This window comes from Lactococcus allomyrinae (genome assembly GCF_003627095.1).
In the GTDB taxonomy this organism is placed as follows: Bacteria; Bacillota; Bacilli; order Lactobacillales; family Streptococcaceae; genus Lactococcus; species Lactococcus allomyrinae.
In genome coordinates this window covers 1,845,489-1,902,052 of record NZ_CP032627.1, presented here as the reverse complement: position 1 = coordinate 1,902,052, position 56,564 = coordinate 1,845,489, and the positions used below count along the sequence as shown (strand labels likewise).

Annotated in this window: 66 protein-coding genes (2 of these 66 cut by a window edge); 61 read left to right on the top strand and 5 right to left on the bottom strand. The window is 38.2% G+C overall.

Going from position 1 to position 56,564, the window contains the following annotated elements; translation table 11 throughout:
• From D7I46_RS08845 to D7I46_RS08815, 7 genes are all read left to right on the top strand, one after another.
• Window positions 1-1,981, top strand: partial view of a PBP1A family penicillin-binding protein gene (locus tag D7I46_RS08845; protein ID WP_120772571.1) — the 3' portion only. 248 nt of this gene lie to the left of the window's left edge; the window shows 1,981 of its 2,229 coding nt (coding positions 249-2,229); the start codon falls outside the window, past its left edge; the stop codon is at window positions 1,979-1,981.
• Window positions 1,982-2,189: 208 nt separating this feature from the next.
• Window positions 2,190-4,007, top strand: coding sequence for an acyltransferase family protein (locus tag D7I46_RS08840; protein ID WP_120772570.1), 1,818 nt, complete (start codon window positions 2,190-2,192; stop codon window positions 4,005-4,007).
• Window positions 4,008-4,047: 40 nt separating this feature from the next.
• Window positions 4,048-4,197: a 50S ribosomal protein L33 gene (rpmG, locus tag D7I46_RS08835; protein ID WP_120772569.1), complete on the top strand. Its 150-nt coding sequence runs from the start codon at window positions 4,048-4,050 to the stop codon at window positions 4,195-4,197.
• Window positions 4,198-4,342: 145 nt separating this feature from the next.
• Window positions 4,343-4,537, top strand: coding sequence for a preprotein translocase subunit SecE (secE, locus tag D7I46_RS08830; protein ID WP_120772568.1), 195 nt, complete (start codon window positions 4,343-4,345; stop codon window positions 4,535-4,537).
• Between the two features lie 312 nt (window positions 4,538-4,849).
• Window positions 4,850-5,407 (top strand): transcription termination/antitermination protein NusG, encoded by a 558-nt coding sequence (gene nusG, locus D7I46_RS08825; RefSeq protein ID WP_120772567.1) that lies wholly within the window; start codon window positions 4,850-4,852, stop codon window positions 5,405-5,407.
• A gap of 113 nt (window positions 5,408-5,520) precedes the next feature.
• Complete coding sequence (gene thrC / locus D7I46_RS08820; RefSeq protein ID WP_120772566.1) at window positions 5,521-7,002, top strand: threonine synthase; 1,482 nt, start codon at window positions 5,521-5,523, stop codon at window positions 7,000-7,002.
• Window positions 6,999-8,285 (top strand): MATE family efflux transporter, encoded by a 1,287-nt coding sequence (locus tag D7I46_RS08815; RefSeq protein ID WP_120772565.1) that lies wholly within the window; start codon window positions 6,999-7,001, stop codon window positions 8,283-8,285. Before thrC ends, D7I46_RS08815 begins: the two co-directional genes overlap by 4 nt.
• Before the next feature lie 103 nt (window positions 8,286-8,388).
• On the opposite strand, the gene mscL is transcribed toward D7I46_RS08815, so the two are convergent.
• Both mscL and D7I46_RS08805 read right to left on the bottom strand, forming a co-directional pair.
• Window positions 8,389-8,754, bottom strand: a complete 366-nt coding sequence (mscL, locus tag D7I46_RS08810; RefSeq protein ID WP_120772564.1) for a large-conductance mechanosensitive channel protein MscL — start codon at window positions 8,752-8,754, stop codon at window positions 8,389-8,391.
• Window positions 8,755-8,917: 163 nt separating this feature from the next.
• Window positions 8,918-10,942, bottom strand: a complete 2,025-nt coding sequence (locus D7I46_RS08805) for a 4-alpha-glucanotransferase (protein WP_120772563.1) — start codon at window positions 10,940-10,942, stop codon at window positions 8,918-8,920.
• A gap of 360 nt (window positions 10,943-11,302) precedes the next feature.
• Here D7I46_RS08805 and rpsJ point away from each other — a divergent pair, with 360 nt between their 5' ends.
• The 25 genes from rpsJ (at window position 11,303) to D7I46_RS08690 (ending at window position 23,729) form a co-directional block, all read left to right on the top strand.
• Entirely contained in the window at window positions 11,303-11,611 is a 309-nt protein-coding gene (gene rpsJ, locus D7I46_RS08800; RefSeq protein WP_003129973.1) for a 30S ribosomal protein S10, read from the top strand.
• Between the two features lie 18 nt (window positions 11,612-11,629).
• Window positions 11,630-12,253, top strand: a complete 624-nt coding sequence (gene rplC, locus D7I46_RS08795) for a 50S ribosomal protein L3 (protein WP_120772562.1) — start codon at window positions 11,630-11,632, stop codon at window positions 12,251-12,253.
• Between the two features lie 25 nt (window positions 12,254-12,278).
• Complete coding sequence (gene rplD, locus D7I46_RS08790) at window positions 12,279-12,905, top strand: 50S ribosomal protein L4 (RefSeq protein ID WP_120772561.1); 627 nt, start codon at window positions 12,279-12,281, stop codon at window positions 12,903-12,905.
• A complete protein-coding gene (locus D7I46_RS08785) occupies window positions 12,905-13,198 on the top strand; it encodes a 50S ribosomal protein L23 (protein ID WP_120772560.1) in 294 nt (97 codons plus the stop codon). Before rplD ends, D7I46_RS08785 begins: the two co-directional genes overlap by 1 nt.
• 15 nt (window positions 13,199-13,213) lie before the next feature.
• Window positions 13,214-14,050: a 50S ribosomal protein L2 gene (rplB, locus tag D7I46_RS08780; protein ID WP_120772559.1), complete on the top strand. Its 837-nt coding sequence runs from the start codon at window positions 13,214-13,216 to the stop codon at window positions 14,048-14,050.
• A gap of 155 nt (window positions 14,051-14,205) precedes the next feature.
• Window positions 14,206-14,484 carry a 30S ribosomal protein S19 gene (rpsS, locus tag D7I46_RS08775; RefSeq protein ID WP_003129963.1) on the top strand — a complete coding sequence of 93 codons (279 nt, stop codon included), beginning with the start codon at window positions 14,206-14,208 and terminating at the stop codon, window positions 14,482-14,484.
• A gap of 15 nt (window positions 14,485-14,499) precedes the next feature.
• Window positions 14,500-14,847 (top strand): 50S ribosomal protein L22, encoded by a 348-nt coding sequence (rplV, locus tag D7I46_RS08770; protein WP_075525611.1) that lies wholly within the window; start codon window positions 14,500-14,502, stop codon window positions 14,845-14,847.
• 12 nt (window positions 14,848-14,859) lie between these two features.
• Window positions 14,860-15,513, top strand: coding sequence for a 30S ribosomal protein S3 (gene rpsC / locus D7I46_RS08765; protein WP_120772558.1), 654 nt, complete (start codon window positions 14,860-14,862; stop codon window positions 15,511-15,513).
• Window positions 15,514-15,516: 3 nt separating this feature from the next.
• The gene (rplP, locus tag D7I46_RS08760) at window positions 15,517-15,930 is read left to right on the top strand and encodes a 50S ribosomal protein L16 (protein WP_120772557.1); all 414 of its coding nucleotides are present in this window, start codon (window positions 15,517-15,519) and stop codon (window positions 15,928-15,930) included.
• Window positions 15,930-16,139 (top strand): 50S ribosomal protein L29, encoded by a 210-nt coding sequence (gene rpmC / locus D7I46_RS08755; RefSeq protein ID WP_120772556.1) that lies wholly within the window; start codon window positions 15,930-15,932, stop codon window positions 16,137-16,139. Before rplP ends, rpmC begins: the two co-directional genes overlap by 1 nt.
• 19 nt (window positions 16,140-16,158) lie before the next feature.
• Window positions 16,159-16,419 carry a 30S ribosomal protein S17 gene (gene rpsQ, locus D7I46_RS08750; protein ID WP_120772555.1) on the top strand — a complete coding sequence of 87 codons (261 nt, stop codon included), beginning with the start codon at window positions 16,159-16,161 and terminating at the stop codon, window positions 16,417-16,419.
• Window positions 16,420-16,441: 22 nt separating this feature from the next.
• Window positions 16,442-16,810: a 50S ribosomal protein L14 gene (rplN, locus tag D7I46_RS08745; protein WP_075525616.1), complete on the top strand. Its 369-nt coding sequence runs from the start codon at window positions 16,442-16,444 to the stop codon at window positions 16,808-16,810.
• 133 nt (window positions 16,811-16,943) lie between these two features.
• Window positions 16,944-17,249, top strand: coding sequence for a 50S ribosomal protein L24 (rplX, locus tag D7I46_RS08740; RefSeq protein ID WP_120772554.1), 306 nt, complete (start codon window positions 16,944-16,946; stop codon window positions 17,247-17,249).
• Between the two features lie 19 nt (window positions 17,250-17,268).
• Window positions 17,269-17,811 carry a 50S ribosomal protein L5 gene (rplE, locus tag D7I46_RS08735; protein ID WP_003129948.1) on the top strand — a complete coding sequence of 181 codons (543 nt, stop codon included), beginning with the start codon at window positions 17,269-17,271 and terminating at the stop codon, window positions 17,809-17,811.
• A gap of 18 nt (window positions 17,812-17,829) precedes the next feature.
• A complete protein-coding gene (locus D7I46_RS08730) occupies window positions 17,830-18,015 on the top strand; it encodes a type Z 30S ribosomal protein S14 (RefSeq protein WP_003129946.1) in 186 nt (61 codons plus the stop codon).
• Window positions 18,016-18,169: 154 nt separating this feature from the next.
• On the top strand, window positions 18,170-18,793 hold the full coding sequence (locus tag D7I46_RS08725; RefSeq protein ID WP_120772553.1) for a DUF6287 domain-containing protein: 624 nt from the start codon (window positions 18,170-18,172) through the stop codon (window positions 18,791-18,793).
• Between the two features lie 231 nt (window positions 18,794-19,024).
• The gene (locus D7I46_RS13315; RefSeq protein ID WP_162930870.1) at window positions 19,025-19,189 is read left to right on the top strand and encodes a hypothetical protein; all 165 of its coding nucleotides are present in this window, start codon (window positions 19,025-19,027) and stop codon (window positions 19,187-19,189) included.
• Between the two features lie 127 nt (window positions 19,190-19,316).
• Window positions 19,317-19,655 (top strand): hypothetical protein, encoded by a 339-nt coding sequence (locus D7I46_RS08720; RefSeq protein ID WP_120772552.1) that lies wholly within the window; start codon window positions 19,317-19,319, stop codon window positions 19,653-19,655.
• Window positions 19,656-19,771: 116 nt separating this feature from the next.
• Window positions 19,772-19,918, top strand: coding sequence for a hypothetical protein (locus D7I46_RS13310; RefSeq protein ID WP_162930869.1), 147 nt, complete (start codon window positions 19,772-19,774; stop codon window positions 19,916-19,918).
• A gap of 27 nt (window positions 19,919-19,945) precedes the next feature.
• Complete coding sequence (locus D7I46_RS08715) at window positions 19,946-20,128, top strand: hypothetical protein (RefSeq protein ID WP_120772551.1); 183 nt, start codon at window positions 19,946-19,948, stop codon at window positions 20,126-20,128.
• A 361-nt stretch (window positions 20,129-20,489) separates the two neighbouring features.
• A complete protein-coding gene (locus D7I46_RS08710; RefSeq protein WP_120772550.1) occupies window positions 20,490-21,308 on the top strand; it encodes a hypothetical protein in 819 nt (272 codons plus the stop codon).
• 30 nt (window positions 21,309-21,338) lie between these two features.
• Complete coding sequence (locus D7I46_RS08705) at window positions 21,339-21,674, top strand: hypothetical protein (RefSeq protein WP_120772549.1); 336 nt, start codon at window positions 21,339-21,341, stop codon at window positions 21,672-21,674.
• Window positions 21,675-22,142: 468 nt separating this feature from the next.
• Window positions 22,143-22,994 (top strand): DNA/RNA non-specific endonuclease, encoded by an 852-nt coding sequence (locus D7I46_RS08700; protein ID WP_420844005.1) that lies wholly within the window; start codon window positions 22,143-22,145, stop codon window positions 22,992-22,994.
• Window positions 22,995-23,257: 263 nt separating this feature from the next.
• The gene (locus tag D7I46_RS08695) at window positions 23,258-23,458 is read left to right on the top strand and encodes a hypothetical protein (RefSeq protein ID WP_120772548.1); all 201 of its coding nucleotides are present in this window, start codon (window positions 23,258-23,260) and stop codon (window positions 23,456-23,458) included.
• A 79-nt stretch (window positions 23,459-23,537) separates the two neighbouring features.
• Window positions 23,538-23,729 (top strand): hypothetical protein, encoded by a 192-nt coding sequence (locus D7I46_RS08690; RefSeq protein WP_120772547.1) that lies wholly within the window; start codon window positions 23,538-23,540, stop codon window positions 23,727-23,729.
• Window positions 23,730-23,734: 5 nt separating this feature from the next.
• On the opposite strand, the gene D7I46_RS08685 is transcribed toward D7I46_RS08690, so the two are convergent.
• Window positions 23,735-24,046 (bottom strand): hypothetical protein, encoded by a 312-nt coding sequence (locus tag D7I46_RS08685; protein ID WP_162930868.1) that lies wholly within the window; start codon window positions 24,044-24,046, stop codon window positions 23,735-23,737.
• A gap of 43 nt (window positions 24,047-24,089) precedes the next feature.
• On the opposite strand from D7I46_RS08685, the gene D7I46_RS08680 reads away from it, so the two are divergent.
• From D7I46_RS08680 to D7I46_RS08660, 5 genes are all read left to right on the top strand, one after another.
• Window positions 24,090-24,320, top strand: a complete 231-nt coding sequence (locus D7I46_RS08680) for a hypothetical protein (RefSeq protein WP_120772545.1) — start codon at window positions 24,090-24,092, stop codon at window positions 24,318-24,320.
• Window positions 24,321-24,331: 11 nt separating this feature from the next.
• Window positions 24,332-25,033 carry a helix-turn-helix domain-containing protein gene (locus tag D7I46_RS08675; protein WP_120772544.1) on the top strand — a complete coding sequence of 234 codons (702 nt, stop codon included), beginning with the start codon at window positions 24,332-24,334 and terminating at the stop codon, window positions 25,031-25,033.
• A gap of 53 nt (window positions 25,034-25,086) precedes the next feature.
• Entirely contained in the window at window positions 25,087-25,407 is a 321-nt protein-coding gene (locus D7I46_RS08670; protein ID WP_120772543.1) for a hypothetical protein, read from the top strand.
• A 48-nt stretch (window positions 25,408-25,455) separates the two neighbouring features.
• The gene (locus tag D7I46_RS08665) at window positions 25,456-26,301 is read left to right on the top strand and encodes a hypothetical protein (RefSeq protein WP_120772542.1); all 846 of its coding nucleotides are present in this window, start codon (window positions 25,456-25,458) and stop codon (window positions 26,299-26,301) included.
• Between the two features lie 61 nt (window positions 26,302-26,362).
• Window positions 26,363-26,986 (top strand): hypothetical protein, encoded by a 624-nt coding sequence (locus tag D7I46_RS08660; RefSeq protein WP_120772541.1) that lies wholly within the window; start codon window positions 26,363-26,365, stop codon window positions 26,984-26,986.
• Window positions 26,987-27,186: 200 nt separating this feature from the next.
• Here D7I46_RS08660 and D7I46_RS08655 read toward each other — a convergent pair whose 3' ends face one another.
• On the bottom strand, window positions 27,187-28,089 hold the full coding sequence (locus D7I46_RS08655) for a hypothetical protein (RefSeq protein ID WP_120772540.1): 903 nt from the start codon (window positions 28,087-28,089) through the stop codon (window positions 27,187-27,189).
• Window positions 28,090-28,162: 73 nt separating this feature from the next.
• On the opposite strand from D7I46_RS08655, the gene D7I46_RS08650 reads away from it, so the two are divergent.
• Window positions 28,163-28,360 (top strand): helix-turn-helix domain-containing protein, encoded by a 198-nt coding sequence (locus D7I46_RS08650; RefSeq protein ID WP_120772539.1) that lies wholly within the window; start codon window positions 28,163-28,165, stop codon window positions 28,358-28,360.
• Window positions 28,361-28,919: 559 nt separating this feature from the next.
• On the opposite strand, the gene D7I46_RS08640 is transcribed toward D7I46_RS08650, so the two are convergent.
• On the bottom strand, window positions 28,920-29,762 hold the full coding sequence (locus tag D7I46_RS08640; protein ID WP_120772537.1) for a hypothetical protein: 843 nt from the start codon (window positions 29,760-29,762) through the stop codon (window positions 28,920-28,922).
• A gap of 164 nt (window positions 29,763-29,926) precedes the next feature.
• Between D7I46_RS08640 and D7I46_RS13515 the strand changes: the two genes are divergently transcribed.
• The 23 genes from D7I46_RS13515 to D7I46_RS08530 all read left to right on the top strand — a co-directional run.
• Entirely contained in the window at window positions 29,927-31,639 is a 1,713-nt protein-coding gene (locus tag D7I46_RS13515; RefSeq protein ID WP_120772536.1) for a hypothetical protein, read from the top strand.
• The gene (locus D7I46_RS08630; RefSeq protein WP_120772535.1) at window positions 31,597-35,040 is read left to right on the top strand and encodes a SpaA isopeptide-forming pilin-related protein; all 3,444 of its coding nucleotides are present in this window, start codon (window positions 31,597-31,599) and stop codon (window positions 35,038-35,040) included. Before D7I46_RS13515 ends, D7I46_RS08630 begins: the two co-directional genes overlap by 43 nt.
• 84 nt (window positions 35,041-35,124) lie before the next feature.
• A complete protein-coding gene (locus tag D7I46_RS08625; protein ID WP_120772534.1) occupies window positions 35,125-35,871 on the top strand; it encodes a class A sortase in 747 nt (248 codons plus the stop codon).
• Between the two features lie 144 nt (window positions 35,872-36,015).
• The gene (locus D7I46_RS08620) at window positions 36,016-36,567 is read left to right on the top strand and encodes a hypothetical protein (RefSeq protein ID WP_120772533.1); all 552 of its coding nucleotides are present in this window, start codon (window positions 36,016-36,018) and stop codon (window positions 36,565-36,567) included.
• Between the two features lie 11 nt (window positions 36,568-36,578).
• Window positions 36,579-36,839 carry a hypothetical protein gene (locus tag D7I46_RS08615; RefSeq protein ID WP_120772532.1) on the top strand — a complete coding sequence of 87 codons (261 nt, stop codon included), beginning with the start codon at window positions 36,579-36,581 and terminating at the stop codon, window positions 36,837-36,839.
• A gap of 18 nt (window positions 36,840-36,857) precedes the next feature.
• Complete coding sequence (locus D7I46_RS08610; RefSeq protein ID WP_120772531.1) at window positions 36,858-37,259, top strand: hypothetical protein; 402 nt, start codon at window positions 36,858-36,860, stop codon at window positions 37,257-37,259.
• Between the two features lie 18 nt (window positions 37,260-37,277).
• Complete coding sequence (locus tag D7I46_RS08605) at window positions 37,278-38,738, top strand: hypothetical protein (protein WP_120772530.1); 1,461 nt, start codon at window positions 37,278-37,280, stop codon at window positions 38,736-38,738.
• A 13-nt stretch (window positions 38,739-38,751) separates the two neighbouring features.
• Window positions 38,752-41,319, top strand: a complete 2,568-nt coding sequence (locus D7I46_RS08600) for a type IV secretory system conjugative DNA transfer family protein (RefSeq protein ID WP_120772529.1) — start codon at window positions 38,752-38,754, stop codon at window positions 41,317-41,319.
• Window positions 41,309-43,222 (top strand): pLS20_p028 family conjugation system transmembrane protein, encoded by a 1,914-nt coding sequence (locus D7I46_RS08595; RefSeq protein WP_120772528.1) that lies wholly within the window; start codon window positions 41,309-41,311, stop codon window positions 43,220-43,222. Before D7I46_RS08600 ends, D7I46_RS08595 begins: the two co-directional genes overlap by 11 nt.
• Window positions 43,212-43,529 carry a hypothetical protein gene (locus D7I46_RS08590; RefSeq protein WP_120772527.1) on the top strand — a complete coding sequence of 106 codons (318 nt, stop codon included), beginning with the start codon at window positions 43,212-43,214 and terminating at the stop codon, window positions 43,527-43,529. Before D7I46_RS08595 ends, D7I46_RS08590 begins: the two co-directional genes overlap by 11 nt.
• Window positions 43,519-46,065: a TraG/VirB4 family ATPase gene (locus D7I46_RS08585; protein ID WP_120772526.1), complete on the top strand. Its 2,547-nt coding sequence runs from the start codon at window positions 43,519-43,521 to the stop codon at window positions 46,063-46,065. The genes D7I46_RS08590 and D7I46_RS08585 overlap by 11 nt, the downstream gene beginning before the upstream one ends.
• Window positions 46,065-47,207, top strand: a complete 1,143-nt coding sequence (locus tag D7I46_RS08580; RefSeq protein ID WP_120772525.1) for a CHAP domain-containing protein — start codon at window positions 46,065-46,067, stop codon at window positions 47,205-47,207. Before D7I46_RS08585 ends, D7I46_RS08580 begins: the two co-directional genes overlap by 1 nt.
• Window positions 47,208-47,215: 8 nt before the next feature.
• Window positions 47,216-47,923 (top strand): hypothetical protein, encoded by a 708-nt coding sequence (locus tag D7I46_RS08575; protein WP_120772524.1) that lies wholly within the window; start codon window positions 47,216-47,218, stop codon window positions 47,921-47,923.
• Window positions 47,920-48,765 (top strand): hypothetical protein, encoded by an 846-nt coding sequence (locus tag D7I46_RS08570; RefSeq protein WP_120772523.1) that lies wholly within the window; start codon window positions 47,920-47,922, stop codon window positions 48,763-48,765. Before D7I46_RS08575 ends, D7I46_RS08570 begins: the two co-directional genes overlap by 4 nt.
• A 352-nt stretch (window positions 48,766-49,117) precedes the next feature.
• Complete coding sequence (locus tag D7I46_RS08565; protein WP_162930866.1) at window positions 49,118-49,363, top strand: hypothetical protein; 246 nt, start codon at window positions 49,118-49,120, stop codon at window positions 49,361-49,363.
• Window positions 49,350-49,595, top strand: a complete 246-nt coding sequence (locus D7I46_RS08560; protein WP_120772521.1) for a hypothetical protein — start codon at window positions 49,350-49,352, stop codon at window positions 49,593-49,595. The genes D7I46_RS08565 and D7I46_RS08560 overlap by 14 nt, the downstream gene beginning before the upstream one ends.
• A complete protein-coding gene (locus tag D7I46_RS08555; RefSeq protein WP_120772520.1) occupies window positions 49,589-50,041 on the top strand; it encodes a hypothetical protein in 453 nt (150 codons plus the stop codon). Before D7I46_RS08560 ends, D7I46_RS08555 begins: the two co-directional genes overlap by 7 nt.
• Window positions 50,035-50,283 carry a hypothetical protein gene (locus tag D7I46_RS08550; RefSeq protein ID WP_120772519.1) on the top strand — a complete coding sequence of 83 codons (249 nt, stop codon included), beginning with the start codon at window positions 50,035-50,037 and terminating at the stop codon, window positions 50,281-50,283. The genes D7I46_RS08555 and D7I46_RS08550 overlap by 7 nt, the downstream gene beginning before the upstream one ends.
• The gene (mobP2, locus tag D7I46_RS08545; protein ID WP_120772518.1) at window positions 50,280-51,548 is read left to right on the top strand and encodes a MobP2 family relaxase; all 1,269 of its coding nucleotides are present in this window, start codon (window positions 50,280-50,282) and stop codon (window positions 51,546-51,548) included. The genes D7I46_RS08550 and mobP2 overlap by 4 nt, the downstream gene beginning before the upstream one ends.
• A gap of 183 nt (window positions 51,549-51,731) precedes the next feature.
• On the top strand, window positions 51,732-51,785 hold the full coding sequence (locus D7I46_RS13810) for a hypothetical protein (protein ID WP_240424534.1): 54 nt from the start codon (window positions 51,732-51,734) through the stop codon (window positions 51,783-51,785).
• Between the two features lie 198 nt (window positions 51,786-51,983).
• Complete coding sequence (locus D7I46_RS08540; protein WP_120772517.1) at window positions 51,984-52,466, top strand: single-stranded DNA-binding protein; 483 nt, start codon at window positions 51,984-51,986, stop codon at window positions 52,464-52,466.
• Window positions 52,467-52,475: 9 nt separating this feature from the next.
• Window positions 52,476-53,987, top strand: a complete 1,512-nt coding sequence (locus D7I46_RS08535) for a DUF3991 domain-containing protein (protein WP_120772516.1) — start codon at window positions 52,476-52,478, stop codon at window positions 53,985-53,987.
• A gap of 57 nt (window positions 53,988-54,044) precedes the next feature.
• On the top strand, window positions 54,045-56,564 hold the 5' portion of the coding sequence (locus D7I46_RS08530; RefSeq protein ID WP_120772515.1) for a hypothetical protein. 900 nt of this gene lie beyond the right edge of the window; 2,520 of the gene's 3,420 nt are visible here — the first part of the coding sequence; the start codon lies at window positions 54,045-54,047; its stop codon lies off the right edge, out of view.

Below are 56,564 nucleotides of genomic sequence, written 5' to 3'. Positions count from 1 at the left end.
AAAAACAGCAAATGTGAAAGTTTTGCAAAGCTCAATCGCTGCCCAAACAACGATTTATGACAAAGATAATCAAGTCGCTGGTCAACTTTATGGTCAAAAAGGGACGCCAGTCAAGATTAATCAAATTTCTAAAAATATTACAGAAGCAGTCGTTGCAACTGAAGATAGAACTTTTTATACTAATCATGGCGTTAATTTAAAAAGGTTTACTCTTGCAGTACTAACAGCAGGACGTTTTGGTGGTGGCTCAACAATCACTCAGCAGTTGGCGAAAAATGCTTATTTAACTCAAGAACAGACGATTGACCGCAAAGCACGTGAGTTTTTTCTTGCACTAGAAATTAATAAACATTATAGTAAAGATGAAATTCTTGATATGTACTTGAATAACTCATATTTTGGTAATGGTGTGTGGGGGATTCAAGATGCTGCACTGAAGTATTTCGGAGTTCCTGCGAGTGAAGTAACGGTCGATGAGGCGGCTTCTTTAGCTGGAATGCTTAAAGGTCCAGAAATTTATAACCCGCTTTATGATAAGGGGAAGTATGCAACTGACCGCCGTAACACCGTACTGCAAAATATGGTCAATGCAGGATATCTCAAACAAAATGCTGCAGATAGTCTCATGAAGATTGATCTTCAATCTAAAGTGCAAGATAATTATCATCCAGAAGATAGTCAATACAAATATCCAAGTTATTACAATGCAGTGATTTCTGAGGCAGAAAACAAGTATGGCCTAACTTTACAAGAAATCATGAATAATGGGTATAAGATTTATACTGGCATGGATCAGAATATGCAGTCAGGGCTTCAAAAAACGTATGCTGACCCAAGCTTCTTCCCATCGGCTAATGGTACGACAGCTCAGTCTGCTTCGGTGGCTATTGATCCCAAAACAGGTGCAGTGGAAGCGTTAGTGGGCAATGTTAATACAGCAGACTCTAACAGTTTTACTGACTTTAACTATGCAACAATGTCAAAACGTTCACCAGGTTCAGTCATAAAACCGCTTGTTGTGTATACACCAGCTATTGAGGCAGGGTGGTCTATTGATAAAACAGTAGATGATTCACCTGCCGATTATAATGGTTGGAAACCGACTGATTTTGATAATCAATGGCGCGGAAAAATACCAATGTATAATGCATTGGCAAACTCATATAATATTCCAGCGATTAATACTTATCAAGAAATTGGACCAAAGGTAGGAAATGCCAAAGGGCGTGAGTTTGGTTTGAATCTCACAAGTAAAAATGATGTGTTACCAACTGCACTCGGCGCAGGAGTTCAAACGAACCCTTGGCAGATTGCCCAAGCGTATCAAGCGTTTGCGAATGGAGGGATGATGTATGATGCCCACCTTATTACTAAAATAGAAAATGCAGCAGGGCAGGTTATTAAAACAGCAAAAGTAGGTAAAAAGCAAGTTATTAGCAAAGATACAGCGGACAAAATGACGCAAATGATGTTGGGAACTTATACTAATGGTTCGGCTTGGAATGCTGCTCCCAAAAGCTATACATTAGCAGGTAAAACAGGGACGAATGAGTCGCAAGACCAATGGGTAGTCGGGTATACTCCTGACATTGTCATGGCTCTTTGGGTGGGCTATGCTGATGGAAAAAATGAATTGACAGGATCATCAGAAGGGCAAACATCAGTAATTTTCCGTCAAGAGGCAAGCTATATGTTGCCTTATACAGCAGGGACGGCCTTTGAGGTAAAAAATCCATATCAAGAAGCAGGTGTTGCGGCTTTACAACCTTATTGGACACAACAACGGCAATACCAAGATGATATTGTGACTCAAGAACAAGCCGAAGCTCATACAACAGGAAACACACCGGAGAGCACGGTAGAAAGTTCATCGTCACCATCAAATGATTCAGGTGGTTTTGACCTAGGTAAGACGGCCAAAAATATAGGAGATGGTGCCAAAAAAGCTTGGAAGAAAATTACGGGACTTTTTGGAAATTGAGAACAAAAAATACGATGGAATATGATAAAATAAAAGAAAAAAGAGGCGTATTCAAAACGCTACATCGCCTGATATTACTAGTTTAAAGATGCTTCCAATGTCTTGTGCAAAAGATAGAGAATAGCTTCAAGTTGTAATACAATATTTTCAAACAGGAAATTAAACAATACTAAATATATTTAAAGGGAAGTCGAGTTAAAAGAAAAAAATGAAACGGTATATTACAGGTTTTAATGGTTTACGGACTGTAGGAGTTCTAGCAGTAATCCTTTATCATATCTGGCCAAACACCATTCGTGGTGGGTTTCTTGGTGTCGTTTTATTCTTTGTACTTTCAGGATACTTGGTAACTGACTCGCTTCTACGTGAGTATGATAAAAATCAAAGTATTAACTTTCTGAAATTTTGGGGAAGACGCCTTAAACGATTGTATCCACTATTGATTACGGTTTTTCTTGTCGTAACACCATATATTTTGTTTTTCCAGAGGAATTTATGGCAAGGTTTACGTTCAGAATTTCTCTCAGCAATATTCTCTGTGCAAAACTGGTGGCAGATTTCACAGGGAAGTTCTTATTTTGCGAATATTGCTGGGGCTTCACCTTTTAAGCATATTTATTATCTTGCTATTGAAGGACAATTTTTCCTTGTTTGGCCGTTAGTGCTTTTTATCCTCATTAAGTTTGTTAAAAGCCGTGGGAAAAATTTTATAATTGCAAATATCATCGCTTTTATATCATTGGTTTTGATGATTATCATGTTTAGACCTGGTACTGATCCAACTCGCGTGTACTATGGAACGGATACAAGATTATTCAGTTTAATGATGGGAGCGAGTCTTGCTTTTATATGGCCACTCAATAAGCTTTCGAAAAAAATAAATCAGCGTGGTGTGAAGCTTGGTTTACAGCTCACGATTGGTGTTTCTTTAGTGCTTCTCGTGGCTTATCTCTTTATGCCAGCAGAGAGTGCGGTGACTTACTATGGTGGAATGTGGATCATTAGTTTGCTTTCGGTGTTACTTGTTGCATTAGTTGCTCATCCGGCATTGCCCGCAAATAAGCTGTTTTCTAATCGAGTTTTTGATTATATTGGTTCGCGTTCTTATGGGATTTACTTGTGGCAACTTCCAGTTTTTGTATTGGCAGAGGCTAAATTATTGGAACCAACCGCTTGGTACAATATCATTTGGCAACTTGCCTTGATTCTTGCTTTGGCGGAGCTTTCTTACCGCTTTGTAGAACAACCAGCAGCTAAGTTTGACTATAGTAATATTTTAGAAATTCTTCAAAACTTTGTTAAAGGCAGGGGTTGGAAACAACGTCAGAATATCGTTCCAATGGTATTATCAGGTCTGGTTGTTGTTGTTTTGGGATTTATTTTGTTATCACCTGCATCTCCTCATGACCAAAAGATTATTGCAGAGCGTATTATGGCGCAACAAGAAGCGCTTCAGAAAAAAGAACTTGCTGCGGCGAATGAGAAAGTGTCACTCCCTCTAAAAACAGTAGCTTCAAAATATAAAATTGAACCTGTTGCTGCTGAGAAAGCAAGTAAAATGAATATATTGGCTGTAGGAGATTCTGTAATGGTGGCGGGTTCTATCAATCTACAGGAAGTTTTTCCACGCATGACTATTGACGCTGCTGTAGGACGTCAGGCAGATTCTGCAATTACTGAGTTAAATAAAATGAAGTCAAAAGTTCCTAATCCAGATGCACTGTTGATTGGTTTGGGAACAAACGGAATCATTAAGGCGGCAGATATTGAAGCTGTGATGAAGTTTGCTGGAAATAAACCAGTATATTGGATTAATATCCACGCAGCACGAGTATGGCAAAGTCCTGATAATAAGTTGCTTAATAAAATGGCGAAAAAATACAAAAATCTTAATATTATTGATTGGCACAAAGCTGCAGCAGGAAAAAGTTCTTGGTTTTATAGTGATAATATCCATCCTAAAGGAGATGGCGCAATACAATATGCGGGATTAATTGCGAATGATTTGATAAAAGTGACGAAATAGTTTGCGATTCTATTGAAATTTTGTTAAAATAAGGAATAATATGTTAAAAAAAGCAGGATTAGCGTGCACCATATGTGGTTCACGAAATTACACATTGAATCTTTCGTCAAATGCGAAAGAAAAACGTATCGAAGTAAAAAAGTTTTGTCGCACTTGTGGCAAACATACTTTGCATAAAGAAACAAGATAAGTACTGACAGTGTTTCTGTCAGTGAATTTTAATAAGAAATGGACTTTGTCAGTATTTTCTAAAGGATAGACTTCGGTGATATTTTTAGGATAGAGTGATTTTATATCTAAAGATATAAAATTATTCTCTGACAACGGTGAGGGGAATGTTTAAATTTATTGGTAGTATCATTAAAGAAATGAAATTGACGACTTGGCCAACGGGCAAGCAATCTGTTCGTGATTTTTTCATGGTCATTGAATATACAATTTTCTTCTTGATTTTTATCATGATTTTCGACTGGGTAACACAACATGGGATTACTTTCAGCGTTGAACATTTAGTTCCATTGATTAAATAATCTATATCACTAGAAACAGAGGGTGTCAGCTCTTTGTTGTTTTTACAATAAATTAATTCGTAGAAGTCTGTCAGTATGCTGACAGATTTTTAGTTCTGCTGACAAAGCTTCTATTCGCCGATGCAATGCTCACGCTAAACGCATTGAACTGACAGATTTTTCTTTTTACTATGGGAAAAAAACACTTCCAATTCGTAAGAAATGTGATATAATATTATTATATCAGGAGGGCAGGGCCCTTTTTCTTATACAAAAAATGCTATTTAATGAACATCAAACTAAATCAAAATTAAAAGATAGAGGTATTTAAAAATGGACGAAAACAATCTAACAAGCTTTGACCAAGGCTGGTTTGTTATTCAAACTTACTCAGGATATGAGCGTAAGGTTAAGGAAGATCTCCTTGAACGTGCAGAGCTTTACAATATGTCAGACAAGATTTTACGTGTTGAGATTCCAACAGAAACAATCCGCACAGAAGTAAATGGGAAAATGAAAGATGTTGAAGAAAATCTATTCCCAGGTTATGTTTTGGTCGAGATGAATATGACAGATGAAGCATGGTTTATCGTGCGTAATACACCTAATGTCACAGGTTTCGTCGGTTCTCACGGAAATCGTTCAAAACCAACGCCACTCTTTGAAGAAGAAATCCAAGAAATCTTGGTTGGTATGGGACAAGCTGTACGCGAAGTGAATTTTGAACTTTTTGTAGGAAAACGTGTCCGTATTGTTGATGGAGCATTGGCAGGGTTCGAAGCTCCAATTACTAAGATTAATGGTGATAAGTTGACTTTAACTGTAGATATGTTTGGCAATGAAACGCCAGTTGAGCTTGATATGCATCAGATTGAAGAAATCAAAGAATGACAAAATTTGTTATTCGTTGGTAGGAAGAGACTTAAAGAAAACCGCAGTATTGCGGTTTTTTGCTAATTGACAGAACATTTGATATAATTGTGAAAAATAAGATAGGAGATTTTATGTCAGTTCTTTATCAATCAACGCGTGATAAGTCAAATCAAAAAACAGCTTCGCAAGCTATTTTACAAGGGCTAGCTGCAGACGGAGGACTGTATGTTCCTGTCGAATTTCCAAGTATTGATTTAGACTTTGAGCGTTTGAAAAATAGTTCTTATCAAGAGATAGCTACGCTTATTTTGCACGCTTTTTTTGATGATTTTTCTAGAGAAGAAATCGAAAAAATGGTTGACTTAGCTTACGGTGAAAAGTTCGATACAAAGAAGATAGCGCCAGTGAAACAGGTGGGGAATCATTTTGTTTTAGAGCTGTTTCATGGTGAAACCATTGCTTTCAAAGATATGGCTTTATCAATCCTTCCTCATCTGATGACAGCAAGTGCTGACAAAAATGCTGTCAGTAATGAGATTGTGATTTTGACCGCTACTTCTGGAGATACAGGAAAGGCTGCTATGGCAGGCTTTGCAGACGTCCCTCATACAAAGATTATTGTTTTTTATCCAAAACATGGTGTGAGTGAAATTCAAGAGCGACAAATGCTCACTCAAAAAGGGAAAAATGTTCATGTGGTAGGGATCGAAGGAAACTTTGATCAAGCTCAAACAGCGGTAAAAACGATGTTTAACGATACTGATTTGCATCAAAAAATGCTGACAGCTGGCAAACAATTTTCGTCAGCAAACTCGATGAATATTGGACGACTCATTCCACAGGTCGCTTATTATGTCTATGCTTATGCACAACTTGTCAGTACTGGCAGTATTGTTAGTGGACAAAAGATTAATTTTTCTGTGCCGACAGGAAATTTTGGAAATATTTTAGCGGCTTATTATGCGAAAAAAATTGGCTTACCTATCAACCGATTAATCTGTGCTTCCAATAAAAATAATGTACTCACAGACTTTTTCAAGACAGGACATTATGATAAAAATCGCGAATTTTATGTGACGAGTTCACCATCAATGGATATTCTTGTTTCGTCAAATTTAGAGCGACTCATTTTTGATTTGACTAATAAAAGTGATGAAAAAACCAATCATTTGCTGACAGCTTTGCAAACGGAAGGGCAATATCAAATTACAGAAGAAATGCGAGAAAAACTGTCGGACTTTGTTGCAGATTGGGCATCTGAAGAACAGATTAGTAAGGAAATTCATCAAACGTTTACTGACGAAAACTATGTGCTTGACCCTCATACAGCAGTAGCAAGCCATGTTTATCGTCAGTATACTGATAAAACACCGACGATTGTTGTCAGTACGGCAAGCCCTTATAAATTTCCTAGAGTAGTGGTTGATGCGCTGACAGAAAGCTTGTCAGTAGATGCCAATGACTTTGAGTTGGTCAAAACTTTGGAAAAAATCAGTAGAATCCCGTTACCAAAGGCGGTGAAGGAACTTGAAGCTGCGAAAGGATTGCATAATACTGTTGTTGAAGTAACACAAATGCAAGCTGAAGTTGAGCGTTATCTCAGTTTGAAATGAAAAGTAACAAAGAAATTTTGACCTTTGCCTTCCCTGCAATTATTGAAAACTTTCTGCAAATGCTAGTGGGGATAAGTGACACTATGATTGTTGCTCATCTCAGCCTATCAGCAGTGGCCGCTGTTTCATTGGCAAACAATGTCATCACAATCTATCAAGCGATTTTTATCGCCCTAGGAACAATCGTATCAAGTTTATTTGCTCGCAAACGCTCGGAAAAAGCTGATGTAGAAGTTGGGAAGTTTGTTGATGGAGCAATTAAATTGACGGTCTTTATCAGTTTAATTCTAGGCTTGTTTTCTATTGTTTTTGCTCAGCCGTTGACAACCCTTTTAGGAGCGAGAGGCGATGTCGGACAGCTTTCAAGTCTTTATCTGAGCCTAGTTGGTGGACTGATTGTTATGCTTGGATTAATGACAACATTTGGAAGTTTTATGCGGGCGAGTGGTGATACCAAAACGCCAATGTGGGCAAGCCTTTTAGCAAATATCCTCAACTTGGTTCTTTCTGCACTTTTTATCTTTGTTTTTCATCTAGGTGTTCTTGGGACAGCTTTAGGAGCAATTATTGCAAGAACCATAGGAAGTTTCTATCTTTATATAAAATTAAAAAACAATCGTCCAACAAGACGATTTCTGAAAACGAAAATAGACCGCCAATTGATTAAATTGACGATTCCGGCTACGGGTGAAAGATTATCCATGAGAATTGGAGATTTGCTCATTATGATGATTATCATAAGTTTTGGTAGCAGAGTTTTTGCAGGAAATGCAATCGGTGAGAGTATCACGCAGTTTAATTATATGCCTGTATTTGGGATGAGTACCGTGACTGTTATTTTAGTCGCTCAGGAATTTGCGCAAAAAAATCGTGAAAATATAAAACAATATATAAAGAAAACCTACTGGTTAGCAACGATAATGATGCTTATTGTAGGTCTGCTTATTTTTGTGAGTTCAGCACCTCTGAATTATCTTTTTACAGCAGATAAAGTTGCGGCAAACGCCAGTCATATCGTGATTGTATTCTCACTGTTGGCTACTTTTTTTGTAACAGGAACGACAACTTACACCGCAGCTTTTCAAGGATTGGGAAATGCAAAACTTCCTTTTTATACCACTACGGTAGGAATGTTTGGCATTAGGCTGATATTAGGAGCAATACTGGGAATTGGATTACGACTGGGTCTTGAGGGTGTCTGGTTGGGAGTATTGTTGGATAATCTTTTTCGCTTCATTTTTTTGAAAATAAAATTTGATAAACTCATAAAAACAGTAAATTAAAAGCTGTCAGTTCAATGCGATTAACGTGAGCATTGAATCGGTAGATAAAAGCTTTGTCAGCAGAATTGAAAAAGCTGTCAGTACACTGACAGCTTTTTTTATCTCATTTTTTCAATAAATCACGAATTTCGCGCAAAGTGTCCAATTCTTCATTGATTTTTTCTTCCTCAGTTGTCTCTTTCTTAGGAAATAGACGATTAATTAATTTAATCAAAATAAAAATAACAAAAGCGGTAATTACAAAGTTGATAGCATCATTCAGAAAAGCACCATAAGTAAATTTCGCCTTACCCACCGTAAATTCTAAATGAGCGAGCGCAGTGCTTTGCACAAACAGACCAATCAATGGGTTGATTAAATTATCAACTAGGGATTTTACAAGAGCAGTAAAAGCAGCACCGATGATAACCCCGACAGCTAGGTCCAGCACGTTTCCGCGTAAAATGAAGTTTTTAAATTCCTTTAACATAATTCCTCCGATGACATTTTGATTAAATTATATCAAAAATTTAAATGTTCTCCAACGTATAAGTTTGATAAAATCAATTAAAAAGATTACGAAAATACTTACAGAAGCTTAAAAGATTTTACCAGTAAAAAAGAAAAGTCTGTCAGTACTGACAGACCAATTTTTACTCTTCGCCTGGTAAAGAACGTCGAGTTTGTTCAATGAATTGCTTGTAGAAATCAGTTAAATCATTATTATCACGCAAATCTTCCAAATTTAAGTGAAGGCGATATCGCCAATAGTGATAAGTGTACGCAGGATTGTTAATTCGTTCATCCTCAGGATTTTCTACTCTCAAGTCTAAGGTCATATCAATCCAATCTTGAATAGGTAAAATCGCAAGCATAGCCTCCGTGTTGAGATGGCGTCCAACAATTTCCTGTATAATCTCAGGGCTGGCCTGTTCAGGGGCAACACCAGACCAGTGCATAATCTCATTATAATAACGCTGAGTAAAGTCACGATTTTCCTCCCACCACAAACGTAGAGGAGTTGTATCATGTGAAGAAGTAGTCACGACAGAGAGATATGGAGTATAAACCAAATCACTGATGAAGTAGTCAGTAGCAGGCATCCTCTCTATAATAAGACGAAGAATTTTTAGATTCCACATCACATCAGGTACATTGTCTGGTACCATGCCCAAGTCTTCGCCGCAAGCAAGCATATCTGTAGCATTCTTTATAGCAGGAAGCTTCTTGTAAACTTGTTCTTCCCAAAAAGCATAATTTCTTCCATAGAAATAATCATTATACAGTCTTTCCAAGCTCTTTTTGAACTCTTGCCCAAATTCTCTGAAAGAAGAAGTTTCCATCATCTTAATCCGAGGATGATATAGATTAGGATTTTGGTGGTCTCGTACAAAGCACACATTTTCGTGAAGGGCAAATAATCCCTGAATCTGCCATTCTGGAACATCAGATAGTTCCGTGACCTTGTGTTGCGTATTTACAAACTCCTTTAAACGATAATTTCCATTTCCAATATAGTCTAGAAAATGGAAGATAATCTCATCTCGATTGTCTCGCCCAAAAATTTCATCAATTACCCAATCTTTGATAAAAGGCGCTATAAAACGTTCAATTCCCCAGCTCCTAAAAGGAATGCCATAATTCTCAATTTCCCAGTCGGGTAAGGCTAACGCGGGAGCAAAATGTCCAAGTAAACCGCGGACAGCATCAGTGGGAATTTCCCAAATTCTAAAGAATCCAAGAATGTGATCAAGGCGATAAGCATCGAAATATTCTGCCATATTTTTCATGCGAAGTTTCCACCAAGCATAGTCATCATTAGCCATTTGTTCCCAATTATAAGTTGGAAATTCCCAATTTTGTCCTGTTTTTGAGAAAACATCGGGTGGTGCTCCTGCTTGCATATCAAGATTGAATAAATCTGGATTTGCCCAAGCATCAGCGGATTTACGATCTACCCCCACTGAAATATCACCCTTGACAGCAATACCTAGCTCATGACAATATTCAACAGCTTCTTTCAATTGCAGATGAAGCAAATACTGCACAAATAGGTAGAGGTTAATCTTCTGAGTCAGTTTTGAATCAGAGAGAAGTTCAGCAAAGAGAGAATCAGAAAAAGAATGATACTTTTTTTCCCATTTTGAGCTGTCGGATGAATGAAATACATCGCGCAAAGTGCAAAAAGCAGCATAGGAGTCCAACCAGTCACTGTGTTCTTGATGGAAAGTGATAAAATCCTGATTTGCTAAAGTTTTTATTCCAATCTTTTGGTAGAGTAACTCAGCATACTTCCATTTCAAAGTCAGAGTTTTTTCATAGTCTACTTGATTTAATGCATTCAGCTCTTTTTGCGTTTGCAAATAAAGTTGCCTATCAGCTGGTGTAAATTCCGCTAAAAAAGGTGTCAAATCCAAGTAAATTGGATGCAAAGCAAAGACTGAAACAGCACGATAAGGTGAAGAATCTTTCCAGTTCATAAAAATGGTCGTATCATTAATAGGAAGAAGTTGGATAATATCCATTCCTGAATGTTTCATAAACTCAGCTAGTAGCTTCAAATCTGAGAATTGTCCTACCCCAAAATCTTGATGAGTTCTAAGTGAAAAAATAGGTACAGCTACTCCAGTATGGTAAGGCTTTTTGCCATAAGGTTGAATCACAAAGTTATTTTTCATTAAAGTTCCCCAAACATCTTTAAATTACACTATTAAAACGTTTTCATATTATTGATAAATTTATTATAAAACTTAGAAAAAAATAATGCAAGCGATTGCATGGGGAATAGAAAATAAAATTGATTAAATTCAAAAGTTATTTGAAAAACTCAGAAAAAAAGCAACCTATAATAATTTAAAAAAATAGAAGAAAAAGCCTTGACAGCACCTTATCAATCTGTTAGAATGGATAGGTGCTGTTAAAAAACAGTATGTAGCGATGAAACGAGAGGTTGCGACACACCCGAAGGTATTGCCATACCTGACGTGCCGGTTTTCTCGTGGAGCTAGCCTATTATTAAAATAGACGAAGGAGAAAAAATGGCAACTAAAAAAATCCGTATCCGCTTGAAAGCATACGAACATCGTATCCTTGATGCAGCTGCTGAAAAGATTGTAGAAACTGCTAAACGTACAAACGCAGAAGTAAGTGGTCCAATTCCACTTCCAACTGACCGTAGCGTCTACACTGTTATCCGCGCGACTCACAAATATAAAGATTCACGCGAACAATTCGAAATGCGCACACACAAACGTTTGATTGATATCATCGAACCAACTCAAAAAACAGTTGATTCATTGATGAAACTTGATCTTCCAAGTGGTGTCAACATCGAAATCAAACTCTAATTAAGAAAGGTAATTCTCATGTCAAAAGGAATCTTAGGGAAAAAAGTGGGAATGACTCAAATCTTCACTGAAAACGGCGAATTAATTCCCGTAACAGTGATCGAAGCGACTCCTAACACAGTTCTTCAAGTTAAAACTGTTGAAACAGACGGTTATGAAGCAACTCAAGTTGGTTTCGATACACTTCGTGAAGTTTTGACTAACAAACCTGCCAAAGGTCATGCTGCTAAAGCTAATACGACTCCTAAGCGCTTCGTTCGTGAATTCAAAGGACTCGAAGGCGCTGAAGTAGGAGCAGAAATCACTGTTGATACATTCGCAGCTGGAGATGTCGTTGATGTTACCGGAACTTCTAAAGGTAAAGGTTTCCAAGGCCCAATCAAACGCTGGGGACAATCTCGTGGACCTATGGCTCACGGTTCTCGTTATCACCGTCGTCCAGGTTCAATGGGACCAGTTGCAGCCAACAAAGTTCCTAAAGGTAAACGCCTTGCAGGGCGTATGGGTAATAAACGTGTTACCGTACAAAACCTTGTTGTTGCACAAGTTCTTCCAGAAAAGAACGTTATTCTTATCAAAGGTAACGTCCCTGGAGCTAAGAAATCATTGATCGTTGTTAAATCAGCAATCAAAGCTAAATAAGAAGGAAAGGAGATAGAAATCTATAATGGCAAAAGTATCATTATTTAAACAAGATGGTTCACAAGCTGGTGAAGTTACACTTAACGACGCAGTTTTTGGTATCGAACCAAACGAATCAGTCGTATTCGACGTTGTAATTTCACAACGCGCTAGCCTTCGTCAAGGTACACACGCACATAAAAATCGTTCGCTCGTATCTGGCGGTGGTAAAAAACCATGGCGTCAAAAAGGTACAGGTCGTGCCCGTCAAGGTTCAAACCGCTCTCCACAATGGCGTGGTGGTGGTACTGTCTTCGGTCCAAATCCACGTAGCTACGCATACAAACTTCCACAAAAAGTTCGTCAATTGGCGCTTAAATCAGTTTATTCAGCTAAAGTTGCTGAAAACAAATTAATCGCTCTTGACTCACTTGAATTTGCAGCACCAAAAACTTCAGAATTTGCTAAAGTTCTCTCTGTACTTTCAATTGAACGTAAAGTTCTTGTGGTTCTTCCAAACGAAGGTAACGAATTTGCAGCACTTTCTGCTCGTAACCTCGAAAACGTGAAAGTATCAACTGCTAATACAGCATCTGTACTTGACATCGTTTCAGCTGATAAACTTATCGTCGTTCAATCAGCTCTGTCACAAATTGAGGAGGTTCTTGCATAATGTCACTTTATGATATCATCCGTAAACCTATCATCACTGAAGCTTCTATGCAAGCAATGGATCAAAAGAAATATACTTTCGAAGTTGATTCACGTGCTCATAAATTGCTCATCAAACAAGCTGTTGAAGCTGTCTTTGATGTGAAAGTTGCATCAGTTAACACAATCAGTGTAAAACCTAAAGCTAAACGCGTAGGTAAATACACTGGTAAGAAATCAGGCTACAAAAAAGCTATCGTTACTTTGACTGAAGATTCTAAAGCAATTGAAATCTTTGGCGAAGACGCAGAATAATAAAGGAGGAAAATCGTGGGAATTAAAGTTTACAAACCTACCACAAACGGTCGTCGTAACATGACTGGTAGCGACTTTGCTGAAATCACTACAAGTACTCCTGAAAAGAGCTTGCTTGTAAGCATGAATAAGACCGCTGGTCGTAACAACCTTGGTCGCATTACAGTTCGTCACCATGGTGGTGGTCACAAACGTAAATATCGTTTAATCGACTTCAAACGTAACACTGACAACGTTGTTGCCAAAGTTGCTACAATTGAATACGATCCAAACCGTACAGCAAATATTGCATTGGTTGTTTATGCTAATGGGATTAAATCATACATCTTGGCACCTAAAGGTCTTGAAGTAGGTATGACAGTTGTATCTGGTCCAGATGCTGATATTAAAGTTGGTAACGCATTGCCACTTGCTAACATTCCAGTTGGTACATTGATTCACAACATCGAGTTGAAACCTGGTAAGGGTGGACAATTGGTTCGTTCAGCAGGTGCATCAGCTCAAGTACTTGGTACTGAAGGTAAATATACACTCGTTCGTCTCCAATCAGGCGAAGTTCGTATGATTCTTTCAACTTGCCGCGCTACTGTTGGTGTTGTTGGTAATGAACAACAAAACTTGATTAACCTCGGTAAAGCAGGACGTACACGTCATATGGGGATTCGCCCAACTGTTCGTGGTTCTGTAATGAACCCTAACGATCACCCACATGGTGGTGGTGAAGGTCGTCAACCAGTTGGACGCAAGTCACCAATGACTCCATGGGGCAAACCAGCTCTTGGACTCAAGACTCGCAACAAAAAAGCAAAATCAAACAAACTTATCGTTCGTCGTATCAACGACGGAAAATAATTCGTTTATTTTCACAAGAAGCCTCTCGGCGTCTTGTTAAATTTGATAAGGTTTATCAAATTTAATGAGATGCCGAAAGCGCATCTATAAATCTATCCGCCAACCTGGTCCTAGTAACCAGCGTGGTAACAAAATTTAAAGGAGAAACTCATACAATGGGTCGTAGTCTTAAAAAAGGACCTTTCGTCGATGAGCATTTGATGAAAAAAGTTGAAGCTCAAGTCAACGCCGAAAGAAAATCTGTGATTAAAACTTGGTCACGTCGTTCTACAATCTTTCCTAACTTTGTAGGACTTACTATCGCTGTTTATGATGGTCGCAAACACGTACCGGTTTACGTTCAAGAAGATATGGTTGGACACAAACTTGGTGAATTCGCACCAACTCGTACTTACCGTGGTCACGCTGCTGACGACAAGAAAACACGTCGCTAATAGGAGGAGAAAAAAATGGCAGAAATTACTTCAGCTAAAGCAACTGCAAAAACAGTTCGCGTTTCACCTCGTAAGACTCGTCTTGTTATCGATCTTATCCGCGGGAAACGTGTTGCAGATGCAATTGCAATCTTGAAATTTACACCGACTAAAGCTGCTGTAGAAGTTGAGAAAGTTTTGAACTCAGCTATCGCTAATGCAGAAAACAACTTTGGTCTTGAAAAAGCTAACTTGGTAGTTAGTGAAACTTTTGTTAACGAAGGACCAACAATGAAACGTTTCCGTCCACGTGCGAAAGGTTCAGCTTCACCAATTAACAAACGTACAGCTCACATCACTGTAGTTGTAGCTGAGAAAGAATAAGGAGGTAAAAACGTGGGTCAAAAAGTACATCCAATTGGTATGCGTGTTGGCGTTATTCGCGATTGGGATGCCAAATGGTATGCTGAAAAAGAATATGCGGATTACCTTCACGAAGACTTGGCAATTCGTCAACTTATCCAAACTAAACTTGCAGATGCCTCAGTATCATTGATTGAAACTGAACGTGCAATTAACAAAGTTATCGTAACTTTGCATACTGCTAAACCAGGTATGGTTATTGGTAAATCAGGAAGCAACGTTGATGCACTTCGTGCAGAACTCAATGCTTTGACTGGTAAACAAGTTCACATCAACATTGTTGAAATCAAAAAACCTGATTTGGACGCTCATCTTGTTGGTGAAGGAATTGCTAAACAACTCGAAGCGCGTATCGCTTTCCGTCGTGCTCAAAAACAAGCTATCCAACGTGCAATGCGCGCTGGTGCAAAAGGGATTAAAACTCAAGTTTCTGGTCGTCTAAATGGTGCTGATATCGCACGTAGCGAAGGATATTCAGAAGGTACAGTTCCACTCCACACACTCCGTGCGGATATCGACTACGCTTGGGAAGAAGCAGACACAACTTACGGTAAACTTGGTGTTAAAGTTTGGATTTACCGTGGTGAAGTTCTCCCTACTAAAAAATCTGTGAAAGGAGAAAAATAATCCATGTTAGTACCAAAACGTGTAAAACACCGTCGTGAATTCCGCGGTAAAATGCGTGGTTATGCTAAAGGTGGCGATACTGTATCATTCGGTGAATTTGGTCTTCAAGCGACTACTTCACACTGGATTACAAACCGTCAAATTGAAGCAGCTCGTATTGCTATGACTCGTTACATGAAACGTAACGGTCAAGTTTGGATTAAAATCTTCCCTCACAAATCATATACTGCCAAAGCTATTGGTGTGCGTATGGGTTCAGGGAAAGGTGCTCCTGAAGGTTGGGTTGCTCCAGTTAAACGTGGCGTTGTCATGTTTGAATTGGGCGGTGTAAGTGAAGAAGTCGCTCGTGAAGCGTTACGTCTTGCTTCACATAAACTTCCTGTTAAAACTAAATTTGTGAAACGAGGTGAAGCGTAATGAAATTAAGCGAAACTAAATCACTTCTTAAAGACTTGCGCGCTTTGTCAGTTGAAGAATTGGCTACTCGCGAAGCAGAATTGAAAAAAGAATTGTTTGATCTTCGTTTCCAAGCAGCTGCTGGTCGTCTCGAAAACACAGCGAGACTTGATGAAGTCAAGAAAACAATTGCACGTGTAAAAACTGTGCAAGCTGAATTGAACAAATAATAGGTCAGGAGAAATATAAATGGAACGCAATCAACGTAAAGTTTATCAAGGCCGCGTGGTTTCAGACAAAATGGATAAAACTATCACAGTTGTCGTAGAAACTAAGCGTAACCACCCTGTCTATGGTAAACGTATCAATTACTCTAAAAAATATAAAGCTCACGACGAAAACAACTCTGCAAAGACTGGCGACATCGTTCGTATCATGGAAACTCGTCCTTTGTCTAAAGACAAACATTTCCGTCTTGTAGAAATCGTTGAAGAAGCAGTTATTATCTAAGCAAAACTAGGAGGAATATAGCATGATTCAAACAGAATCTCGTTTGAAAGTTGCAGATAACTCAGGTGCTAAAGAACTTTTGACTATCCGTGTTCTCGGTGGTTCATCACGTAAGTTCGCTGGCATCGGTGATATCATTGTAGCTACAGTTAAATCAGCTGCCCCTGGTGGAGCAGTAAAAAAAGGTGATGTTGTGAAAGCAGTCATCGTTCGTACTAAATCTGGTGCGAAACGTCCTGACGGTTCATACATCAAATTTGATGAAAATGCAGCAGTGCTCATCCGTGACGATAAAACTCCTCGCGGAACACGTATCTTTGGCCCAGTTGCCCGCGAACTCCGCGAAGGTGGCTACATGAAGATCGTTTCACTTGCTCCAGAAGTACTCTAATCAAGCATTATAGAGATATGGTTTTGTTGGAAAAATTTTTTGACAGAATCATATTTTACTGTTATTATTAACAGAATAGTCCCCTGAAAAAGTATTTTCAGGGTGCCCTTTGGGCGTAAGAAAGGAAATAGACATGTTTGTAAAAACTGGTGATACAGTTAAAGTTATCGCAGGTAAAGATCGCGGAACTACTGGTAAAGTCCTCAAAGCTTTGCCAAAATTGAATAAAGTCGTTGTTGAAGGTGTTGCTATCATGAAGAAACACCAAAAACCTAACGCTGTAAATCCTAATGGCGCAATTCTTGAAATTGAAGCACCTATCCACGTTTCTAACGTGCAAGTGCTCGATAAAAATGGTGTTGCTGGTCGTGTAGGTTACAAAGTTGTTGACGATAAAAAAGTTCGTTTCAACAAAAAATCTGGCGAAATTTTAGACTAAGGCGGAAAGGAGAAATAATATGACTAATCGTTTGAAAGAAAAATATACTAACGAAGTAGTACCAGCGTTGACTGAACAATTCAATTACACTTCAATCATGGCTGTACCAAAAGTTGATAAAATCGTTATCAACATGGGTGTTGGAGATGCTGTAAACAACTCTAAAAACCTTGATAAAGCTGTTGCTGAATTGGCTTTGATCTCTGGTCAAAAACCATTGATTACTAAAGCTAAAAAATCAGTTGCTGCTTTCCGTCTTCGTGAAGGTATGCCAATCGGTGCGAAAGTAACTCTTCGTGGCGAACGTATGTTCGAATTCTTGGACAAATTGGTTACTGTTTCACTCCCACGTGTACGTGACTTCCACGGTGTTTCAAACAAAGCGTTTGACGGTCGCGGTAACTACACACTTGGTGTGAAAGAACAATTGATTTTCCCAGAAATCAACTATGATGATGTTGATAAAGTTCGTGGTATGGATATTGTTATCGTAACAACTGCTAACACTGACGAAGAATCACGTGAATTGCTTGCTAAACTCGGCATGCCGTTCGCTAAATAAGATAGGGAGAATACATAAATGGCTAAGAAATCTATGGTTGTTAAAAACCAACGCCCTGCAAAATTCTCAACACAAGCTTATACTCGTTGCGAACGTTGCGGACGTCCACATTCAGTTTACCGCAAATTTAAACTTTGCCGTATCTGTCTTCGCGAATTGGCTTACAAAGGTCAATTGCCAGGCGTTAAAAAAGCATCATGGTAATTTGTTAATTATCGTGTAACGAATAAAAATTACTGACAGAATTTCTGTCAGTAATTTTTTTGTATCATAGAATGCTTATGATAAAGAAAGCGTTTTCTAAGGAGTGAAATAAAAGTAATAATTTGCTATAATAACTGAAGAATAGGAGAAATTTATGGAAAGGAAATTTGTTAAAATCAAAAAGTATGTAACAGTTTCTGTAATTTTTTTAGGAGTTTTAGCGACTTTAACAGCTTGTAGTAGTGGGAGTAAAGAAAGTAAAAAAACTGAGCATACTAGTTCGTCACAAAGTACAAAAAGTAAGGAAAGTCTCCCAAGCAGTAGTTCACAATCTTCAAGTATAAGTACGAGTTCAAGTTCAGACATAAGTTCAAGTTCAACTAGTCAGTATGAGGCTGCTAATAGTTCACAAATTCTTACAGGTAACTATTCTTCTTTAAACGGAACATGGCAAACTACTGACGGAAGTGGTAAAGCTGTTCTGAAAAATGGTACCATCATTTTTAGTTCAGAATATCAAAGAGTTATATCTGGTCCACAATCAAAGAATGGGATTATTATTGCTGATGCTGTGAATCTTGGAAAACACATGGGCTTCATGTTTGCTGCGGCTAACAGCTCGCCAACTTTTGCAAATTCTTCACAAACGGATAAAACAGATAGGACAAAAGATAGATTTGCAATAACTTCAGATGATGAGGGTTTGGAAATATTTGATACTAACCCAATGTCATTTTTTTACAAGATAAGTAATGATACAACAAGTCCGAATTCGTAAGCTATGATGAAAGTTACTGACAGAATTTCTGTCAGTAACTTTTTTTATAGAAAAAACCATGACACACCCGAAAACATTGTAAAGTAACCGTCTAGAGTTTGTAGAAAAATCAAAAATCTAGTAATACCAAGGGTTTGGACAAATATTAAATTTTAGTAACGAAAAAGTTGAGAATAGATGTTAGTCTATTCTCTTTTTTGTTACTAAAATTTAAAGGGGGGTCAGTATGGCATGACTTATGTTGTAAGAATTAATGGTTCTGCTTTTAATAATTCTCGTTCATTTAAAGAATATTATTTTCCAACAAAAAAAGATGCTGAACAATTTAAAATGCCTTATGGGAGCAAAGCAGAACTTTACGAAAAAAATTATAAGAAGTTGGAGAAGAAGAAATAATGACAGATGAAATACAACTTAAACGGCTCAGAAATCGCTTGTTTGATTGATAGAACGACACAGAGAAAGGCTTGAGTATGAATAAAAAGCTGATTGTATTCTCTGGGAAAAAGGAGATGGATATTTAATGGACTTAGAAAAAATAAGTAAAGAGGATATTGAAAAACTTGTTTTGACCAAAGAGCTTTACTCTCAAGAACTTCAACGTTTGAGAGAAAATATGGATAATACTCAAGAAGTTCTTAACGAATATTTTGAGCTTCAATACGACAAAATTCAAGAAGTGTTATTCAAGGGTTTTAAACTTGCACAAAACACTAAGACACTAAAAGTTCCCAATCGTAGTGAACTTGACCAAGAATTAGAAACAACTCCCGAATTCATAGCAGACTTTATCAAAGCACGCCAAAAAGAGAACTGGTGGTTGGGGCAATCTTTATTGACAAAGATTTACCTCAAGAAGTGAGGGACTGGTTGGGCTTCACACCAGCTATTGATATGTACCAAAGAATTGAGCACCAAAACCTCTTTGCTAAAACATGGTGCTATGGAGTTGAGGAAAAATAGGAAGAGGAAAATAAGATGCTCAAATATTATGGAGAATTCAGTTATCAGGGGAAAGATTTTAAGTTTTCTCTTTATGCGGGAAATGCCCGTGAAGCAGATCAACGATTTCTAAAACTTGCATTTTCAGAAGGTTGGAAGTACAGAGGGATTGTATTTTCTTAGGATAAATGCAGAAAAAAAGGTTTGGTAATGATTTTAGATTTTGATGAAATGCCTTATGATGATGAAGTTCATTTAAGTGGTTTAATGGGGTTTTCGCTCTTACTGGTTATGATTATAGTTTTACCCATTTTGGTCCCCTTATGGCTCATTGGTTGGCTTATTGTGGAAACAAAAGTAGCAATACAAATGATGACTCATAGTTACCATTAAAAAATAATTTTTGGCCTTTCTCTGGAGAAGCTCACAGTGGTTGAATGTCTTAACTGAGGTGTGAGTAACGCAGGTTCAACTCCTGCAAGGTTAATTGGGCTGCGTCGTACAATCCCATATTTCTGACATAAAACGACTTCGACGTGTTGGTCTGCCAAACAATACGTCAACCACAGAATGCAGAGCGGCTGTTTTTGGGTTCGATTCCCACATTCTGTATAGCAGACTTATGAGTTTGTGCTGCATTTTTCAATCATCAACTCTGTGAATGGAGGCAGAATGACGAACAAGGTTCGACTCTTTATGATTGAGTTAAATTACTCCTTTGGCAGGGAGCAAAATATAAAATGGAGAAAATATTATGTCAGAAATGGAAGAAGCCGTCCGCATTATTCGGAAAAAACACTATGCACTCGTTGATGAAGATATTCTTGATGATGCTAGATTGGATTGGGAACACATTGGTGTTCTCACACAGATGTTAAGAAGCAACAATAACCCTGAATGGATTTTCTACAAAAGTGAGATTATGAAGCATGGGAAAGCTGGGAAAACCAAATTTAATCGTATTTGGAAAGAATTGCAAGCCTACGGTTATATTACCAAAGAACGAATTCGAGATGAAAAAGGACAATATACCACAGTTAAGGGCGTATCCAAGTCAGGAAAAGAATTTGAATACGGAACTCTTTGGACGCTTCATGAAGAACCCGTCAAAACTATTCCACCAGAATTGGTAACAAATACAGAAGCACCAGAACTTGAAGCAGAACAAGATGAATTAACAAAAGCTTATTCTGAGGCTGCAAAAATGGTGTTTGAAGCAGAATTTAACACGATAGATAGTTTTGAAGTCGTCAATGAGAACGGAAATGATTTGCTTGGAGACGACGATCGTCAAGAAATGAAAGATGAGTTCATCAGGGAATTCAAAGAAGGAGCTGATCCTTACGATGTCAAACTCCGATTTAGTATAGCTTGGGAATTTACACAAGAGCATCTGGTTAATCCTGATTATTTTGTACAGTATCTTGTAAATAATATGAAAAAACAATATGCCAAATACCAATTAGATGCGCAAAAGCGGCAACTACAAAAACTACAAGATACAAAAGAACTACAAAAGATGAAAGAAAAAGGTATTACTATCCCAATGGATGGCCCGTGGAATAACAATTAGACAGCACAAAATATATTATAAGGAGACAACATGACCTACATTTCCGCAATTCCTAACCCCAAATATAAATCAGTTGATGTTAATAAACAATTTCTTACCGCCTTTGCTGCGACAAAGCACGCTACAGTACGTTTGTATAATGGCCATCATGGCATTCTAAAGTCTCATTTCTTTATAGAAGACTTGCTGCTTGATGGCGAAGTCTTTCAGAAAGTGACAGAATTTGAAGAGATTTTTCCCGTCATTAAGACGATAGCAATTAACGGTGTACTTGTTGCAAAGCGTAGAGAAATGGGACAACGTTTGCTGACTACAGGACTTGCTTGGCGAGAATATTATTTCTATCTTCCTGAAAAGTATCGCTGAGTCTTATCAAAAATCATTCATTCACTTGGTTTTGCTGATTTGCAAAATCAATGCTTCTCACAATCAGTAAACTTCGTAACGGCTAGAGTTAAACATCTTAATCATTGTCTAAAACATGAGTTTAAAGCAATTTCAAAAGTGCTCGAAAGGACAAAAAGAATGCCCTCTACCCTACCGTTCATTGAAAACTTAATATCTATTCCCCTGCTAATCAAAGTGACTACGTAACGGGCGGGTACAGCGTCGTATGCGGATCTGAGTGAGACAGAGACCGTGGGAATTAGACCATAGGGCACCGAAAATCGTGTTCTGTTAGGTAGTGTCACACCGATCCGCTAGACGGACAGTTTGAGGTAAGCTAAAAACCTTTTGATTATTTTTTGATGAAAAGTCAGTAAAATCAAGTGAATGAATAAAATAATAGAAAAAAAGATAAATAGAAAAATAAATGAGTAGAAAAGGAGAAATTTGAAAAAAGAAACAAAAGGATGTTTTAGTGGTTGTTTGCTATGGCTCTTGAAAGTCATCTTATCAATCGGTTTAGCAATTTTCTTTGTATTAACGATTTGGAATTATTGTTATCGTCATGTTACGCCGTTCAGACAGTTTGTGGACAAACAAAATGTTACACAGAAAGTTGATCAAAAAGTACAGAGCATTAAGCTCCCAGGAATAAAATTACCAGGAACAAAGCAAGCTGCAGATCGTTCAGCTGATAAAGATATTCTCCCTTTTGAAAAGAAAAAAGAGCTTGTCTTAGGTAAACTTGATATTTTGGGACGTGCGACTTATGCTCATATCCAACTTAAAAATAGCGATGAACCAACAGAGAAGAGGGAAGCACAGTTGACTTATGATCCATCAGGATGGCATAATTATAAGCTCCCTTACGAAAAGGGAAAATCTGCGTGGGTTATGAACCGTGGACATTTAGTTGGTTATCAATTTTCAGGACTCAATGATGAGCCTAAAAACTTGATAACAGAAACCGCCTGGGTTAATCAAGGAAATTATGATAGTATGAATGATTCAAATGATAAAGCGATGCTCTATTATGAAAACCGTTTAGATCATTGGCTAGCACGGAACCCTAATGAGTATCTTGACTACAAGGTCACACCTATTTATCAGGGAAGTGAGTTGGTGGCTCGTCAAATCAAATTAGATTATGTCGGGCTTGACTCGCAAGGTAAACTGATTCAAATTAAATTGGGAAGTCCATTTGAGAAAACAGTTAACAGTGTGACAGAAGTTGTTCTTGAAAACACAGCTCCTAATTTGCTAATTGATTATCAGACAGGAGAGGTAAAAGCGAAGTGAACAACATTGTTTTCGTACTGTCCGTAGGATTTTGGCTTTTTATAATTTTTACAACCTTTGTTATAAGTACTTCGAATAAGTACAAGGCAAGTTTCACTTGGAAAAATTATTGGAAAGCAAATTTTGAAATAGGAGGTGCAGTTTTTTTAGTTATATTTTGATAAAAATATTAGTCTTTGCCACAATTCATATAATTGGTGGTGGAATAAGTAAATAAAAGCTGAGTTGAAAGCCCAGCCTAGAAATGAAAGTGAGAAAACAAAATGAAAATAGTCAGAGCGTTTAGAGACCCAAAACCAGCAGGAGTTTGGCGAGTGAGTTATAGACCAGGTGAAGGCAACGGGCCAGGATTTGATTTAGATTTAACAGAAGAAGAATTAAAGAGCTTCAACTTTGAGGAAACAATCAAAGATTTTGAACTTAAAAAAGGAATATTTACTCATCAGCCCTCAGAAAAAGTGTAATATTACATTTTTACACCTGAAGTAGAAAAATAAAAGCTGAGTTGAAAACCCAGCCTAGAAATGAAAGTGAGAAAACAAAATGAAAATAGTCAGAGCGTTTAGAGACCCAAAACCAGCAGGAGTTTGGCGAGTGGGTTATAGTCCAGCAGAAGGCGACGGACCAGGATTTGATTTAGATTTAACGGAAGAAGAATTTGAGAGCTTCAACTTTGAGGAAACAATCAAAGATTTTAAAGAATCGAAAGGAATTTTTGAGAACTATGGAAAATAGCTAACTTACTGAAGAGATTTGGTAAGTCTTGGATTGTTAGTTGCATAGTTTTCTCCAAGTTGATTGACTAAATAAAATGGTTTTTCAACAGTTGAAGCCCAATTAGAGAGCCATACCTCTATTTCAGACTGAGGGGCATCTGTCTGGATAATGACAGTCTGTTCCAAGGGAATTCCGAAATCAAAAGGACTGAGCTCAATACGTTGACACTCGAAAGCATGATGTTTAAAAAGTCGTTCCCAATGATTTTCTTCAAAACTAGGAAATTGATGAGACTTTTTAGGTTCACAAGTGATATACAAAATATAATTTTTCATAACCTTATTATACCAAAAGACAGCATAAATAAAGAGGCAGAAAATGACAAAAGTACCTGAAATTTCCGTGAAAATCACGGCTGAAGCACACGAAAAACTGAAAATCTTGAAGCTCGCAACAAATAAAACACAAATTGATTTGTTAAGTCTTGCGATTGAATATTATCTTGATGTGACCGCCCTAGAAAATTATAAAGTTAAAGCAATGGAAGCCTTACTTCATGAAGTGGCAGAAAAAGAGGATGGCCAGATGAGTATTGACGATTTTCTATAAAGGAGCTGAGGATGGCAAAGAATAAAATTGCGGAAATTCTCAAAGAAAAGCAAATGAAAAAATCTGTTTTCGCAGATTTGACAGGTATTGCACGGCAAAATGTGAATTTAATGCTTACGCAGAAACAGGGTTCAATTTCTTATGAGAATATACAAAGCATCTGCGAGGTACTCTCTATCAGTCCTAATGAACTGTTTGAAATAGGAGAGCGGAAGGACTACATGATTGTCAATACAAGCATCGCAAAGACATTATCAGTTAATGACAAATGGACATCGCAATTTAAAACTCTCAATAAATTTTCATTATTGGAAGCACAATCGCTTTGTAAAGTTCTCAATGAGGAACGCAGAACGATAGAATTATTCCCAGTTCCTATTGAACGACTCCCTCAGTTGGTTATCATGGAAAAGCAGATGCATAGACCAAGACCACTTGTAAAAAAATACCTTCCTCCCCTTGTCGGACTTTGGAAGTTTAACAAAGCTGCAGGAAGTAAGGAGACGGTAATTAAAGGCTCAGTACAAGATTTTCAAAGCTGGTTTTTAGAAATAGAACAACAGCCAATGGATAACTCTCGCTTTCGTGGTTATGTGCTAAAGACAGCAATAACTTCTCTTGAAGAAACTTACTCCGTGAAATGTGTATTAGAAACATTAAAATCAGGACGCTCCGCAAAAGGGTATCGTTTGAAAATCAAAGAAATAGATTAAGAGAATGGACTGTGCAAAACAACCTTAAACTATGGTAAAATAGAGGTAACAAAATGGCAAAAAAGATTATTCCGCTTTATCGAAAAACAGCCCCCTTCACGATTACTGGTAAGGGAGTAAAAACGGGAAAAACACAACTACTTGAAACTGAGACAATCTTGGCACAAGCCGTCGGCTACAAAATTAGTGGTAACCGTATTAAGGGACTTCCTGTGAATGCTACCGCTTATTATAAACGAACAGCACCCGATGGAACGCTTGTTTTTACAATCAACCCTGATGAGGCATTTAAAACCGCCAGTATTGAGCAAGCAAAAAGGTTTGCACAGACAAATGGTCTGCAGCTTGCCTGGTTTAAGAAAATAGAAAAATAGACAAATAAAAAAATTGATAAATAGACAGCAGATTAAAGGAGAAATCAGATGAAGATTACGAAAAAGCAGGCCATTGTTGGAGGTGCTGTTGTAGGAGTGCTTATCCTTGGTGGCGTAGGAACAGGATTCTCCATTCATAGCGCTAATGTCCACCATGACAAAGTTGTTGCCCAGCAAAAAGTAGAGACAGCCAAGAAAGCAGAAGCTAAACGTGAAGCAGCCGCTGAAAGTGAAGCGAAAGCAGCGCTCTTGACGGCTGAAAAAGTGGACAGTATTGAAAATGTCTCTGCTGCACAAAGTGCGGTGGCATTGGTTAAAAATACTAAGCTAAACAAAGAAAGGAATGCGGAAATTGCAAGTATCCACGATCGCATTAAGTTGGAAACAGCCGCAAAAGCTGCCGTTACAGCGTTCCAAAAAGATGCGACAAATGCAACAAAAGATAAAGCAGCGCACACGGCAGTCAATAAATTGACCAGTCCATACGATACAGCTCTTAAAACTCAGCTGAACAAAGAAATTGCGGCGAGTGAAGCTCAGGCTAAAGCGGCAGAAGCGAAGGCAAAAGCAGCTGCGGATGCGGCGGCCAAAGCAAAAACTGCAGCAGATGCACAAGCGAAAGCAGCGGCATCAGCGAATACTACGTCAAACTATGCAAGTGGATATGGCACTTCTAGCAACGGTTCAGGAAGTTCAAGCAATACTGGAGGGAATGGTTATACGAACTCTGGTTCAAGCGGTAATGCTTCAAGTGGCGGTTCATCAAGTTCAGGTGGTGGTTCATCTGTGCCATCAACTCCTGGAAGTTCTCCAGCTGATAATTCTCTTAGTGATGCGGCTGCAGATCAGAACAACCAAGAGTCAAGTAAGCCAATAGTCAATCCATTCAAATAAACAAGCAAACGACTTTCAGATTCGGAAGTCGTTTTTTTTGATTCTAAAAAAGGAGAGTGAAATGTATAAAGGAAAACAAAAAATAGTGCTCAAAACGTTGAATGAGCATTTGCTCTATATCGTTATTGGTGGCATTATTGGGCTGCTTATTTTGTTAGGGATTAGTGCTATATTTGCTTTTTTGAGTATAGCGGTCTATGCGGCAAGCGTTGACCATAGGATGTCTATCGTTGATTATCTCTATAATTCTAATTATGATCATACCGTTCTCAAATTTATCCTATTCGTCACAGGAGGACTGGGAATTATTTTATTAGTTGTGACGGTTATTGCTAGTTTTATCTTGCTTCTGAGGAGAAAGCAATGGCTTGGGTTTGCAATTCTAGGAATAATTACTGTTTCTACATTGTTTTTGTTCTTTGTTCCTGTCAGTCAAACTCAAAAAGTTTACTCCGTTAAAGGGACTCTAAAAAATGCCGTATTTATTGATGGGGGAAATGAACTTACTACACCTGGTTACAAAAGCGTGGAACAAGCGAAGCAAAAGTTTTTTGATGAGGTTTGGTTTAGTAGCCCTCAAGACGTTACTTTTAAAACGATTGTCAGTACCAGAAAGGTTTATCAACCTTTAGTCAAGATTGAATTTCCTCAGAAACCAGCCAGTTACGATGCGGATAATGAGTAAATCATCTGATAAAGCCTTTATTTTTGTCAGTTCTGACAAATTTAGAGATGGAGGATACAGTGAACAAAAAAATTAAAAAAGATATCGTAATGTGGGTGGTATTTCTAATAGGTGGAGAGGGTGTTGTTAAAATTGGATGTGCAACAAAAAGAGTAGATTTTTTGTTGATTGGTTTGATTCTTATTATAGGGTCAATCATTTCATTGTATTGTCTTTACTCCCAAAGTGATAAGGAAAACGATAATAATCATGAATAAGTAAAAGACTAAGCGTGGGAAAAGAAACTTTAAGCGTTTAAAATCTTTAGTTTCCCCGAAAGATTCAAACAAAATATCAATAAGATGAGAAGAAATAGTCCATAGAAATATGAGAGATAAGATTGAGAAAATTATAATGAACTCTGGAGAAAAACTGCTAATTATTTCGGTTGTTTGGATAGTAATAGATGTTGTTTGATTTTGTGCAACCAAAGAGGGTGCTGAGATTTCAGGTAAATTTGTAACTTTAACCTCTTTGACTAACGAGATTGTTTTAAAATAGGAAAAAGCAATAATCGCTAGAGCAATATTTCCAGCAATTTTTTGGAGTAGTCCCTTTAAAATAAATTTTCTAATCATTAACGTAATCAAAAGTAACAGAATCAACCACAAAAAATTTGTAATTGTAGGGAAGACCGCTTTATACATGGAGAGTAAAATGAATTTTAGATATTTTACTAAATTATCAATTAAAGCATTAGAAGATGGATATTTAGGAAAAGGAAGTAAATAGTTAATCAGATTCAGTCCATAAATGAAGACGAGCACAATTGGAGATAATTTATTGAATAATTTATTGAGATATTCTAAATTTTCAAGTTTTCTTTTCAAAAGATAATTTTGTTCAGAATAATCGGCTTCCATTTGCATATGATAGTGAATAGAGTTATCAATATCTATATAATTATCTCCTGAATTATTTGATTGAATAATTTTACTAATATTTTCTAATTCAGTTTGTCTTTTTTGCAACCGATATTGCATAATTGTAAGAATAAGAACTAGAATTGGAACGATACTTACCGCGATATAAGTGAGAGTATCCTTAATTGTTGTTGGATTCATAAACTTCCTTTCAAATAGAGGTTAAGTTTATTATAACTTATAAATATTACCTAAACAAATGAGAAAGATAAATATGAAAGAAAAATTAAAACAACTGTTAAATGAACGTGATTTATCCTATTATAGGCTATCAAAATTGACAGGAATTGCCTCTAGCACTTTTGCAGCACTTAATACAGGAAAAATAAACTATTTATCATTTGAAAACATGGTAAGAATAGCTCAAGTGCTTGATGTCAGTCTGGATATCTTCATTCCCGATAAAAAATAGAACTAAGTCAACGAAAGAGCGTTAATTTTTTTGTATGTTTTATACACGTCCGAAACGACGAAAATCTAGTTGCACGCAATCTTAAATAGAGGTTGCTTTTTTGCTAGTTCTGATAAATTTAGATACGGAGATACAGTGAACAGAAAAATAAAAATTATCTTAAAGTGGATTTGGGTCGAGGGAGTCGTCCTACTATGTAGCTTAATCCTTTGGTTTCTGATGCAATTTGTTGGATTTTCGCTTTTGTTTAGGTGCATAGTGGTGGGAGGGTATTTTGTATTTATGAGTTGGTGGCTCTGGTTGTCGATGCGCCAGAATATAAGAAATCAGACATTCAACGAAAGCCAAAATGACTACCATTGTAAAAAGGAGCTAAGTTTGAAAAAACAAATAAGACAAGTCATAAATTTTTTAGGATATTTTATTTTTGTTTGTGGGACAGTATTTTTTTGCATATGGATTATTATTGCAAACAATGTAAATTTAACTTCTGGGGATTATCTTAAATATCTAATAATCTTTTATTTATCACTATTTTTATGGTTCATAGTGCTTATGATTATTTTTGGGAGAAATAATCACTAGCTAGCTTTTTTATATCAGTAATATTTTTTTTGAATTGAACGGGAGATACTGGTGGTTGAATGCCGTGATAAGTAAGTTTATCTTGGGCTTTTAAAAAATCTTCTGTTGTAAAAAATGAAGGAGAAGCGGTTGGGTTAAGCATACCAGAAAGGTTGATGGTAGTAACGATGCTTAAGGGAGAACTACTTTTATTTATTTCGTCATATTGAGCTGGAACTCCTAATAAAGTGATATCTATTTTATTGTTTTCATCAAGAGTTACTAAATATATTGGTTTATCAACGGTTTCTGATTTATCAGAAAAAAATAAAGAAAGTGACCAATCCATTGTTTTTAAAGGATGTTTGTTAGGATTGACAAATGGAAAAATGCGAGCAAAATAACTCCCCCAATTTTCGTTTATCTTCTGTTTAACTAATTTCAAATCTCCATCTGAAAAGTTGGTATCTCCGTTAGCGCTATAGACGATAAGCATTTTAGTTATATTTCCATTAATGATGTTTGTTTCCCCAGAAAGTTTAAAATTATATAGATATTCTTGTTGTTTAGTTTGATTTTTGCTTTCTCTATTCTCAACTATTTGAGTGCTAGGGTTAGAAAAACCACTTTTGGTTGCTATAACATCATAATCAAGTGACATAGAATCAGAATGCATTAAATCTTGGATGTTTTGAGTAATAGGAACTATGATTGTTAGACTGATTATAGTAGAAAAAGTGGAAATGATAAATTTTTGAGTGAGATTCATCTTTTTCCACCATTTTTTTATTTTATTTTGCTTTAATCTTCTATGTCTATCAGAACGTTGAGTATTCATTGTTTCTCCTATTCGCAGTCTATTTTAATTTTATTATACCGCAATTTTTGACCTAACGATGTCATTAAACCCGTTATGTCGCATGCAATCTCAAATAGAGATTGCTTTTTTCTTTGCCTGCAACACGTGAGCAGGTAAAATCACACAAAAAGGAGAAACTTTTCATGGAAAAAGAAAAGCGAATCGGACGTCTAAAAGACGTTCGCAGCCCTCGTTTTCCGAATTGGAAAGCGTTTAAGCACGCCATATTTGCGGCAGGTGCTTTGACCTTTCTTGCTGCAGGCGGACTAGCAGCCTCTAGTGCGCCACCAGTTCAGGCCTTAACCCTGGCTTCCGGCGATAGTCTTGTCGGTAATATCTCATCGGTTTCAGGGAATATTCCTGTCGTGCAAAGCTCTACCAATCAGCTGGGTACACAAGCGATGCAGAATACCTTTGACTCCATCACACGAGATTATACAGGGAATGCCAAGTATATCGTCAATAATCTGAGTTGGGGAAGTAATACCGCTTTGACCAATTCTACTGGTACAGGCTTAGTCCCCTTATCAAGCTATGAAGTGAATGGCCCGAATGGGACTTATAATCTCTTCCTGCTTAATGGACAAGTGGATACGACGAATAACACTTGGGTTGGTTCGCCAGAATCATTAGGCGCAGACGGTCTTAAACCGAATGATTTATCCACGGTATTCACACCGTCGAGTATATCAACAGGAAGTTCAGGGGCAGTTAATTCGGTTAATTTGGGTGGTATTGTCAAAATTTCCAATGTCGGAACGGCTAAAGATGCTTCGGGAAATAGTGTTCCTTTGGATTTGCTCATTCAAGTACAGTCTGTCGGTATTCCAGAAAGTGAAGGATTGAACGCCTCTAATATTTCAGGCGTGCTTTTTTCTGCACACAATGAAGGAGGAACAATCTCTGTTGGTGCCACACCTTTAGTAAATGGCGTTACTTCGTCAGGTGGTTCTAATGAGGGCGGTATTGTCGACGGGAATGGTCAACAAGTCGGACAAGCGCTTGGGTATATCAACTATGTGAGATATACAACAACTTTGATTAACCACAATACAGGCGATGCCCTTCCTGATGATACCTTACTTGCGATGAAGGTTTCAGACATTGATGGTTATCAAGTTGCAAGTACCAGTACGGATAATTGGTTGGGAACGGTTGTTTCAAGTGATACGGCATTAACAATTAACGGAAACGGGTTATCATTAAACTCTGCTCAAACGACGATTGCCGATTCTTCTAAAATTGCACCTAATGCGTATGTAGCAATTAAAACAACATCCACTAATAACATTACATTTGCAGACCAATCAGGCATGGGAGACCCAAATGAAGGTACTCACTTTGACATTGTAGCAGACTTGTTTGGTTCGATGAATGGTACGGTGCTCAACGTGAACAACTACGTTGAAAACACTTTGACAAAGACACAGGCGGCCAATACTTATCCAGCAGGGCTAACACAAGCTGGTGCGGTGTTCAAAATTAAAAACTTGAACACAGGGAACTTTGTCAAAGCCTCAGATGGCAACAGCACTAATCCGATTGCGAAAACGGCTGGAACCCTCTCAACCGCCTCGGATGGTTCGCTCACGTGGACAACGGGGCAGACGGAAAAGTGGGTGCGGCTTATCTTCCTGCTTACGACAGCTCAGGAAAAGTCATTCAATATCAATGGACAGAAGTCAAAGCGCCAAAAGGAGAAGCCATTCAAGCTTCTGGCGACGGTCAAACCTTCAGTTATGATCCGTCTTATGATAAAGACAGCACCAATCAAAATTCCGAAGCACCAGCGACTAAAATATCTGACCAGCCAATGGTTGAAACAGGAATTGCTAAACTTGATGCCGACACGCTAGGCGCAAGCACTAATGGAATTCCTAATCTTTCGGGTGGAGAATTTACGCTTGAAGATTCCAAAGGCAATGTAATCAAACAATCTCAAGGGCTCAACCCTCAAACAGGCGCACAAGCTAATGTCGCACTTTCTTCTGGCGCTCAATATGCTCCAGATGCAAATGGTAACATTGTCCTCGTCACTAATGCACAAGGTTCAGCTGGCTTTGTTTACAATATTGATTTGCCAACCGCAGACGGTTTACAATGGGTGGAAACCAAAGCACCAAACGGTTTTGCCATCAATGACAATCCTGTAACCATCACTTTTGACAGCTCTAATGCCATTGATAACACGACGAATAATGTTGAAGATAACAAAGCCAACAGTTCAACGATTTCTGATCAACCATTACTTGAAGCAACCTTGGATAAAGACTCTACAAATGCAGAATTTAATCATGTCCTTGGAAAAGCCGTTTATGAATTACAAACTCAAGCAGGTGTCCCTATCAAACAGGCACAAGGCTTAGACCCAAAAACAGGAGATTCCGCAAATATTGTGGTGGTTACAGGGACTTTTGTTTCTAACACTGCAGGTAATCTTGATGTGCAGGCAACAGCTGATGGGTTGATTGATGTCAAGAATATTGACGGAACGCTTGTTCCTAAAGATGTTCAATGGGTTGAATTATCCCCTGCAGACGGCCATGCACTCAATAATGTACCCGCACAAACCTCTTTTGACAAAGGCACTTATTCGTCTGATGCTTCTAATTTTCTTGCGGTAAGTAAGACCACAGATAAACCAATGGGCGAAACAGCGATTGCCAAATGTGATGCGGACACAGGAGATAATACCACGCAAGGTGCTGCGACTCTCCAAGGTGCTGAGTTTACGCTTGAAGATTTAACAGGCACACCAATCAAACAAACACAAGGGGTTGACCCTCAAACAGGAGCACAGGCTAATGTTGTACTTGCTGCTGGGACAAGTTATGCGCCAGACGCCAACGGCAACATTGTGGTCGTGACTAATGCACAAGGAATTGGCGGACAAGTTCAAAATATTGACCTTTCCAACAACCTCAACTATCAATGGGTGGAAACTAAAGCGCCTTATGGTTACACGATCAACACCAAACCGATTGAAGTTGATTTCTCTGCTTCAAATGAAGTAGATAGCAATACTAATAATTACAAGGACGGTCTGAAACTTGGAGCAACCATTTCAGACCGTGTCGTCGATTTTGACTTTGCTTTTATCAAGGCCGCAACAGATAATGGAGCGACGGGACTTAATGGTGCAGAGTTTACCCTAACGCCACTGACAGGAACGCTCAACGCTTTGGGTCAATATGACAATGGAAAAGACACAAATATCAATGGTCAAGATACGTATATTAACCCTGATACAGGTCTTGCTACTCCTGTAACGGATGTCAGTCAGCTTTATCTAGGAGCAGTCCAAACCTCTCATGATTATACTGACCCCCAAGGTGGCCAGTCTGCAGGTTGGGTCGAATATGACCACGTTCAAGTTGGGAAATACAAAGTATCTGAAACCAAAGTACCTGACGGCGAAACGCAAGCCCATGATTTGGAAGTTGATATTTTACCAGATACCACGACAGATGGGGCACCAACGAGCTATGAGTTCAAAGTCATTGACCTTGTAACCAAAAATGTCCTTCGTGATGTTACGATTCCTGTTTCTTACAGTCCAACACAAGATGGCCGTCAGCTCTTGAATGATAATAACTTCTTGGGTAAATTTAATCTCGGTTCAATCTTTGACAGTCCAACAACACCACCAACGCCAAGCATTGACGTTGAAAAAGCTAATGATGCCATGCCAACCGCTGGTAAGGGAAATGACACAGATAGCAATAATAATGCCGGGCCAAATGACCATGATACCGCTGCGACTGCGGATGTTCTTAAAGAAGGCGCAACGACACCGATTGATTTCCTCTTTACTAACAACGGCACGGATGATTTGACACAACTGAAACCAGTGGACAAGACCACCAACGGCTCAATATCCGTTAAAGATATTACTTATACCTACAATGGCACAACGCTCTCACTCAATGCAGACGGCTATCTGACAAACGCAGACGGTTCGCTCTTTGTTCTTCCTGCAGGTCAGGCCATTCAAGCCACAGGAACGCTCCCAGCGCTTCCAGTAGGAGAGTTGCACACAGATGAAGTAAATATCAATGCGGTAGGGGTTAAATCGGGGACACCTGTCCATGACCATGATGATTGGAACGGTATTGTACCAAAACCAAGCATCGACATCGAAAAAGCTAATGGTTCTATTCCTAATGCAGGCAACGGAAACCATACCGACAAAGCCAATAATGCAGGAGCTAATGACCATGACACGGTTGCGACACTTGACCCAATCAAAGCTGGGACAAGTACAGCGATTTATTTCCGTGGCACAAATAACGGAACAGAGGCACTGAGTCATATCAAAGTATCAGACACCACAACTGATGGTTCTGTTTCTATCGGCTCTATTGTTTGGACTTATCAAGGTCAAACCCTAAAAATCAATGCTTCTGGCGAATTGACTTTGCAAGATGGGACGCTTTTAACCCTTCAACCAAAAGACACGATTACAGGAGAAGGGACTTTACCAGCACTTCCTGCAGGCGAGCTGCACGGCGATGATGTAACCATCTCTGGTATTGGCGTGCTTGATAATAAATCAGTCGGGGATGATGATAAATGGTATGGAGAAGTCACACCTCATGATTCTATTGATATTGAAAAAGCTAACGACACGATGCCAAAAGCAGGGAATGGTAATAATACTGATAAAGCCAATAATGTGGGGACTAATGACCACGATACTGCTGCGACTGCGGATGACCTTAAGGTAGGAGCAACAACACCGATTTATTTCCGTATTACCAATAATGGCAATGAAGCCCTAACACAAGTCACACCTGTAGATAAAACGATTGAAGGTACCGCAACATTATCTGCCATTACTTGGACTTACAACGGTCAGAAGTTGACACTTAGCAAAGATGGAGCATTTGTTACAACTGATGGTAAGCTGCTTGTTTTACCTGTTGGAGGGACTGTTACAGGCGCTGCAACGCTTGCAGCACTTGGCACAGACCAAACTACTGCCGATGAAGCTTCAGTAACTGGGGTTGGAGTTAATTCTCACAATAAGGTAGGCGATAAGGATGACTGGTATGGAAAAACTCAAAAACTAACAGTTGTTCCACCACAAACACCTTCTGCACCGAAATCTAATGTCTATAACATCATTATTCCTGATACAGGAACAGCGTTAGGTCAATTCCAATTAGTAGGCTATATTATCATTGCGCTTGTCATTGGAAATGTTGTGTACTATATTGTTAAAAAACGCCGCAACAAAGAAGATGAGGCTGCCTAATCTCAGCGTTTAAAAATCGTTCAATGACTTTGAAAAAAGTGAATGGAGGTGGGAGGCTAACGATTTTTTACGAAAGGAAAATCAATGAGGTTTGAAAGCACTGTTCCTAAGCGGAAGAAAAAACACAAATTAAAAAATGGAGTTCTGATCAGTCTGACTTTTTTGCTCGTTCTGACAGGACTTCTTTTGATTTTTAGTCCTATGATTGAACAACAACTGATTGTCCATCGTGCGACAAAGGAGACAGCAACGACTGCTAAGCAAATGAAGGAAAATCAAAAGGCTAAGGTCAGCTATGACAACAATACGGTACAACCTGCCAGTCTAACCACTCTTGTTGAAAATCAAATTAAAAATGTAAGTTTGCCAGTCATTGGACTTGTTTCCATTCCAGATTTGAGTGTCAATTTACCAATAATCAAAGGCGATGGATATAATACAATGCTCTACGGTGGAGGCACAATGAAACCTGATGAAATAATGGGACAAGGGAATTATGCGATTGCTAGCCACCATGTGTCCAATGTAATGGGAAGTCGCTATGATGGAATTTTGTTTAGCCCATTACAACGTGCAAGGATTGGTCAAAAAGTCTATTTAACTGATAAAGTTAAGGTTTATGTTTATCAGATTGACAAGATACTAAAGGTTTTACCAAACCAGGGGGAAGTCATTTTAGATGTTCCTGGACAGCAGCTCGTCACATTAGTGACTTGTTATTCAGATGATACCTATCGTCTGATTGTTCAAGGAAAATTAATAAAAACTCAGGTTTATGATAATACAACTGCTGCATTGTTTGACCAGAAATTTAATCAGTATTGGAAATAACATTGAAAGAGTGCTGAGATTGCCATTCTAAGACGATTTCAGAATTAAAGGCGGACGTTTGGACGTTTACTCATCAAATAACAGGAGAAAAGAAAATGGAAGAAGATAAAAAAGAACCTCGTGAATGGGTAGAAAGTTTTAAAGATGAATAGGAAAAATAAAAAAATAGATTTTAAGAAAAAGCGAGAAATAGCTTTCTCGTCAAAACTCCTTTATCTCCTTTCAGGAATGGTAGGGACTTTTGCAATCATTGCATTGTTGCTGTTTTATTGGATGGGAGGGACTGGAAATCATGATAAAGTCGCTACTACCTCGCAAGATACATTAAAAAGTACGATGTCAAAACCTAAACTTTCTAGTTCCTCAATGAAAAAAATAACTAAGCCTAATAAAAAGAAAGTCAGTGCGACACCAGCTTCATCAAAGAAGCAAAACACTGTAAATGCTACGCCTTCAGTCACAACAGCACCACAGACGACGGCTCGCCCAACCCCTACCGTTGTTACTTATACCGCAACTATTGGAAATTATACACGAACATCGACTTTATCTCAGGCGAATGCTAATCAACTCGCACAAGCTGCTTATGATGCTGCAATCGCCAAAGAAAAACAATATGAAGAAGAAGCTGAACAAATCAAAACTTCCATTCTTGAAAAAGACCCTACAGCTATTGTAAATATCACACATCAGTAGAAAAGAGAATTATGAACCGTACAGAATTATTTCGCTTAAAGAAGCAAGCAGGCGAAATTGCACAGGCAAAAGACAAAATTGGGATTGATGATCTCATTGGACTTTTGCTCCAAAACTATATCCAGGATAACTTTGAGTTTGTCTTGGAAGATTATGCTAAGCTCAAAAAAGAGTTGGCTGAAACGAAACCATCATCAGAGACGATAGAAAAAAATGAAACGCAAGAACCTACTTCTTTGGAAAATGAAGTAGAAGACTCAGAAACGCTCTAATCTTGAAAGGAAAAACCTATGAAAAAAATATTCAAAATTACATCTATTCCCCTTGCTGTTCTCACTATTGTTACACTGGCAGCTCCTCAAACTGTCTTTGCAGATGCAACAGTTCCTAAAATAAGTAGCTTCATGCAAAACAACAGTGTTCAAGTTGGCTTGGGATGGGCAACGATTGGGATTGCCTTACTTTTTCTTGGCGCAATTTTTGTCGGTCTTTTCAAAGTTGTCCCTGTGGCCACCTCGTTCTGGAAACGTCGTAATGGAATGGACGAAGGTGCTGAAAACACAAAGAATTTTGCCATTGGTTGGGCAATGCTGATTGTAGTCCCTATTGTTATTACGGCAGTCGTGGGAATGACTTTTGGCGCACCAATTGTGGATGCGGTCAAAGCAGCAATTCAATCTATCTTTAGCTAAAAAGCAAAGGAGTAGAAGATGAAAATTATTCATTTTGATGTGCCAAAAAAAGTAAAAAAACAGCTTAAATTGACAACTTTTGACCTTCCTGTTGTTCAGGCCACGGAGTTATTAGGTGTTCTTAGGCAATATACGATTGAGCACCCAATGAAGCTTACTGTTGGCTTTAAAATCACAGACAGTAATGGCGAAGAAGAGTTAGACGATAAGTTAATTATAAGTGAGGATTCCTCTAATAATCTTCTCCTTTTGATTCGACAAGTTTTGTTTTCGGATCGCTATCCCGAAATTCCTGCAGCAGCTAAAGAAGAATATTTGACTGAGATTGAGCAGGAACTTAAAGAAAAAGCAAAACCATTAAAGTCAACGGAACCCCCAATTCAAGCTCAAATAGAAACTAAACAAGCCCGTAGTTCTTATGATAAACAACTCCAACCACGCAAAAAGATACGCTGGGGACTTTTGCTGATTTTAGTGGTTGATGTTATTATCATCTCCTTGGTTTTCTATGTATTAAACCTCAAAACTTTAGCTATCATTTTCCCTATCTTTTCTATTTTGATTGGGGGAGGAATTGAGATTGTTCGACGTTTGATTCAACAACCTAAAATAAAACAGAAAATAGAAAGTTCTGCTTCTCCACAAATAGAAAAATCTACAAATCTACAAGATAGCTCTTATAAAGAAAGTGTCCATTCTCCAGAAATGAAACAAGAAATCCAAAAATCGGAGCTTGAAGTTGAAAAGTCTGCTCCAAATCTAATAATAGAACCTGAACAGAATTCTGCAGCAGCTCCTTTATCAGAAACAATAGTTCAACCAGAAAAAGGAGCTGTCAGTGAAATAGCTGCAGATGAGATTTCAGCTTCTCCAAGTCTTGAGGAACAATTGGCAGAAAAAGAAGCAGAAATTGCACGGTTAAAAGCGGAAGCGGAAAAGCCAATTACAGAACTAGAAACAAATTTAAAAGCTCCTCTCCCCTCTCCTTCTTTTCCAGTTTTTTCAGATGATGTCTTGCCAAGTGCTGCGTCTTTGATTACAAATACACCAGCAAATGCTAGCTCTTCATTTGAAGGCGAAATGATGGGATTGGTGGGGAATAATAATCCAGAAATGACCAAGGCCATCATGGAGCAATTAGGCTTGCAAGATAGTCAGACCATCGCACGACAAGTGCAAGAAAATTATCTTCCTAAACAAAATCAGGAACTAGAACAGGCTAAACAAACAATTAACGAACAAAAAGAAGCTAAGATTGAAGAGGCTAAACGAGAATTTGAAAAACGTGAAAATGAATTACAAGCGCAGGCACAACTCGCATTGTCAAGCAGAGAAAGTGAACTGAAAAAGAAGTACGATAATTTGATTTTCACAGAAACCAATGAACGCCTTGAAGCACAACGTCAGCGAGCGAAAGAATACTCCAATCGCTTGCTTGGAAATCTGCTTTCTAGTATGGGGTTGGGGAAAATTCAGTAAGGAGGGTTAGTCCATGAATAAACTTTATGAACAGTGGAAAAAGGTGTTGGCCAGTCCAAAACTCCTTTTGTGGCTGTTAGGCCTATCTTCTCTTTTACTTTATTTTTTGCTTTCCTATATCATCAACTTGATTTATGCGTTGATTGATGCTGGAAGTTATCTCTTTCAATATGGGGGGAATGGATTCGGGGCGGTTATTAAGATTATCTTTATTCGTTTTGTTCCACATTTTTATGGACAACTCTTTCTTCATAGCGAGCATCTGCTATTTGAAAGGGTTGTTTTTGTTTTGGGATACAGTGTTTTGATTATCTTGTTAGGACGAAGAATTTACAAAATGCGTATCTCTTACAAAAATATTAATAAAGGAACGAAAGGGACAGCAAGTTTCATGCAGGAAAAGGAAATTGAGCGGACTTATGAGAAGTTTGATATTACCAGTTCCGAAAAACAACTGGAACATGGGGGCGTACCCATTTGTATGTTACCAGACCGAAAAACGATGATGGTAGAAACAGATAATACCAATTTTCTCATTAATGGGACATCCCAGGCGGCAAGAAAAACACAAATTTTCTATTATTGGGCGCTTTATTTGGATGCGATGGCTAAAAAGCCAGACTCTTTAATCGTCAATGACCTCAAAAGCGATATGCTCATGAAGTGGTTAGGTAGTCCTGCAGTAGAGTGGTTTGATACTTATGCACTTAATTTCAATGAACCCAAAAATTCCATTCGCTACAACCCTTTTACCGTACCTTGGAAATATGCTCTTCAAGGGAAGTTAGAAGATGCGGAAACGGCAATTCAAGGCATTGCAAGAAAACTTTTTGCAAGGGCTGATGCTAAAGATGAAGACTTTATCAAAGGTGCCTCTGCTACTTTTACGGCAATTTCTTTGGTTTTATTGGATTTCGCCAAGCGTTATAATCAGCCTAATTGGTTTACCTTTGCAGGAATGTATGATTTAGTTTTGACTTTTAATAAGACACAAATTGAAGGAGAACGAGAATTTAAGCCGTTAGATGAATATATGAAAAACCAGCCCGCCTCCTCGTCGATTGCGAAATGGTACATGACCGCAACCAGTGCAACTCGAAAGCAAGTCCAGTCTTTCTATTTTTTGCTTTCATCGACGCTAACGGATTTTGCGATGGGGAGTATTTTGGAGTTGACAAGCAGTAGTGATTTGGATTTTGAGCAGATGAGCTTTCCTGATAAAGACCAAAAACCTATTGTGGTTTTTGTCAGTTTCCCGTATGTCAATAATGTTTTTGAAAAAATTCAAGGACTTTTTTATACACAATGGATGGATGTAACAACTAAAAGAGCGCAGCGTACAAAAGGTCAGAAGCTTATACGTCGTGTCCGTTATTTAGGCGATGAAATCAATAATTCGCCACGAATTGAAGGGTTAAACGAGGCAGCTAATGTGGGACAACAAATCGGTTTGCTCTTAGCATTAGGGACGCAATCAGAAGCAGGTTTTAAGGATAAATATCCTGAAAAAGAGGGCGATGCGATTATTGGGGGACTTCCTGGTAAATTTTATCTGATTTCAGATCGTTTTGAAGAAAATGAGGATTTAAGCAAACGACTAGGGCAAGCCACTGTGGTAGCTTACAATCGAATGGGCGATCCCCTTGATATTGATAAAAGTTATACTGAAATGGAAGAAGAGCGCCAATTAATGTTTGCGGATGAAACCGCACGTCTTGCTGTCAATGAGTCTATTTACTCGAATGTTAAAAAACGGTTAGACAAAGAAGGAAAAGACGTCGTTCCTAATCCTATTTATGCGAAGAAAAAACGAATATACAAGCAGCGGAATGTTCCAGGAGAACCAATTTGGAAACGGATGTTAGGTTTTGCTAAACAGGAAGAAGAAACAATTTTCGAGGATTATATGAACCTTATTCCTGCTTATGAATGGCTCTATCCTGGAAAACCTCATCCCTTCTTTGATGACAAAGGCAAAGGAACCGAAGATGTGGATTTACGCCGCAATGTTCAGCTTAATACTTTGGGAGAAGAAATTCCCTTTGACATCAAAAAGCACATTGTTCCTCATGAATTGGTTGCTCTTACCATGCGCCTTTGGGTTAACAAAGACAATGAAGAATACCTTGCAAATGAAAAGTTTAAGGATGAAAGAAGGTTAAAAGAATTGGAAGAAAAAATCAAAGATGGAAGTTTCTATGATGAGGTTACACCTGAACCATTACAAGATGAAGTTCCGCAAGAGTTAAGCACAGAATATACTGAGGAACCTGTTGAAATTCCAGCTGCAGCAATGAATACAGTAACGGAAACACAAGAAACGGAAAATGAACCAGAGTTCGTCAGCTTCTCTGCAGATCAGATGTTGACTGAGGTGCTAGGCGAAGATTATGACAAAATTTATCAGTTTTTAAATGAAGCTCAAGCTGTTGCTTTTAGGAAAAGAACCATCACATTGGGATTTTTAAATGACCGAATAATGATTTCGAATAAATTATCTGATGAAAACAAGATAGGTATCGAGCAGCTTCTTCAAAGTGCTTATGAACGTTTAACTGGAAAGGAGACTAATGGCCAATAACTCTTATGTAGAGTCATTCTGGCAAACCTACAAACCTAAAAATGCTGCACCAGCAGGGACTGATGCTAATATCATACAAAGTATCAAAGATTTTCATTTACAGTCTCGTGTAGGCTGGTCAGGAGTCATCACAGATTTCATAAGAAATGCAGATTGGTGGATTATCAAATCAATGGCTTGGGCTGCAGATAATGTCATGCAGCTGGGAACAAGTATGCTCCAGCTTCTTAACTTTTATGCCTATCAGCCTGTCGTAGATTTCTTAGCGAATTATGGTGTATTTGTTGTACTTGCCTCGATTGCTTGTTTTGTCATTGCCTGGACTGCAGCCATGTCAAAAAAGGAAATTCCTATTGTTGATATGCTCAAAAATGGAGTATTTGCTTATTTTACGTACTTTATCTTACCAATTGTAATGATTGTAGGGGTAGGTTTTGTTCAAAACGTTTCTCAGTCAATTAGTACAACAAATAGTCCGTCTGCAGCAATCGTTAAAGATAATGTCACTGATGTTATTGCTGTTGATAATGCCAATTGGGACTTGAGCACCATTAATACTTTACGTACGCAAGGCAAAGGGGCACCTAATTTTATAGGGGAGTCATCTGATAGTACAGGAACACTCAGCTTACCTAAAGATGAATTAGATTATATCAACCCTACTAAGACAATGTCGAGTGATGACATCAACAATATGAGTGACTACGGCCAGAAAGTAGTCTCTCAACAACTTTCTTACGGTGGTTATACCGATGGAAAGTATGATCCTCACAAAGCCACATTAACGACTTTCCCCGATAATATATTTCAGGAAAAGGGGGCTTATTATGAATATTCATGGAACTTTTGGACAATTTTCCTATCTCTCTTAGCCTCTATTTTATTTACAGGTGTCTTATTGTTTCGTATGGCACGACTTGAAACCAATATATTCTTAAATTGGACAACCGCTAATGTTATTTCGCTCACACAGTGGGGCAACACTAAGCGTAATTGGGAAGTTTTATCAAAAATTGGGATGGGGCTTGTTACTCTACTCTTTACACAGAGCCTAACTGTTCTGTTCAATTTAGGACTTTCACAACTTTCTGACTTGTTGCAAGCAGGAAAAATCAATATTGTTGCTTTTTTGCTTTTACTTTTCGGTTTTGGAATGGAGATGATTGATGGACCAGCGCTTTGGCAACAACTTTTTGGGATTGATGCAGGAATTCAATCAGGATGGCGGACAGCCTGGGCAGTTGCCTCAACAACACGTCGATTGAACGACTGGTTTAACCCGTGGAACAAACGTCGTCGTGCAGAACGTGCAGCTAAAACAGAAAGTAAATCCAACAAACAATCTTCATCGGGGACATCGTCACAGCCTGAGCAAAAATCTGGAACGGATGCCAAAATGCCTGAAGATGGGAAACAAAAAAATACACGTCCAGAAAATAAAGAAACAGGACAAAGCACGACACCACCAACAGATACTGGGGGGCAAGAGACGCCACAGACTCCCGACTCAAAGGATCAGCCTTCAAAACAAAAGGATGAGAAAGGAAAACCGCAGGCTCAATCGGACAAGAAAACAGGAACGAATGAAACAGACCTTCCAATTCCTGATGCGCCCGTTGATGAATTGAACCGTCCTGAAGCAGGGCAGTCAGAGTTTAATGAACAGCAGGAAAAGAAAAAGAGAGGGATGTCTAAATCTGATGAGTGGAAAGCGCCTTGGTCAGTTCCTGGACCAGAGCATAGAAAGCAGTCAGAACCTACAAATAAGACAAAGGATAATTTTGTCAATCCATTTGAGGAAAATCTTAAGGCAATGGATGATTACTGGAGTAATGACCAAAATATTCCACCTGCCCCCACTTTACCTGATTATTTAGAAGGAGATGATTACCATGGCGTATAGAATGCCAGAAAAGATGGAAGATGAATATGAAAATCGACATGGATTTCGTAGCCAAGACATGAAGCCTATGGCTATTTTGCTAGGGATTTGGATTTTCGTTGCTATTTTTCTAGTTCAAGGTTTGATTTTAAAAGGCTTGTTTTTACTTTTGACAGGCTTTTTGAGTTATTACTTATTATTACCCAACAAAAAAGGAAAATATGGTTCCAGTAAAGCAGTGAGAAATTGGCAGATTTATGCCAATTTTCTTTTCATGGATCACCATACTTATAAACCGATGAATTTGGAGGATCACGATGAAGTTTGAGCCTACAATTGTAGAGAAAGAAACAACGGCTAGACATAAATTACCGTTGTTTGATCGACAGCACGTCAAAGAAATGGAAGCAGCATATCCTATTCGTGCCATTAAATCAGATGGTCAGATGCTTATTGTGGTTAGAAATAAAATGGGGTTTGCCTACAAAGAGTACAGCTATTATTTAGCTGTTTCGCCTTATGATTTGACAAACTTAACACCCGATGAGTTGACAACGATTCAAAGGAATTATAGTAGCCTGCACAAAGGCTACCGTGATTCGATGAAAGAAATTTACCTCTCTTACCCTGAAAACAATGCCGCTCAGCAAGAGTATATTCAACATTTGATGGAAGACGAGACGGACAATCACAAGCTCTCGCTTCAACAAAAGGAATTGGACAAACTCTTGTTCTTGCAGGATGCTCATATTACTTACACAAGTTTCATACAAATTTTTGGGAGTTCGCCAACAAAATTAGAAGAAAACTACCGCGAATTTGTCCGTTGTGCTAAAGATATTTTTGCTAAAGCTGACAAGCTCCGCAAAGATGATGTGCGGCTCTTACTTTCTCTTTACAATAATGGCACGCAAGCTGTGAAGCGTAAAGTATCACGAATTAACGCACTTAGTGAAAGTGCCACTCTTGCGGTTACAGCTCCCCAGGGGGGATTGGTTTTTGATTTTCCTAATTACTATGTTCAGGGGGCACGTTTTCGTACAACTGTAACGATTGAAGGTAAACCGTCTTTGATGCCAACCTGGTGGCTCTCTAATATTACCGCTCGTGAGCAAGCTGATATTGTAACCAATGATTACCTCTTTGATAAACGTTATCAACCTTTACGAAGTGTTGATTCAACGGTTACGTCCTATGATAAACTTATCTCTGGTTCGAATAATCCAACGGATATACAAAAATATAAAGATGAGCAAGGTTACTTGATGGGACTGGCTAAATCCATTCGAGAGGATGGGGAAATCATGAAGAATGTTCGCATCAAAGTTCATGTTTCTGCTTTCTCAGAAGCAGCATTAGGCGAGAAAATTGAAAAACTAAATACAGATTTGCTTGATAAAAACTTTCCATCAACGATTATTGTCAATAATGCCAAAGTAGATTATCAGAGCTTCTTTATTTCTTATAAGGCACAAGAATTTTTGGATGATAATGTGGATATTGGAAAACTTCGGTTGCCCACCGAAGCAATTGCGGAGGGTTTTAACCATAATAACATTTCGCTCAATGATGAAATGGGCTTCTATATTGGACAATCACTAACTGGCGGCTCCATTTATTTTAATAACTTCACTAAAACAGGGGAAAGACTATCTTACTCTATGTTTATCTCTGGTGTCCAAGGGGGTGGGAAATCTGCTTTGACAAAGAAAATCATGCATAATCATTATCTTTCAGGAGGAAAAATTTTTGGTTTTGATGTTAATGGCGAATATCGTAAATTAGTCAAGTATATGAATGGTGTCTATCTTCCGCTTGATGGCTCTGCAGGAATTCTCAATTTTCTACAAGTCTTTCCTTTTGTGACAGTAGAAGATGAGAATAGTATGGAGATTGACATTGAAGGAAGTTTTGAGTCGCACTTGGATACGTTAGTCGATCGCTTACGTGCTATTCGCTCATTTGATAATGACTTAGCGAGTGATATTCGTGGAGTATTACTTGATTTTTATATTGATTTTGGAATTTGGCAAAATTCAAAAATCCCTGATGTTACCGCACTTGAAAATACAGAATATCCAACTTTTGAAGACCTCTACCGTTATGCGAATGGACAATATCTCAATTATCAGAATGAAATGGACGAGGACTTGAAAAAAGCCATTGAATATCTGCTCAAGACAACTCGTTCAATTATGAAGCAATACTCTAAATTACTCGTTGGTCATACCACACTAGACCAAAGTGTTAACAACGATATTGTCTTTTTCGACATTTCCAGACTTAAAGATGGGACAGCGAATGTTTATGATGCTGTATTCCAAGCAGCATTAGGTTTTGTTCTAGGGTTATCAAATAAATTTGGGCGAGAAGAAAAACGTGCAAATGATCGTGGAGAGAAACCTTGGAATAAGATTGCACGTGTTTTGATTACGATTGACGAATGCCATAATATCTTGAAGCCTGAGAAATACTATAATGTGTCTGCCTTTGACATTCTTGCACGTGAAGCCCGTAAATTCTTCATTGCTTATCTTCTTGATACGCAGCTTATTGAGGCGATGTTACCTGCAGAACTGAGTCATAATTTATCAGATACTGCAACTTTTGCTATGAATAAACTTTCTAACATTATTGGGTTGACCCAATATATCATTTTGGCTAAACAGTCCTCTACCTCAATAGATTCCCTAAGAAAAAATTTCTCTAATGAACTTAAGCCACGTGATTATAAGGAAATGCTGAGTTATGGGATTACGGAGCAAGGTGCACGGATGAAAATGATTATCAAAGGCGATAAAACCTTCGATTTCCACACAAGGTTGTCTAAAGGAGAGCTAGGTTTGTTTGCAGGAGGGGCTTGATGAAGAAATTCATTATTGCAGCTGCTGCAGGTGGAGTTGTCTTTTTAACAGTTGCACTCTTGCTCATCTCAGTTGTAGTCGAAATTGGCGGGGGAGCGGTTAAAATAGGACAACTCAACAATGGATCCAGCAGCTCTAGTACCAGTTCTTATGTTAAAGATTGGTCAACAGGAGACCCTTACACACATAATCTACTCATGCATCGGTATGGCATTACGGCTACTCAATTGGATGGCTATCTTAAGAGTACAGGGATTCCTTATGACCCAAAACGAATTAACGGTCAGCTTCTTTTAGAATGGGAGAAGTCAAGCAACTTAGATGTACGTGCCATTATTGCGATTGCACAAGAAGAGTCAAGTTTAGGAACCGCAGGAGTTGCAACAGAACCAGGTGCTAACATGTTTGGTTATGGTGCGTTTGACAGCAATCCTGAGAATGCGACACAATACAATGATGCTAAAGCAGTAGTGGACTTAACGTCAATCACGATTATCTTGAATAAAAATGAAACTTTTAAAACACAAGATGATAAAGCCAAAGCACTTGCGGCTGGAACTTGGACACCGCTCATGGGCGGTGTTTATTTTACGGATACGAGTGGTACGGGAAAAAGACGTGCGGATATTATGCAAAAAGTTGATGACTGGATTAACGCTCATGGAGGGACGCCAGCTCCGCCTGGAGGTTATGGTGGGGGTGGTGCTGTAGATGGAAGTATTGCCTCACTAGAACCTTTTTTAGGCACTGTTGTTCCAAATACTTATGGTGGAGGCGAGCATCAATGCTATGCAGTTTCTTCTTACTATGCACACTCGATAGATGCAAGGATTGAACTTAACAATGGTATAGCAGCTGCAGATATTGGTAGTGATTATAATTGGAAGGCTTGGGGCTGGACAGTTGTGACTAACCCGTCTTATAGCGACATCAAAGCAGGGGATATTATTAATTTTGTTCGTGGTACCAACATGGGAAGTTGGAATACCAGCCCTGAGTATGGACACACAGGTGTAGTCGCACAAGTTACAGGTAATAATCAAATTGTTGTTTATGACCAGGGCACAATGCCTTTTGCAAAAGACACATATACGTATCATTCAGGGATGGTCTCATCAGTGGTTCATCCCCCGAATAAATAGGAGATAGTATGAAACCAAATAAAAAATTATCAATGCAGCAATGGAAAAGAATTGCTGCAATTGTGGGGGTACTCGTCGTCGTCATTGTTGCTGCGACGATTGTCGAAAAACGTACGCACCGAGCGATTAAACCGCAGCAAGTAAGCAGCTATATCAAAGAGGATAAATCTCAATCCACATCATTACAAGCAACGAGTAGTACAAAAGTGAACACCGAAAATCAGTCGGAAGTTAATCAAGCACTAGGGCTGCCAGAACCTTCATCATCGGATGGAGAAGCATCTACAACGACTAATCAACCTTCAAACGCAGATATAGTTAAGACTGCGATGCAGACTTACACAACAATCGCTTTAGACGATGGTTCGCTTGATAAACGTAGTAATGCGCTTAAAAATGAGTGCACAGAAGCACTCTATAAGAGTCTTAATATTGACCGTGATACAGGACTTCTTAAGACCATGTTATCTGAATGGAACAAGAATAAAACGCTTGACACTAATCAACCGATTCAACTTTTAGCACAATCTATTATCAGTTTGAAAGTTTATCAAAATGAGGCAGACAATACAGACTATATTGTCGTGGTTGAAGAAAAATTAGTCAGTCCCGCAAGCACGAATACGAGTGATATTATTCGCCAGTATAGTGTAACACTGACAGACGGAAAGTTGTCGGCGCTGAATAAAACAAGCGAGGTTGCAGGAAAATCATGAGTGATAAAACAAGCAAAAAGTTAGCAAAGCAGATGGCTAGAAAAATCAAAAAGCAAAGCCCCAATCGTAAGCTCAAACGAAATATGATTGTGGCTGCTGTTATTCTATTTGGCTTTATGATGAGCCGTCCGCTGTCCTCATTAACCGCAAAAAGTAGTTTTGGTTCACTCACTAAAGTTGGTACTGAGTTGCAAAAAACGGATGAAGTTTCTGTCAAATATGCAGGCGGAACAGCGTATAAAGATGCACAGTTAGTGGAAATTGATTTGCTTGTTGACTTACCTGCAAGTCAGGTTAATATGACAATCAATCCAACAATTTATGGGACAAATAAGAAGAAAATTTCTGACATCAAGGTGGAGAAAATCAATGCCAACTTTTATGCTGTATTTATCCCTAAAAGTAACATCGGTAACTTTCAATATTATGTGGCGGTGCCTGAAACAGGTAACTCAAACGATACTTATACGGTCGGAGATGCGACGGAAGGCTTCATCATTACGCCAAAAAATGTGCAAGAAAAACAAGTCTTTGATGCACGAACTTTGTCAAGTTATGTGCAGGAAAGTCGAACATTGCTGACACAAAAATATCAAAAACAACTTACAGATATTGACCATCAAGTCAAAGATTTGAACCAACAAATTACCGATATTCAAAACCAATCTCAGCAACTTCTTAACAACACTGACGGTCTTACTCAGTCGGAAAAACAACAAATTGCGGATCAAATTTCGTCTAATAATGATGAGATTAAGGGAATTCAAACAAACATTACCAGTCTCAAACAAAGCAAGCAACCGATTGAAAATAAAATTGCTGCATTGCAAAGCTTGAACTAAAAAGTAGGAGGTGTCCAAATCACACTTGAAATATATTAGAAAATAATGAAAAAGCACCTAAAATGTACCTACTGCATAACAGCAAGGTTTATAGGGTGTACTTAAAAGGTACACAAAAGTGTACGTAAAATGTACCTATCGCATAAGAGTAAAGTTTGTGAGGTGTACTTAAAGTGTACCTAATTTAGATTTTATGATCCCACTTTAAAACGAGGCGCACTGCGCCTCCACCCATAAAATGGGTGCAAGTTCCCTTATGCTCTTTAGTAAAACTAAGAGAAATCACTTAGAAAAAGGCAAAATCTCTAAAAAATGAGAATTGTCTTATCAAAAAAGGAAAGGATGGCAACAATTGGCTTACACAAAAATTCGAGATATTCCAGATGAGCAGCTGATTGTGATTGATGATCTAGCTAAACAAAAACATCTTTCTCGTGAGGCTTATTTGCGTACGGTTGTGGAACAACTTTTCGAGCAGAAAATACTCACAGAGGTGGAAGAACATTTCAATGAAATCGTAGCGAAAGTTACACGGAAGTTGGAAGAAACTGATCGGTTATTTATGCAAATCATGGAGAAATTGTATGGCGACACGTGATATTAAAATTAGAAACCTTGATGCTAAAGTAGTAGCAAAAATTGATGGCTTGGCACGTCGGAAGGGGCAGACTCGTGAGGAGTATTTGCGGCTTCTCCTACGTCGTCTTAGTGAAGCAGAAGTGTTGGTGCAGCGCACTAATCATTATGAAGCGGTAGAACGTCAATTGATTGATAAGTTAGAACAGTACAGTGTCCAATTGGAAGAAATTAAGCGAGGGTTAGAATGGTAGAAAAAAATCAAACACAAGAATTTAATATCCGTATCAATCAAAGTAGAGATAATGAATTATTTGATTATTTTTCGGTTGATAACAAGCTTGAAAAACTTCGCACTCTCTTTGCTCTTAACAAGCAACTTGAAGAACGCAATAAGGAATTGACTGAGGAATTATCAAAGTATAAAAATGACTTGGTTGGGATAAAATTGTCCTCTCGTCAGGCACAAAAAAATACGGATATGATGTTGGGAATTCTCAATACTTGGCTCTTTAGTCAGAACCTCACTCAACCTATTTCTCTGCAAGAAAAACGGCATCCTCTTATCGGCTACTTTGACAGTGAATATCGTCGAATGTTGGATAATGTGATGCAGCATCGCACCTTTAATGATCAGCTTGAAATTACTCCTGGCCCTATAGTCGAGCCTCAAATAGAGCAAGGGGATTACGAATGGTGATAAAGAAAAAAATAGAACTTATTTTAGAATGGCTTGAACATCGCTATTCTAAGCGGAATATGAAACGTAGGCTTGTTCTCTACTTTGTTGGGGTTATCTTCACACAAGTTTTGGCAATTCTTGTGTGGAATTGGAACGCCTTATTATACAATCTACTGTCTATACTCGGCTTTTTAATTTTGTTACCAATAGTGCTTGAAATCGTTGTGATGGAATATAGAAAGTCGAAGTCGTCATCATGATTGGAATTGTTTATAAGATGAAATTCGTATCAAGTGTCAGTCAAAAGTTTGCGGACTACATCAACTACATGGATCGAGATTCTGCAACACGAGCATCCAATTATGAACGTTATACTTTTGCTTTTGATGATTTAAAAGAGAGTGATTTAGCTACCTATAATGACTATATGGGGCGTCCACAAGCAGCAAGTAATTTGTTTTCATCTAACAGTGATGCACTGACGGAAGAAGAAACAAAGCAGCTTAAAGCTCAATTTCAAGTTGCCCAACAAAACCATAGTTTAATGTGGCAAGATGTTGTCAGTTTTGACAACAGATTCCTTGAAAAGTATGGCCTTTATGACTCTAAAACAGGAATTTTAGATGATACGAAGCTACAACAAGCGGCACGGCTTGCTATAACAGATATGTTAGCACGTGAGGGAATGAGCAATTCAGCAATTTGGTCAGGTGCCATCCATTATAATACAGATAACATTCACATTCATATTGCAATTGTCGAGCCTGAACCAACTCGTTCCATGCGTACTTTTCGTACGAAAGAAGGACGTGTTTATCGTGATTATATCGGTACTCGTAGGCAGAAAGCAGGAGAGCAAAGTTCTTATGAACGTTTTAAAAGTATGATATTAGAGCATATGATTGACAACTCTGAAAAGTCGCGAGCACTCTCTGAGCTGCAGCGTAATGTTATTACAAGTAAAAACAAGCCGTTGGTTGGTTTTTTTGATTTGAGCGCACGCCAGGAGTTCAAAGCTTTACATCGAGCACTGCCTTCTGATAAACGTTTGTGGCATTACCGAATGTCTGCTATGGAACCCTACCGAGCTACGATTGACCAATTTGTCGAGCGCTACATTGAGAAAAATTACAAGCAAGAATTTAAACAATTTAATCACTTGCTAGATGAGCAAGTGACCTATTTCAAGGAAGCCTATGGCGACTCACGGGCAGAGGATTATAAACAGAATAAGCTCTATGGTAAAGACGGACTTTATACAAAATTAGGGAATGATTTGCTCAAAGAACTCAATACTTATGATGAAAAACTCAAAGAGAAGTATCATATCAAAGGATATGGCAAAGTTGAGTTAGACCATTTACCAAAACAAAGGAAACAACAACGATTTTCTCGTCCAAATTATAAGCTTGAACATCAACTTAAGACAATGTTTGACAAAAGTTGGGAAGAACAAAAACGAGAATTCGCAGCAGAAAAATTTAAAAGGGAACTGGAAAAGGAGAAAGATGAAGCAGAAATTTAGAACAAAGAAAAAAGCTGTTAACCCTTGTGATTACTAGCTTTTATAGTTTGATTTTGATATAATAGAAATGTGGAAGTTAAAAGACGGTAGCCTGATTGGAGGTGATGCCTATGGAATTTGTAGGCCAAACCTCACAAAACATGAAAGGCGAAAAATTTGTCTGTATATCAAGCATTGTCACTGATGATCGCATTTGCGACATTGATGCTGTTGCTTAATAACAAGGATAAAAAATAATCGTCTACTTTAGCCCGTAACGATTATTTTTATTAAGTAATATGAAAGGCTACCGTTCTTAAAGCGGCCATAGGGGACTGGATACCAACCAGTCCTTTTTATATCTCTATTATACCACAAACTGAATTTAAGTCAAAGCAGCGGAACCATAGGAATATACGCTGCTTTTTTTATTGATTAGAGATTGGAGATAAAAAAATGGGTACAAGTAAAACTGTAATGATAGGGCGTTTGACAAAGGATGTATTGTTAAATTACGGGGAATATGCTAGTGCGAATTTTAACGTAGCAGTTCCTAGAAGTTATAAAAATACAGACGGAACACGTGATGCAGATTTTTTCAGAATGGTTGCCTATCGTAAGACAGCAGAATTGATTGCAACTTATGCTAAAAAGGGAAGTCGAGTTTGCTTGGTCTGTCGTCCTACCTCACGAAAATATACCAAGGAAGGCGTGACACATAACGTCGTTGAGTTTTTAGTGGAAGATTTTGAGATGCTTGATTCAACCGCTCAAAATAAAAATTCTCAAGCGCCAGTAGCTCCTTCTGTTTCACAAGCTGTGTCAACACCAACAAAAGAGCCACTGTCACTCGATGATATGAGTTTATTTGCAGGACAAACAACGCAACTCAATCCGCATATGGTTCCTGATGAGATAGAAGATGACTATCAATGGTAAGGAGAAGAGATGTTCAAAAAATATTCAGATGAGGAGTTGCGTCTTCTCAATAGCAGCGATATTTTTCAGGTAGCCAATTCTATTGGGCTAACCATCAATGATAGAGTTGACCGTAAAGGATTTCAACGTGCGGATTCTCTTGATGGTAAACTTGCTTTTAATCGATCAACTAATACATTCTATGACTTTGAGCGGCAAAAAGGTGGGAAACCTTTAGATTTCTTAATGACTTGGGGAGAAAAAAGTTTTCTTGAAGCAGTGGAGTATCTGAAAGATAATAACTTTGTTAAACTTGATCATACGGTAATGAAACCCGCTCAGGCACTTAGGCCTGAGCCTTTTGTTTACCGTTATCAAATTTCTTCTGATAAGACAATCGCTCGAAATTATTTAGTCAATGAACGTAAGATTTCAGCATCATTAGTGGATAAGCTCTTGCAGGTTAGACTTATTGAACAAGAAGCCGCACACAATAATATTCTTTTTCATTATAAAAAAGATACCAGGATTGTTGGTGCTTCTGTACAAGGCACTTATATTAGTTTTGATAAATTTGGCAAGAGGGGAACCTACAAGGGGATTGCGCAGAACAGTGAAACTAATTTTGGTTTTCATTTTTCATTTGGAAAGCCTACTAAATTTTATGTTTTTGAAGCTCCTATTGATGCGATGAGTTATTTTACCTTTAATCCCAAAGCAAGAAGAGATGTCATGTATGGTGCAATGTCTGGTTTAAAGCCTGAGACAGTCAAAAATCTTGTAGACTATGCTAGGTCTAAAGGAAATCCAGATGTTGTTCGTGATGGGATTTATATTTCTGTTGATAATGATGCTGCAGGAGTTGCATTCTGGTCGGAATATGCAAAGCATAATGCATTGACGGAAGGTGGAGGGAAGTTTTATAACAATATTCCTGATTTTTACTCTGTGCCGCATGAAATACTGTCCCTTTATCAAGAAGCTGCAGCACGTCGGGGAGTTGATTTTGATTTGACCCCTCTTCTTGCTGTACATAAGTTTGAAACAAATTTTGCACAGGAAAAACGACTGGCCAATCGTGAAGGGTATTTCAAGTTCTTTGGAGAGAAGCCAAAACCACATCCGACACAGATTTCAATAGACGAGTTAGCTCAACAAGTTGATCGCTTTGTTGGAGAATACCTCAAAAATGATAAGGATTTGCATAAAACGTTGGATAATCTTGAATTAAGTCCGAAAGTCAATCAAAATTTTGCCTTGATTGTGCAAGACCTTAATCAAACCTATAAAAAGCGATTAGTCATTAAACCCAAAAAAGATATTCAGAAAGACTGGAATGATGTCCTCAAAAAAAGAGTTCAGAAATTGCAAAATCCTGTCATTAATGTTTCTAATCCACGGGAGCTGGAGCGAGTGCTAGAAAACTTTGATTATCAGCAAATTGCCAAAGAAGATTTAAAGGCAGCAGGAATTACGAACAGGAAGGAAAGTAACGAATACGAACGAGCGCATCGACATGAGTTGGAGATGGATTTGGAATGATAAAGCGGAGCAATGTTGCTCCGCTTTTTACTTGGTCGATAATGGAAAGGAAAACCTTTGGAAAACAAACAACTAAAAGCACTTTATTTGAAAACATTGCAAAATATTCAGAGCAGTCCCAATCAGCTGAAGAATTTTCTAGAACAAAATCGTCAGCTTTTTATTTTACCTTTTGAGCAACTTATCCAAATTCATGGACAAAATTCTCATGCAAGTTTTTTAAAGACCTGGGAAGAATGGGAAAAATTAGGAGCAGTCCCTCGACGTGGACAGATTGCACTTCAAGCATTGCGAGAGTTTAATAATCCACATAGTAAAAGAGAAAACTATTTTGACGTGACACAACTGGCGCACCATGAATTAGAATTTGAAGATTTGATGCTAGGATGTGAGCAGATGCAGTCTTATCTGCAGTTAGAAGGCTGGGTCTATGATTCATCAAAACTTCCTTCAGGAAATTATGAAGCCTATCTTTTTCAGTTATCAAAGCGGACACTGGCTAATTTTGAGTATCTTAGTGAAAATGAAAAGAAACTTGTTCCTCTGATTGCTCAATATAATTTGGCAGCAAGTTTCAATTTACTCGATGATGAACAATTTCGAGTGCTTCATCAACGACTTTTTGAAGCCTTAACTAATAAAGGCATTAGATTTAACCGTGTGATTAAAATTGGAAATAATTTATCTACAAGTCAATATCAAAGTATCAAAGATAGCATGGAAGAAATTAGCCGTCTAGCAGAGCAACAGAAGGAACATTCTTTTGAAGAAGAACTTCACGAGCTTGTTTCAAATGGTGGAATTTACTCGGAAAATATTTCGGAAAACTTTGAGTTGAATTCACTTGATGATACAGAAATAGCACAACTCATGACAGAGGTCATTTCTCAACTCAAAACAAGTAGTCAAGCCCTCGCAGAAATGGAAGAGAATGATTCTGATTATTCATTCTATGAGTCGGATTATGGTCAAGTCATTGACAATCTTGATGTACTTAGAGAAGAGATGCTTTATCGAGGCGCAGAAGTTCCCGCTCGTTATCTGTATTTGACAATTCCTTATGATGAAGTTCCGATACAAAAGGAATTCAGGGAGAAGTTGGAGCAGGTTACACAAGGAGAATTAACGTTTAAAACTCTAAAACTAGAAGAATATACTTCTCCAAAAATAGAAAAATCTATTAGTGGAGAAGTAGAACAAACTAAAATTCAATCAGAAAATCTTGAAGTTCCAGCTGCAGTTCTTTCTAAATCTACCACTATTCTTATTTCAGGAGAAGCACAATATCGTGACGCAATGATTGAGGCGTACAAAGTGCTTTATGAGTCCTATATGCACCAGGTGGAATTAAAAGCGCAAGGACACAATGTGTCAGGCGGTTATGATGTCTATGATCTGAAAACAGCAAAAGGAAGCATTCAGCTGGGCTATCACTACCTCGGTCGAGCACTAGGTACAGATGATGACTCCAAAGTTGTCTTCACTTTCTCTTCTGGTACAGAATATTTTGAAACTCAACCTATGAGTACCCCTATTCGTTCACGTGCGTATGCGGTTTTTGAGCAAGGATTGAGCACCTTGCATTTTGAACCAGAGACTCCAGAAAACATTGAAACGGTTGAGAAAACCAGTAATCCCGAACGAGAAGAAACGGATAAAAAGCCAAAGCTAGATCGAGTCGAATATCTCACCGTGTTAAGAGACCGATTGATTCCCGAACAACAAAGGGGCTGGTTTGCGATTGGCTCATTACCTGATGTCCCTGATTTATCGGTAACCGATGTGGCACTTGCCATCTACCATGAAAATGGAACGGCTCTCCCTGTTGTAAGGATGAATTTAGAGGGAAAAATGGACTTCTTCAATGGGCTAGAGTACGCCGAAGAACGAACGGGAATTTCCGATTTTGAAAATAAGGTGACGCAAGCCGCTTTTGACCTTCGAGATGAGTTTTACACCAGGAATGGGTTATCCGTACCAATTGAACGGTCTGCAGCACAAAATCAAAGTTCTATGGTTGAGCGGCTAAAAGTAGACTTTCAAGAAAATGTCAAACCGCAAAATGAACGGGAATTTTCTGATGAAGATAAACTACTTCAAGAACAGTTTATTGCAGATATGGAGACATTGGGAGCCAATGTCTCTTATCTTAAAACGGCTTCTCCTGAAAATTTGATTAAAGAAGGACGCTCTTGGCAAACTCAAAAATATCTTTTTGAAGCTAATCTTATCAGGCGGGGGCACACAAAAACAATGTGGGACGAGGCGATTGATGATTTTAAAACGAAAAATCAGATTACGATAGAAGCAGCAACAGAGCTTTTTAATTTCAATGATTTTCAACAGTATAAAAAGCAGGAAGGTCATCCGTATCTCTCAGAGAAAAGCTGGGTTATCCCTTCTGAACAAGCATCAAAGGATAAAGACATTTTTTTGGAAAAATTGAAAACGGCCTATTTGGGGGAAATATCTTCATTCCAATTTGCTCAAACTAATAATAGTGGAAGAGTATTTTATTTTAAAGAACGTATTCAATACTATGAATTTTATGCTAATCAACTGTTACAGGCTGAAAAT

What these genes read in the sequence shown, in the direction of transcription:
- D7I46_RS08840 (WP_120772570.1), top strand. Translation starts at nt 2,190, where the DNA reads ATGAAACGGTATATTACAGGTTTTAATGGTTTACGGACTGTAGGAGTT.
- rpmG (WP_120772569.1), top strand. Translation starts at nt 4,048, where the DNA reads ATGTTAAAAAAAGCAGGATTAGCGTGCACCATATGTGGTTCACGAAAT.
- secE (WP_120772568.1), top strand. Translation starts at nt 4,343, where the DNA reads ATGTTTAAATTTATTGGTAGTATCATTAAAGAAATGAAATTGACGACT.
- nusG (WP_120772567.1), top strand. Translation starts at nt 4,850, where the DNA reads ATGGACGAAAACAATCTAACAAGCTTTGACCAAGGCTGGTTTGTTATT.
- thrC (WP_120772566.1), top strand. Translation starts at nt 5,521, where the DNA reads ATGTCAGTTCTTTATCAATCAACGCGTGATAAGTCAAATCAAAAAACA.
- D7I46_RS08815 (WP_120772565.1), top strand. Translation starts at nt 6,999, where the DNA reads ATGAAAAGTAACAAAGAAATTTTGACCTTTGCCTTCCCTGCAATTATT.
- mscL (WP_120772564.1), bottom strand. Translation starts at nt 8,754, where the DNA reads ATGTTAAAGGAATTTAAAAACTTCATTTTACGCGGAAACGTGCTGGAC.
- D7I46_RS08805 (WP_120772563.1), bottom strand. Translation starts at nt 10,942, where the DNA reads ATGAAAAATAACTTTGTGATTCAACCTTATGGCAAAAAGCCTTACCAT.
- rpsJ (WP_003129973.1), top strand. Translation starts at nt 11,303, where the DNA reads ATGGCAACTAAAAAAATCCGTATCCGCTTGAAAGCATACGAACATCGT.
- rplC (WP_120772562.1), top strand. Translation starts at nt 11,630, where the DNA reads ATGTCAAAAGGAATCTTAGGGAAAAAAGTGGGAATGACTCAAATCTTC.
- rplD (WP_120772561.1), top strand. Translation starts at nt 12,279, where the DNA reads ATGGCAAAAGTATCATTATTTAAACAAGATGGTTCACAAGCTGGTGAA.
- D7I46_RS08785 (WP_120772560.1), top strand. Translation starts at nt 12,905, where the DNA reads ATGTCACTTTATGATATCATCCGTAAACCTATCATCACTGAAGCTTCT.
- rpsS (WP_003129963.1), top strand. Translation starts at nt 14,206, where the DNA reads ATGGGTCGTAGTCTTAAAAAAGGACCTTTCGTCGATGAGCATTTGATG.
- rplV (WP_075525611.1), top strand. Translation starts at nt 14,500, where the DNA reads ATGGCAGAAATTACTTCAGCTAAAGCAACTGCAAAAACAGTTCGCGTT.
- rplP (WP_120772557.1), top strand. Translation starts at nt 15,517, where the DNA reads ATGTTAGTACCAAAACGTGTAAAACACCGTCGTGAATTCCGCGGTAAA.
- rpmC (WP_120772556.1), top strand. Translation starts at nt 15,930, where the DNA reads ATGAAATTAAGCGAAACTAAATCACTTCTTAAAGACTTGCGCGCTTTG.
- rpsQ (WP_120772555.1), top strand. Translation starts at nt 16,159, where the DNA reads ATGGAACGCAATCAACGTAAAGTTTATCAAGGCCGCGTGGTTTCAGAC.
- rplN (WP_075525616.1), top strand. Translation starts at nt 16,442, where the DNA reads ATGATTCAAACAGAATCTCGTTTGAAAGTTGCAGATAACTCAGGTGCT.
- rplX (WP_120772554.1), top strand. Translation starts at nt 16,944, where the DNA reads ATGTTTGTAAAAACTGGTGATACAGTTAAAGTTATCGCAGGTAAAGAT.
- rplE (WP_003129948.1), top strand. Translation starts at nt 17,269, where the DNA reads ATGACTAATCGTTTGAAAGAAAAATATACTAACGAAGTAGTACCAGCG.
- D7I46_RS08730 (WP_003129946.1), top strand. Translation starts at nt 17,830, where the DNA reads ATGGCTAAGAAATCTATGGTTGTTAAAAACCAACGCCCTGCAAAATTC.
- D7I46_RS08725 (WP_120772553.1), top strand. Translation starts at nt 18,170, where the DNA reads ATGGAAAGGAAATTTGTTAAAATCAAAAAGTATGTAACAGTTTCTGTA.
- D7I46_RS13315 (WP_162930870.1), top strand. Translation starts at nt 19,025, where the DNA reads ATGACTTATGTTGTAAGAATTAATGGTTCTGCTTTTAATAATTCTCGT.
- D7I46_RS08720 (WP_120772552.1), top strand. Translation starts at nt 19,317, where the DNA reads ATGGACTTAGAAAAAATAAGTAAAGAGGATATTGAAAAACTTGTTTTG.
- D7I46_RS13310 (WP_162930869.1), top strand. Translation starts at nt 19,772, where the DNA reads ATGCTCAAATATTATGGAGAATTCAGTTATCAGGGGAAAGATTTTAAG.
- D7I46_RS08715 (WP_120772551.1), top strand. Translation starts at nt 19,946, where the DNA reads ATGATTTTAGATTTTGATGAAATGCCTTATGATGATGAAGTTCATTTA.
- D7I46_RS08710 (WP_120772550.1), top strand. Translation starts at nt 20,490, where the DNA reads ATGTCAGAAATGGAAGAAGCCGTCCGCATTATTCGGAAAAAACACTAT.
- D7I46_RS08705 (WP_120772549.1), top strand. Translation starts at nt 21,339, where the DNA reads ATGACCTACATTTCCGCAATTCCTAACCCCAAATATAAATCAGTTGAT.
- D7I46_RS08695 (WP_120772548.1), top strand. Translation starts at nt 23,258, where the DNA reads ATGAAAATAGTCAGAGCGTTTAGAGACCCAAAACCAGCAGGAGTTTGG.
- D7I46_RS08690 (WP_120772547.1), top strand. Translation starts at nt 23,538, where the DNA reads ATGAAAATAGTCAGAGCGTTTAGAGACCCAAAACCAGCAGGAGTTTGG.
- D7I46_RS08685 (WP_162930868.1), bottom strand. Translation starts at nt 24,046, where the DNA reads ATGAAAAATTATATTTTGTATATCACTTGTGAACCTAAAAAGTCTCAT.
- D7I46_RS08680 (WP_120772545.1), top strand. Translation starts at nt 24,090, where the DNA reads ATGACAAAAGTACCTGAAATTTCCGTGAAAATCACGGCTGAAGCACAC.
- D7I46_RS08675 (WP_120772544.1), top strand. Translation starts at nt 24,332, where the DNA reads ATGGCAAAGAATAAAATTGCGGAAATTCTCAAAGAAAAGCAAATGAAA.
- D7I46_RS08670 (WP_120772543.1), top strand. Translation starts at nt 25,087, where the DNA reads ATGGCAAAAAAGATTATTCCGCTTTATCGAAAAACAGCCCCCTTCACG.
- D7I46_RS08665 (WP_120772542.1), top strand. Translation starts at nt 25,456, where the DNA reads ATGAAGATTACGAAAAAGCAGGCCATTGTTGGAGGTGCTGTTGTAGGA.
- D7I46_RS08660 (WP_120772541.1), top strand. Translation starts at nt 26,363, where the DNA reads ATGTATAAAGGAAAACAAAAAATAGTGCTCAAAACGTTGAATGAGCAT.
- D7I46_RS08655 (WP_120772540.1), bottom strand. Translation starts at nt 28,089, where the DNA reads ATGAATCCAACAACAATTAAGGATACTCTCACTTATATCGCGGTAAGT.
- D7I46_RS08650 (WP_120772539.1), top strand. Translation starts at nt 28,163, where the DNA reads ATGAAAGAAAAATTAAAACAACTGTTAAATGAACGTGATTTATCCTAT.
- D7I46_RS08640 (WP_120772537.1), bottom strand. Translation starts at nt 29,762, where the DNA reads ATGAATACTCAACGTTCTGATAGACATAGAAGATTAAAGCAAAATAAA.
- D7I46_RS13515 (WP_120772536.1), top strand. Translation starts at nt 29,927, where the DNA reads ATGGAAAAAGAAAAGCGAATCGGACGTCTAAAAGACGTTCGCAGCCCT.
- D7I46_RS08630 (WP_120772535.1), top strand. Translation starts at nt 31,597, where the DNA reads ATGGTTGAAACAGGAATTGCTAAACTTGATGCCGACACGCTAGGCGCA.
- D7I46_RS08625 (WP_120772534.1), top strand. Translation starts at nt 35,125, where the DNA reads ATGAGGTTTGAAAGCACTGTTCCTAAGCGGAAGAAAAAACACAAATTA.
- D7I46_RS08620 (WP_120772533.1), top strand. Translation starts at nt 36,016, where the DNA reads ATGAATAGGAAAAATAAAAAAATAGATTTTAAGAAAAAGCGAGAAATA.
- D7I46_RS08615 (WP_120772532.1), top strand. Translation starts at nt 36,579, where the DNA reads ATGAACCGTACAGAATTATTTCGCTTAAAGAAGCAAGCAGGCGAAATT.
- D7I46_RS08610 (WP_120772531.1), top strand. Translation starts at nt 36,858, where the DNA reads ATGAAAAAAATATTCAAAATTACATCTATTCCCCTTGCTGTTCTCACT.
- D7I46_RS08605 (WP_120772530.1), top strand. Translation starts at nt 37,278, where the DNA reads ATGAAAATTATTCATTTTGATGTGCCAAAAAAAGTAAAAAAACAGCTT.
- D7I46_RS08600 (WP_120772529.1), top strand. Translation starts at nt 38,752, where the DNA reads ATGAATAAACTTTATGAACAGTGGAAAAAGGTGTTGGCCAGTCCAAAA.
- D7I46_RS08595 (WP_120772528.1), top strand. Translation starts at nt 41,309, where the DNA reads ATGGCCAATAACTCTTATGTAGAGTCATTCTGGCAAACCTACAAACCT.
- D7I46_RS08590 (WP_120772527.1), top strand. Translation starts at nt 43,212, where the DNA reads ATGGCGTATAGAATGCCAGAAAAGATGGAAGATGAATATGAAAATCGA.
- D7I46_RS08585 (WP_120772526.1), top strand. Translation starts at nt 43,519, where the DNA reads ATGAAGTTTGAGCCTACAATTGTAGAGAAAGAAACAACGGCTAGACAT.
- D7I46_RS08580 (WP_120772525.1), top strand. Translation starts at nt 46,065, where the DNA reads ATGAAGAAATTCATTATTGCAGCTGCTGCAGGTGGAGTTGTCTTTTTA.
- D7I46_RS08575 (WP_120772524.1), top strand. Translation starts at nt 47,216, where the DNA reads ATGAAACCAAATAAAAAATTATCAATGCAGCAATGGAAAAGAATTGCT.
- D7I46_RS08570 (WP_120772523.1), top strand. Translation starts at nt 47,920, where the DNA reads ATGAGTGATAAAACAAGCAAAAAGTTAGCAAAGCAGATGGCTAGAAAA.
- D7I46_RS08560 (WP_120772521.1), top strand. Translation starts at nt 49,350, where the DNA reads ATGGCGACACGTGATATTAAAATTAGAAACCTTGATGCTAAAGTAGTA.
- D7I46_RS08555 (WP_120772520.1), top strand. Translation starts at nt 49,589, where the DNA reads ATGGTAGAAAAAAATCAAACACAAGAATTTAATATCCGTATCAATCAA.
- D7I46_RS08550 (WP_120772519.1), top strand. Translation starts at nt 50,035, where the DNA reads ATGGTGATAAAGAAAAAAATAGAACTTATTTTAGAATGGCTTGAACAT.
- mobP2 (WP_120772518.1), top strand. Translation starts at nt 50,280, where the DNA reads ATGATTGGAATTGTTTATAAGATGAAATTCGTATCAAGTGTCAGTCAA.
- D7I46_RS08540 (WP_120772517.1), top strand. Translation starts at nt 51,984, where the DNA reads ATGGGTACAAGTAAAACTGTAATGATAGGGCGTTTGACAAAGGATGTA.
- D7I46_RS08535 (WP_120772516.1), top strand. Translation starts at nt 52,476, where the DNA reads ATGTTCAAAAAATATTCAGATGAGGAGTTGCGTCTTCTCAATAGCAGC.